This is a genomic window from Brevibacterium ihuae, from assembly GCF_900184225.1.
In the GTDB taxonomy this organism is placed as follows: domain Bacteria; phylum Actinomycetota; class Actinomycetes; order Actinomycetales; family Brevibacteriaceae; genus Brevibacterium; species Brevibacterium ihuae.
This window is the reverse complement of sequence record NZ_FXWZ01000003.1, coordinates 1,201,379-1,258,296: the sequence shown is the minus strand read 5'-3', so window position 1 is coordinate 1,258,296 and position 56,918 is coordinate 1,201,379. Positions and strand designations below refer to the sequence as shown.

Genomic DNA, 56,918 nt, shown 5'->3' with positions numbered 1-56,918 from the left:
GTGGTCGAATACGCCACGACCGAAAGGCCATACTGTGAAGATCTCTGCGAAGAGTCTTGTGCTTGCCCCCGCAGTAGCCGCCGCGGTTTCCGGTGTGATCACCGTTCCCGCTGTTGCGACCACCACTGCACCCCCGGCCCCTGCGCCGGCCGAATGCCTGCCCTCGGGGACCCCGGGAGGCGAAGCACCCGGAACCGAGTCCCCCGCCGCCGTCCCGGCCCTCACCGATGGCCCGGAGGCGACGGTCGATGCGGCGCAGGTGTCGCAGACGGACATCGCCGACCCCGACAAGGGCATCGGCTTCTCCGGCACCGGCTTCACTGCGGATTCCACCGCGACCGTCACCGTCACCGGGACCGACGGCACGGAGTACACCGCCCCCACCGAGCTCACCGTCTCGTCCGACGGCGAGGTCAAGGGCGTCTACTTCTTCACCGTCACCAATGACGGCAAGGTGCCGCTGGGCACCTACACGCTCCACCTCACCGACACCACGACGAAGAAGGACTCCTCGGAGGTGACCTTCGAGGTCGTCGAGAAGGTCGACGCCGCTCCGGTGCCCACTGCTCCGGCGCCCGCCCCGACCGAATGCGCGACCCCCACGGCGGAGGAGACCCCCTCCGCGGAGCCCACCGAGACCGGGACCCCGACTCCCTCGGACACTCCGAGCACGACGGCTCCGACCACGCCCGCACCGGAGGACACCGGCACCCCGACGCCGTCTCCGGAGACCACGGCTCCGACCACGCCGACGCCGGAGGGCACGGGCACACCGACGCCGTCTCCGAAGACCTCGGAACCGACCACTCCGACACCGGAGGATACCGGCACCCCGACCCCCGAGGGCAGCGCGACGCCCACCGAATCGGCGATCCCGGGAGACACCGATGAGCCGGCGGTCGCCGCCTTCGGCATCTCCATCGACCCGACCGAGATCTCCTCGGCGGACTTCGCCGACGAGGACAAGGGCGTGACGATCACCGTCACCGGCGCGCAGCCGGGCGAGCAGATCACCGTCCAGGTCGAACACGCGCAGGGCCAGGTCGAGCGCTTCCAGATCGACAAGATCGCCGACGAGAACGGCAACGCCGTCGTCGGCGTCCACGCCGAGGGCGATCCGGTGCTCGGCGAGTACCGGGTCTCCGCCTTCGGTCCCGAGTCCGAGCCGATGGCCGGTGCGTTCACCGTGGTGACGAACAGCTCCTCGGTGGGCGACGAGGCCGGCAATCAGGCCGGCGGCTCCGGCAGCGGCCAGGGCTCCGACGATGGCAGCTCGCTGCCGCGCACCGGCTCCGAGATGACCGGACTCGCGCTCGGCGCCGGTCTGCTCGTCGTCGGTGCCGCCGCGGTCGTCGTCACCCGTCGCCGCACCCGCTCGACCGATCCCGCGGACATCTGAGCCGCGACGCACCGAGCACCGTCACCGACCGACCTCATCCCCGCCCATGACCCGGAACCCGCAGCCGACCGAGGACCCCGTCCTCGATCTGTCGGAGATCCGGGTCGCGGGTGAGGCGGTCGCCGATGCACCGCTCAACGCCCTCGATCGTCTGACCCTGGTGGGGCAGCCGGGCGACGTCGGGGGCGTTCTGCGTGCCATCGGACGGCTCCCGGGCACGGCCTTCGTCGAATGGCCCGCGGACCCCGGCCGGCTCACCGTCGACCGGCTTGCGGCATCCGCGGCGCGCACCCGGGTGCGCTCGGCGCAGGGCACCGGAGGAGGTGCGCCCGTCGATCTCGACCGGGCGTGCGCACACTTCGGCTTCGCTCTCGCACGCGAGCGCCGCACCCGCCTGCGCGACCTCGACCCCGAGGCCCGCGCGCGCCTGCGGTGCGCACTCACACTCGCCGCCCCCGGACAGTGGATGGTGCTCGAGGACCCGCTCGGCGGGATCGCGGAACAGGCCCGAGCAGGGATACGAGGAAGACTGCTCGACGCCTGCATCGCGTTCCGCCGCGGCCTCGTCGCCTCCGGCTCCTCGGTCATCGATGCCGCCGTGCTCGGCGAATCCGCGGTGACGATCGAGAAGGGGCGGATCGCCGACTCCGGCCCGCTCGAGGCGCAGCTCGCCGAGCCTCGCAGCTCCCTCGCCGCAGCGGCCACCGGCGTCACCGTGTTCTCGGGGCTGGCCCGCCGCGGCTGGCTGTCGATCGGGCACTCGCAGGTCCGGGCGCGCACCGATCTCGACGGCAAGGTCTACGTCACCATCCCGACCGCCGCCGCCCGGCTGTCCTTCGACGAGTTCGATCCCGGATTCACCTCGGACTCGGTGTTCGAGGCGATCGTCGTCGGCATCCGCGACTCCGGGCGGATCCTCCAGGTCGTCCTCTCCCCGGCCGACACGGAGGTCGGTCTCGCGCTCACCGCCGACCTCCTCGACTTCTCCCCCAGAGCAGGGCTCCCCGCACCGGCGGTCACGGACACTGCGGACCGGGAGGAGCCCCCGGCTCCGGGGACCGACGGCACGGACGCCGATCCCCCTCACCACCGCCCGTGGGGGGTGCTCCATCCCGGGCTCGGGACCTCGGTGGCCGCCACCGTCTCCCGGGTCAGGGTGGGGACGCGGCTCTTCGTCGACGTCGACACGAGCCGCATGCACGCCTATCCCGTCGACGCCCGGGCCGGGAGCGCGGACGACTAGACTGGAGCCCGGTTCGCACGGGCCCGTCCCGTAGGCGATCCGATCGACGCGCGCATCACAGGGGAGGGACGGCGATGGCCACAGCCGCACCCCGCCGCCCGGCGCTCCTCGTCGATCGAGCGGCGTTCCGGCTCCTCCTCGGCGCCCTCCTCGCCGTCGTCCTCACCGTCGCGACGGTCCCTGCGCTCAACCTCACGGCCTACTCCCCGCAGAGATCCGTCCTCAGCTATCTCGCCGCGCTCGAGGACGGCGACGCCTCCCGTGCGCTCGGCCTCCTCGCCGCCCCGCCCACCCGGAACACCGAGGCCCTCCACGACGAGGTGCTCGCAGGCGCCTGGTCGCTGCCGAGCAGGCCGGAGGTGATCGGCGCTGCGACCGACGGCGACCGGGCCGAGGTCGCGGTCCGCTTCGATCTCGGGGACACCTCGCACGAGCAGACGTACACGCTCGTCCGGGGCACGCCGCGCTGGGGCCTCTTCGACCGCTGGCTCCTCGAGGTGGAGAAGTGGCCCCGCCTCGGACTCGATGTGTCCGGGTCCTCGGTCGCCGAGGTCAACGGGGTGAGCGCACCCACCGACCGGGGCGGGATCCCCGTCCTGTTCCCAGTGGGCTACACCGTCGGCTTCGATGCGGAGTACCTCCGCGCGGATCCTGTGCTGGTCGACGTCATCGCCCCGGGTCAGATCGCGACGGCCGCCCTCGATCCGCAGCCCACCGCGGCCCTCCTCTCCGAGGTCGAGGACCGGGTCGCGGCGCAGATCGACGCGTGCGCGGAGCAGAGGACCCTCCTGCCCGCCGGGTGCCCGTTCGGCTTCGAGACCGACCACGAGATCCTCGGGGACGTCACCTGGAGGATCGTCGAGCAGCCGCCGGTGACGCTCACGAGCTCCGGGACGCATCTGACGATCGCCCCGGGCGAGGCGGTCGTCGAGGTCTCGGGCCGCTCCCGCGACATCGTCACCGCGTTCGAATCCGACTTCACCGAGCGGATCATCGTGCAGGTCGTCGGGACCGTGACGGTCGACGGCGGCGAGATCGAGGTCGACCTCGCGAACGAGGGTCAGTCCCTCGGCGAGTCGGCGGAATGAGCCGCGCGCGACGAGGGCGGCCGGATCGCCCCCCGCTCCGGGAGCTGAGCTCCGCCTGACAGACCAGCTCAGGTGCCGCGCAGATCGAGGCGGAGCGCGTCGTCACCGCCCTCGACGATCGTCACCGGGATCCCCCAGTCCTGCTGATAGAGGTGGCAGGCGGCATGGAGGGGGATCTCCCCGCCGGGCTCGCCGTCGCACGCTGCGGCCCGCACGGTGACGTGGAGGACGCCGGAGTCGATCGCGGGGTCGAGGGTGATCGTCCGCTCGAGCCCCTCCGCGCCGCCGGCCCCTGCCGTGATGAGCTCCGGCGGGGTCGAGGAGACCTGGAGGTAGGTCGGGTCGCCGAACCGGTCGTCGAGCTTCTGCCCCTGGGGAACGGTGAATCCGACGGTGAGGTCGATGGGCCCGCGGCCGATCTCGGTCGCCGGCCGGGTGGTCGACTTCGCTCCCTCGTCGACCTGCTGAGCCTCGGCGGGGATGCTCACGCGGGTGAGCCGGTGCGCGGCCGATTCGGCGACGAGGAGTTCGGGTGCCGCGCCGTCCTCCCCGGGCAGGACGAGGATGTCGGAGGGTTCGGCGAGGCCGCGGGCGAGCGTGGACACCGAGTCCGTCGCCGGGTCGTAGCGGCGGATCGCGCCGTTGTACGTGTCGGCCACCGCGACGGAGCCGTCGGGCAGCTCGGCGACGCCGAGCGGGTGCTGGAAGCGCGCCTCGGCGGCCGGGCCGTCCCGGAACCCGAAGTCGAACAGGCCGGTCCCGACGAGCGATTCGACCGCGCCGGTGCCCGGATCGAGGCGACGGAGCGCGGAGGTCTCCGAATCCGCGACCCACAGACCGCCTGCGGACGCGGCGTCGAGACCGGAAGTCTGCGCGTACCACGCCTCCTCCGGCCCGCCGTCGAGCAGACCCTCGTTCATCGTTCCCGACAGCAGCCGGATCGTGCCGTCACCGGGGTCGAAGGACCAGATCGTGTGATTGCCGGCCATCGCGACGACGACCTCGCCGGTGGCCTCGGAGAACTCGACGTCCCACGGGCTCGAGAGCTTGATCGCGCGGGCCGGGCCGTCGTAGCGGCCGGTCTGCCGGTGCTCGCCGACGATGTTGTCGATCGCGCCGACCATCGCCTGTTCCCCGGTGCCGGCGAGCGTCGTCACGATGCCGGCGTCGAGGTCGATCCCGCGGAGGACGTGGTTGACGGTGTCGGCGACGACGACCTGGTAGCCGACCGCGGCCGCGAGCTCCTCCGGGAGCTCCGTCATGCCGCCGGGCTCGGAGAAGCGGGCCTCGGTCAGCGGGCCGTCGGCGAGGCCGCGCTCGCCGGTGCCGATGCGGCGGAGCAGGCGGTCGCCCGCGGGGTCGTACTCGACGAGCGAGTGGTGGCCGGAGTCCGCGACGAGGAGGTTCCCCGACCGCAGGCGTAGGAGCTTGCCGGGGTAGAAGAGCTCGGTCTCGACGGGTTCGGGCGGGACATAGGGCCCGGTGCCGCGGTGGAGGGTGCCCTTGGCGGAGTGCTCCGCGATGAGGTCCTCGATGAGGCCGGCGAGGCCGGCGGAGTGCCCCTCCCCTGACATCGAGGCGACGAGGTAGCCTTCGGGGTCGATGACCGCGAGGGTGGGCCACGCGCGTGCGGTGTAGGCCTGCCAAGTCACGAGGTCCGGGTCGTCGAGCACGATGTGCTCGACCTGATAGCGCTCGACCGCCTGGTCGACGGCCTCGACCGTGCGCTCGAACTCGAACTTGGGCGAGTGGACGCCGATGATGACGAGTTCGTCGGCGTACTTCTGCTCGATGGGGCGGAGCTCGTCGAGGACGTGGAGGCAGTTGATGCAGCAGAACGTCCAGAAGTCGAGGAGCACGACCTTGCCGCGGAGGTCCGCGAGGGAGAGGTCCGCGCCGCCGGTGTTGATCCACCGGCGCCCGGTGAGTTCCGGGGCGCGCAGCCGGACGGTGCGGGCGCCGCCCGCGGCGGCCGAGGAGGAGGAGTCCGAAGTCATGCCTCCATCATGGCACGCACCGCGGACAGGGGCCTCGGGCCCCGTCACCACCCGTCATCGACCGCACCGCGTGTCCGCGTACCGCACGACAGCCCGGCCGCACCGGTGGTCGTTCCACCGGAGGCACGAGTGCCCGACCGGTCGGCGTGCCCACCGCACGACGATCCGTTCGCCCGAACTGCGCGATCGTCCGACAGCACGACGGTCCGTCCGCACGATAGTCCTTCCGCCCCGTCTCGTGTCGAACGTACTGCGGGGTATCCGCCCACCTGCGCGTCATTGCGCGCAGATGGGCTGATACCCCGCAGTACGGCCGGGCTTCAGCGGAGGGAGTTCCCGGCCGCGGGTGGCTCGGGTCCGTGCACCAGCAGGTCAGGTCTCGGCTGCGAGGGGGTCAGATCTCCGGTGCGGCCGTGCCGCCGGGACCGCTGCGGAGCCTGCGCTCACGACCCCGGCGGAAGCGGCGTCGCAGGACGAAGAAGCCGATGACGAGCGCGATGACCGCGAGGACGACGAGGATCGGGATGAAGATCGCGAGGAGCGACAGACCGGCGGCCACGATGTCCTCGCCGGTCGACAGCACGGGGGCCGCGGTTCCGGCGGTCGCGGTGTTCGCCACCGGGCGGGTGAGCGACTTCGTCAGATGGACGACGAGTGCGACGACGATGCCGGTGATGACCGGCACCCATGTCTGCCAGCCCGCGACCGCCTCGGGGTCGGTGACGGTGAGGGTGCCCGCGCCCAGCCCGGCGATCTCGGACGTGGCGGCGGAGCCGAACACGATGCCGCCCGAGGTGGGCCGCACCACCGTCTGGATCGCGTCGTTGATCGAGTCGACGGCGGGGAACTTGTCGGCGAGCAGCTCGATGACGAGGAGCACCGCGAGGATGCCGAGGATCCAGCCGTTGGACAGCCAGTCGAACCCCGGGCCGAGGTCGACGACGGGGGTGAAGCGGTCGAGCAGCCCGAGCACGAGGAGCGGGATGTACGCATTGAGACCCGACGAGGTCGCGAGTCCCAGTCCCGAGAGCAGTTCCATGGACACAGCGTAGACCCGCTCGGCCGGGAGTTCCCCGAGAACAGGCCGGCCGCCGCTCCCGACCGCTCTGCCGCGGACCACCTCCAGGGTCCCGTCCGCTCCCGCGCCAGCGGGCTGTCACCCGGCCTCGCATCCGCGATGCAGTCCGCTCCCCGGCGCCTCCGTGGCCGGACCGGGCGGCAGGTGAGACCATGGGGGCATGTCCGATACCCACGATCCGTCCGTCGAACCCGTCGTCCCCGGCACCGGCACCGCACCGGCTCCGCCGGACGGCGGCGCCGCTCCGTCCGCTCTCGCCCCGGAGGAGGCCGCAGCGATCCAAGCCCGCCTCGACGAGGTCGCCGGCCGCGCCGCCGCTGCGGCCGAGCGCGCGGGACGACCGGCGGACAGCGTCCGCATCATGCTCGCGACGAAGACCCAGCCCGCGGAGCGGATCCGGGTCGCGCTCGAGCACGGCTTCACTCTCATCGGCGAGAACCGGGTGCAGGAGCTCACCGGCAAGGCCGAGGCGCTCGCCGACATCCCGCACGAGGCGCACCTCATCGGTCCGCTCCAGAAGAACAAGGTCAACCACGCGCTGCGGACGGCCGCCTGCATCCAGTCGATCGACTCACTCGCCCTCGCGGAGCGGATCCAGCGCCGGCTCGAGGCGGTCGACGGCCGGATCGAGTTCTTCGTCCAGGTCAACACGTCCCGGGAGGAATCGAAGTCCGGTGTCGCCCCGGAGGCCGCGGGCGAGCTCGTGGGCGCGCTCCAGGGACTCGACCGGATGCGGATGCGCGGACTCATGACGATCGGCCTGCCCGGCACCACCCCTGCGGAGATCCGACCGAGCTACCGCGCGCTCACCGACGTCCGCGCCTCCCTCCTCGACCAGGGCCTCATCGACGAGACGATGACGGAGCTCTCGATGGGGATGAGCGGAGATTTCGAGCTCGCGATCGAAGAGGGCGCGACGATGGTGCGGATCGGCTCGAGCGTGTTCGGCGCCCGACCGGCGCCGTGATCGCCCTGCCGACGCCGTGAGCACCCCACCCGGGGGCGTGAGGACTTCGCCGACGGAGTGAGCACGCCGACGGCGTCGTGGGCCACCCGCCAGGTCCGAGTCACCGGACCGGGCTGACGGGTGCCGCGTCGTCCGCCGGCACCCGCCGCCCTCCCCGGAGGGACCCGGCCGGTCTCAGTCCTGCGGGACGCCCGGCGCCTCGGGATCGATGTTGCGGATGATGAGCGAGCAGTCCTTGCCCGCGTAGCCCTCGTCCATGAGCTGCTGGAGGTTGTCGAACGCGACCTGCGCGGCCGGCAGCGTCACGCCGACCGACTCCGCTCCCGCCAGCGCGAGGCCGACGTCCTTGTGGGCGAGAGCCGTCGCGAAGGTCGCGTCGAAGCCCTGGTTCGACGCCGCGGACTCGACGATGCCGGGGACCGGGTACCACGTGCGCATCGCCCACGAGTCGCCGGACGAGACGTGCGCGATGTCCCAGAACGTCTGGGCATCGAGGCCGAGCTTGCGGGCGAGCACCGCACCTTCGGCGGCACCCTGCAGGCTGATCGCGAGCATCATGTTGTTGACGATCTTCGCCGCCTGGCCGGCACCGTTGCCGCCGGCGTGGAAGATGTTCCCCGCCATCGGCTCGACGTACCCCCGGGCGCGCTCCACGTCGGCGTCCGCGCCGCCGAGCATGAAGGTCAGCGTGCCCGCGGCGGCACCCGAGATGCCGCCCGACACGGGGGCGTCGACGAAGGCGAAGCCCGCCTTCTCCGCCGCGTCGTGGAGCGCGTTCGCGGAGTCGACGTCGATCGTCGAGGAGTCGACGAGGAGGGTCCCGGGTGCCGCGAACTCGAGCACTCCGCCCTCATCGAGGTAGACGCTGCGAGCGTGCTCGCCCTTGGGCAGCATGGTGAAGACGACCTCGGCGCCCTCGACGGCCTGGGCGATCGAGCCGACGGCCTCGACGCCGTTGTCCGCAGCGGCGGCGACAGCGCGCTCGTCGAGGTCGTAGCCGCGCACCGTGTGGCCGGCCGCGACGAGATTCTTCGTCATCGGCCTGCCCATGTTCCCCAAGCCGATCCATCCGATGGTTGCCATGATGCCTCCTCGCACACGGGTGCCGGCGCCCGGCGTCGTCGCCCGGCCGGCACGGTCTCCTGTTTCCCGTCCAGCCTACGACGCACCGCTCCGCGCGCACACGGGGCGAGCGGCGGGATCTGCGCAAAGACGCTGTGCACTCCTGCAGATACGATGGAGCGATGCCCAACTCGGACGCACACCCGACCGGCCTCGGCGCCCCGCCCGTCGCCCCGGACGATCTGCTCACCCTGCTCGCGGTCGCCCGGCTCGGCAAGTACACCGCGGCCGCCCACAGCCTCGGCATTAACCACACGACGGTCTCGCGCCGGATCGCCGCTCTCGAGCGCGCCGTCGGGGACCGGGTGCTCGTCAGCGCCCCGGAGGGCTGGGAGCTCACCTCCCGCGGACGGGAGCTGCTCGCGGTCGCCGAGGACATCGAGGCGGCGCTCGAGCGCGCCCGGCACACGGTGACCGGAGAGGCGCAGCTCACCGGGACGGTCCGGGTGGCCGCTCCCGAGGGGTTCAGCCTGACCTGGGCGACCCCGGCGCTCACCGAGCTCCAGGCCCGGCATCCGCGGCTCCAGGTCGAGCTCATCACCGCGACGCAGCGCGCCCGCCAGTACCGGTCCGGCGTCGACATCGAAATCGTCGTCGGGCGTCCGCAGGTGTCCCGGTCGCTGAGCTACCGGCTCAACACCTACAGCCTCGGTCTGTTCGCGACCCCGGGGTACCTCGCCGCGCACGGCACCCCGCAGACGCTCGCCGAGCTCAGCGACCACCGGATCGTCTACTACATCGAGCACACGCTCGGCGTCGACGTGCTCGACTCCGCCGGCGGCCGCCTGCCGGAGCCGGACGGATTCCTGCGGTCGAACTCGATGCTCGTCCACGTCCGCGCGGCCGAGCACGGGGCCGGCATCGGGCTGCTGCCGAGCTATCTGGGCCGGGCGAGTCCCGCGCTCATGCGCGTGGTCCCCGACTGCGATCTGCGGATCACCTACTGGGCGAGCGTGCGCCGCGAGGCGCTCCGCAACCGCGGGGTCGAGGCGGCCCTCGACATCATCCGCGAGTTCGCCGGGCGGCCGCCGGCGATGCCCGAGGTGCTCCCGGGCTCCGGATCCTGAGCCGGGGATCCGGCGGCACCGGGGGCACTGCCCCGTGCCGTCGGGTATCGGCCGGATCGCACCCGCGCGCTCTCCCCGACACGGTGTCGTTCAGGCCCTGACGGGATCCCGGGCGGGCCCGGACGGGTCGGCGTTCAGGCCGCCGACCAGCCGCCGTCGACGAGGTGCGCGGACCCGGTGATCACCGCGGCGGCGTCCGAGGCGAGGAACGCCGCGAGCTCGGCGATCTCCTCGGGCTCGGCGAGGCGGGGCACCGCCGAGTGGGCGAGGAACACGTCCTCCATGACCTGGTCCTCGCCGATCCCGCGGGTGCGGGCCTGATCGGCGACCTGCCGCTCGACGATCGGCGTCATGACGTACCCGGGGTTGATCGCGTTGCACGTCACGCCGTGGGGACCGCCCTCGAGCGCGGTGACCTTCGTCAGCCCCATGAGGCCGTGCTTCGCGGCGACATAGGCGCTCTTGAACGGCGAGGCCCGTACCCCGTGGACGGAGCTGACGTTGATGATCCGACCCCAGCCGCGCTCGTACATGCCCGGCAGCACCGCCTTGGTGAGGAGGAAGGGCGCCTCGAGCATGAGCCGGTTGATGAGCTGCCACTCGTCGAGCGGGAACTCCTCGATGGCGTGGATCCGCTGGATGCCGGCGTTGTTGACGAGGATGTCGGCGTCGAGTCGCATGTCGTCGAGCGCCGCGGTGTCGGAGAGGTCGACAACCCAGGCCTCGCCGCCGATCATCGTCGCGAGCTCGTGGGCGGCGTCCTCGTCGACGTCGGCGACGGTCACCCGCGCCCCGAGCTCGGCGAGCCGCGAGGCGATCGCGTTCCCGAGCCCGGAGGCGCCGCCGGTGACGAGGGCGCGCTTCCCGGCGATCCCTGCGGGCTCCGGGCGCGCGGTCATCCCGCGCTCCGGGCCGCGCGCTCGCCGGCGCGGCGCTCGTTGTCGAGGCGATCGATCTCGTTGAGATCGAGGCCGCGGGTCTCACGGGTGAACAGCAGCGCGATGAAGCTGATGAGCGCGGCGATCGCGAGGTAGATCGAGATCGGGATCGAGGACTCGAAGTTCCGTAGCAGCGTGGTCGCGATGATCGGCGCCATGGAGCCGGCGACGATCGCGGTCACCTGGTACCCGAGCGAGACGCCGGAGTACCGCATGCGGGTGGGGAACATCTCCGCCATGATCGCCGGCTGGCCGGCGTACATGAGCGCGTGGAACAGGAGACCGACGATCACCGCGGCGAGGATCATCATGTCCTCCCCGCTGTCGAACATCGGGTAGGCGAAGAAGCCCCAGGTGGCGGTCAGCGCGATGCCGATGCCGTAGGGGATCTTGCGTCCGACGATGTCGGCGATCTTGCCGACGAAGGGGATCGCGACGGCGTGCACGACGTGCGCGAGGAGCAGCAGGCCGAGGATGTGCGAGGTGTCGGTGCCGACCTGCACGGACAGGTAGGTGATGGTGAAGGTCACGACGAGGTAGTAGTGGACGTTCTCGACGAAGCGGAGGCCCATCGCGGTGAACACGCCGCGGGGGTAGCGCTTGAACACCTCGGCGACGCCGTAGCCGGCGTCCTCCTCGTGCACCTCGGCCTGCGCCTCCTCGAAGATCGGGGCGTCGGTGACCTTGGTGCGGATGTAGTAGCCGACGAACACGATGACGGCCGAGAGCCAGAAGGCGACGCGCCAGCCCCAGGACAGGAAGGCCTCGTCCGACAGCACCGCGACGAGTCCGAACAGCACACCGGTGGCGAGCAGGTTGCCCAGCGGCACCGCGGCCTGCGGCCACGAGGCCCAGAATCCGCGCGCGTCGCGCGGGGAGTGCTCGGCCACGAGGAGGACGGCGCCGCCCCACTCGCCGCCGACCGCGAAGCCCTGGACGAAGCGGAGCAGGACGAGCATGACCGGGGCGACGTAGCCGATCGCCTCGAAGGTCGGGATGCAGCCCATGAGGAAGGTCGAGGCGCCGACGAGGATGATCGAGAGCTGGAGGAGCTTCTTGCGCCCGTGCTTGTCACCGAAGTGCCCGAACACCACTCCGCCGAGCGGACGGGCGATGAAGCCGACCGCGTACGTCACGAAGGCCGCGATGATCGCGTCGAACGGGTTGTTCGACTCCGGGAAGAGGATCTTGTTGAAGACGAGGGTGGCCGCCGCCGCGTAGAGGAAGAACTCGTACCATTCGACGATGGTGCCGGCCATGGATGCCGCGACGACGCGCTGCAGCTGCGAGCGCTCCTCCGGCTTGAGCGCTTCGGATGTCTGGGTGCTCATGTTCGTGCTCCTCCGCCCGGCAGCTGACCGGGCACTCGGCCCGGACGTCCCGGGCGTGCGTTCCGCCGGACGAGGGGCCGCCGGCGGGTGCGGGAGCGGGTGCGAGCGGCGACTCCGATGTCGTGCGCTGCGGGCGACCCACTCCCTCGTGGTTCGATTCGATAGCCCATCCTGAACCTTCCCTGTGAATCGATCAAGCGCGACGGGGCTGTCGTGATGAATTCGTCGCCTGCAAATGCGCAGACGGTCTGTGCCTTCGCGTGCACAGGAGCACATTCAGGACCGGCCGGGGGTACTGCTCAGGAGACGGCGGGCGGTCCGGGAGCGCGGTGCTCCTCGGGACGCGGCGACGGACGGTCCGGGAGTGCGGGGCTGCCCGGGACGCGGCGGCGCAGGGCGGACGGCGCCGCTCAGGAGGAGGAGGCGGCGGGGGCGGACGGTGCCGCTCGGGAGGCCGCAGCGCAGGGCGGGCGGTCCGGGAGCGCGGATCGCGCAGCCGGCGGCGGACCCCGCGCGTTCCTCCGACACGGCTCAGCGGACCGCTGTCCCAGCCGCGGCTCAGTGCTTGTCGAGGCGCGCGAGCATGTCGTTGTAGGCCTTGAGCTCGGCGTCGCCGGTGCGGTCCTCGGAGCGGTCCCGGCGCCGGGCCTCGCGATCCGAGGAGCGGGACCATTGGACGGCCGCGATGATCGCGAGCGCGAGCGTCGGCAGCTCGCCGATCCCCCACGCGATCTCCCCGCCGCGCACCTGGTCGTCGAGCGCGGGGATCCAGCCGTGGCCCATGTTCCCGAACCAGTCGCCCTCGATGAGGGTCGTCGAGGACATGATCGAGATCCCGAAGAACGCGTGGAAGGCCATGGTGATGAGGAGCAGGAGGAGCCGCAGGGGATAGCGGAAGCGCTCGACGCCGGGATCGATGCCGATCATCGCCTGCGCGAACATGTACCCCGCCGCGACGAAGTGGAGGATCATGAGCTCGTGGCCGATGTGCGTATCGAGCGCCCACCACATGATGCCCGTGTGATAGAAGACGACGAGCGAGCCCGAGAAGTTCACCGCCGCCACCACCGGGTGCGCCCAGAACCGCAGGTACGGGTGGTGCACCGCCCCGAGGATCCAGTCGCGGGCACCGCGGGAGCCGTCGGTGCGCGCCGGGACCGCCCGCATGAGCAGGGTGATCGGAGCGCCGAGCACCATCGGCAGCGGCACGATCATGACGATGAGCATGTGCTGGATCATGTGGGCCGAGAACAGCACCTTGCCGTAGACCACCGGGCCGCCCGAGGTGACGTAGAACAGCAGGAGCATGCCGATCAGCCACATGACGAGGCGGACCACCGGCCAGGAATCACCGCGGCGGCGGAGGCGGACGAACCCGGCGATGTACGCCGCCGCGAGGCCGAGCGCGACGACCGTCCACAGCGGATCGACCTGCCACTCGGTGAAGAACCGGCCCCAGGTGGGCTCCGGCGGCAGCGGCTCATAGGTGAGCGCCTCGGCCGGGGTGGGACGGGAGGGCGGCTCGTCCGGGACCGGGGGCTGCGAGCGGGCGAGCACGGTGCCGAGCGCCATGACCGCTCCGAACAGCAGCGTCTCGACGGCGATGAGGCGCCAGAACTCGAGCCGGGCAAAGACCGCTCCCGCTGCCCGTTCGGCACCGTTCCCCTCGGCGGAGCTCGGGGTGAGCCGGTCGATGACGAAGCGCCGGTGCCAGTAGCCGATGAACCCGAGGACGACGGTGATGCCGAGCTTCGCGACGATGAGGAGGCCGTAGGGCGTCATCCAGTCGGCGAGGGAGTTCACCCGCAGGCTCGCGTTGAACAGGCCGGTGAAGACCATGAGCGCCCAGGCGAAGAGAGCGAGTCCGGAGAAGCGACCGACGAGCACCCCGAGGTCGGCCCGGGCGGTGAGCACCGGCGCGAGGAGCCCGAGCGCGACGAGCCCGCCGACCCAGACGACGACGGCGATGAGATGGAGACCGATGCTGTTGACCGCCGCGGTATGGCCGCTGGCACCGGCGGAGTGGCCCATGAGCGCCTGCGGGATGAGCGGGAGGAAGGAGAGCACCGTGACGAGGCCGATCCCGGTGAAGCTGCGGACCGCGAACACGCACGTCGACACGATCGCGGCGAGGACGACGATGAGGGTCCACAGCTGGCCATAGGGGACCTGGGTGACGTAGGCCCCGAGCTGGGCGGAGAAGTCGCCGGTGAGCGCCTGCGCTCCGGCGGTGTCGACGAACGCGAGGATGAGCACGGCGATCGCGCCCACCGTCCACACGACGGAGGCGACCTCGGCGACGCGCAGGCAGGCGGTCCATGCGGGGTCGAGGGTGCTCGGCCGGGCCGCCGCCTTCCCGCGGTCCCGGTGCCTGACCCGCACCGGAGCGCTGCGCGGGAGCACGACGGCGGCGAGCACGAGCGCCCCGATCGTCACCGCCATCGCGAGGTTGAAGACGAACTTGGCGATCGGCAGACCGTAGCGGCCCAGAGGACCCGCGTCGTTGAGCAGGGTGGGGGCGGCCGCGCCGGTGAAGTCGAGGGCGAGGAGGCCCACGATCGTGCCGACGACGAGGAGACCCGGGATCGCGGCGAGGCGCAGACGGCGCGCGGTGCGCCGGTCCGCGGTGCCCGCCTCGGGTCGGGCGTGCGGGGAGCGGGTGGGTGCGACGGCCACCGGCGTCAGCGGAGCCTGCGGTCGGCGAGGGCGGGGAAGCTCTCGCGACGCGCGTGGATCGCGTCGATGTCGATGTCGGCGACGATGACGGTCTCGTCCGCGCCGGCCTCGGCGAGGACGTTGCCGGAGGCGTCGACGATCACCGAGTGCCCGCCCATCTCGGTGCGGGAGTGGAACCCGGCGGTGTTGCACGCGATGACCGCGAGGAAGTCCTCGGCCGCTCGGGCGCGCGCGAACAGACTCCAGTGATCGACGCGCGGGGCCGGCCACGCGGCGGGCACTGCGACGACCTCGGCGCCGGCGTCGAGGAGCGCGCGGAACATCTCGGGGAAGCGCAGGTCGTAGCACGTCGCCAGGCCGAGCGACACGGTGCGGCCGTCGACCTCGATCGGCACGGTGACGATGTCCTCCCCGGCCTCGAGGAGCTTGGGCTCGCCGGATCCGAAACCGAACCGGTGGATCTTGCGGTAGGTCGCGATGACCTCGCCGGCCGGCGACACGAGGACGGAGGTGTTCCACAGATGGCGCTCGCCGTCGGGCAGCTCCGGCAGTGCGGTGACGTCGTGGTCGTACTCGGCCAGGCGGGTGAGCGCGGTCTCGCTGCCCTCGATGATCGAACCGATGTGGACGTAGGCGCCGATTTCGCGCGCGACGGCGGCCAGCGCGGTGACGGTGCGCCCGTCGACGGGCGATTCCGCGCGCTCGCCCCAGTCGCGGTAGGAGAACCCGCCGGGCGACCACAGCTCGGGCAGGACGACGAGATCGGAGCCGTGCTGAGCCCGGACGAGCTGGACGGCCCGGTCGATCCGGGTCTGCTGGGAGTCCTCATCGGCATAGGCGAGCTGGATCGCTGAAACACGCATGCATCCAGGGTAGTCCCCGGCTCAGCACCGGGCCAACGCGCCCCGCAGGAGTGCAATTTCCGAAGGTTTCTGAGAGCGGATCAGCACTTTCTCGCAATCTCGGCGGGAGCCCCGTGCCCCGGGAGGCGCCCTGCGCACCCGGAATACGACCGCAGGCCCGGACCCCTCAGCGGGGTCCGGGCCTGCGAGGCGATCCGAAGGATTACTTCTTCGGGGAACCGGCTGCAGCCTTGAGCTTCGAGCCGGCGGACAGCTTGACCGAGTAGCCGGCAGCGATCTGGATCTCCTCACCGGTCTGCGGGTTGCGTCCCTTGCGAGCGGCACGCTCGGTGCGCTCGACGGACAGCCAGCCCGGGATGGTGAGCTTGTCGCCCTTGGCGACGGCGTTCGAGAACGACTCGAAGACGCCGTCGAGAACATCGGAGACCTGCTTCTGGGTCAGGCCGGTGCTCTCTGCGACCTCGGAGACGAGTTCACTGCGGTTCTTAGCCATAGTTGTGCCCTCCTTCAGGACATCGGATCTGTTGACCGGGTACGAACTTACCAGAGATTACCAGCTGGACTTGGTGATCCCCGGAAGCTCGCCGTTGTGCGCCATCTCGCGGAAGCGGACGCGCGACAGACCGAACTTGCGGAGGTAGCCGCGGGGGCGGCCGTCGACCTGGTCGCGGTTGCGCAGGCGGACCGGCGAGGCGTCGCGGGGCAGCTTCTGCAGAGCGAGGCGTGCCTCCTCGCGCTGGTCGTCGGTGCTCTCCGGGTGGGTGAGCTGGCGCTTGAGGGTGGCGCGGCGCTCGGCGTAGCGCGCCACGATCTCGCGGCGCTGCTCGTCACGGGCGATCTTCGACTTCTTGGCCATGTGCGCTCAGCGCTCCTCTCGGAATTCGACGTGCTTGCGGATCGTGGGGTCGTACTTCTTGAGCACGATGCGATCCGGGTTGTTGCGGCGGTTCTTGCGGGTCACGTAGGTGTACCCGGTGCCGGCCGTCGACTTGAGCTTGATGATCGGGCGGATGTCCTGTGCTTTGGCCATCAGAGCTTCACTCCCTTGGCGATGAGTTCATTCACCACGGAGTCGATTCCCCGGGCATCGATGATCTTGATGCCCTTGGTGGACACCGTGAGGGTCACCGAACGGCGCAGCGAAGGCACGAAGTAGCGCTTCTTCTGAATATTCGGGTCGAACCGGCGCTTGGTGCGGCGGTTCGAGTGGGACACATTGTGTCCGAAACCGGGAACGGCTCCGGTCACCTGGCAGGTTGCTGCCATTTCTCTCCTCCAGTTTCACTAATGCCGACGGTCCGCCGAACGGGCCGGCGTCCCGCAGGTCCGGGTACGGACCGACGGGTGGACTCGTCGAAGACATCACACATGGTTCGACACCGCTCGGGGCGCGGGTCCGGGTGCGGACCACCCCGTTCGCGGCGGTATCTCCGTGCCCCTTGACGGGGCCTGTGTCCGTCACTGCGGCCCGCGATCCCCTGGTGGGGCGCGTGCCGGCGACGAGATGTCTCATCAGCGCTGAGCTGAAGCCTGTGAGAGGGGGCCGAAGCTATGGTGCAGCGCTCAATGAGCACTGTGCCGATGTCCGGTGATCGGATCCTCGACGCCGGGCGCCCGGTACGGGACCCTGCGCGGGGAAGCAGATCGGTCATCGATCGACACAACAGAAGACCATCCTAGGGGAGCCGCCCACAGCCGGGCAAATTCAGTTGATCGACGGGTTCGGACGTGCCTACAGTGGTCTCCATGGACTGCCAGTTGGCTGCCCACGGAGCGGGGACATCGACCCGATGACACCTCCGACTCCCGACGGCACGATGCCCGGTCACGATCCGCGCAGACCCCGGATCCGGCCGGCACAGAGCGAGAACTGGGATTCCGCACCGCCGACCCGCGGCCACGCGCCCGGGGGCGGCACGGAACCCGGCGCGCTCCCTCCTTCCCCGCATCCCGCCGCCGCTCCCACGGGGTACTTCACCGGCCCCGACGGACTCCAGTGCTTCCGCTCCCCCGACGGCGCGGTGTTCTACCAGGCCTCCGACGGCCGGTTCTATCCGATCAGCGCGCTCGACCACGCGTACAGCGGAGCATCCGCCGGTGCGGCGGAGCCCGGGTCGCGGACGGGGAGCCCCGTCGACGGGCCCACCTACTACGAGTACATCGCCGCGCACACCGGCGAGCAGCCGGCACAGCCGAGCACCGGGCCGATCACCGGCGGCCAGGGCACCTCCGGAGCGGCCGGGATCGCTGGGGATCCTCCGTCAGACCGGAAGAGCCCGCGCATGCTCATCGCCACCCTGGCCGGGGTCACGGTCGTCGCACTCGGCCTCCTGCTCGGCGGGAACTTCCTCGGCCCCGACGACGGGATCCGATCGACCCAGCTCCCGAGCGACGGCTCGCAGTCGGGTCCTGCGGACGCCTCGGCGGCGGCCGGCGGGACCGAGGGGTCGGCCGCACCCACCGTCTCCGCCGGTGAGGATCTCGCCGCGATCTCCGAGTCCGACACCGCCGAGGCGCTCGAGCGGCTCGACGGCCGCTGGGTGGTGCAGCTGAGCGCCAAGCAGGACGGGCTGCGGACCGAGGGCCGGACATGGTCGGAGGAGGACATCCTCGCGGAGTTCGAGCAGAACCGCGAGGCCCACCCGGACGCGATGCTCCTGTGGAGCGGAGACTGGTCGACCTTCCGATTCAACGACTACTGGATCACGATCCTCGGCGATGCGTACGACGACCCGGACGAGGCTCTCGCGCAGTGCCGCGCGCTCGAGATCGACCGCGACCACTGCTTCGCGAAGAAGCTCTCGACGACCGAGGGTCCTGACGAGTCGACGAAGCTCAATCCCTGAGCCCGGAATCGCCGGATCGCGCCGCCGCGCGGGCGGTGGACCGCACTCACCCGCAGGGATGCCCCCTGGTCGCGTCCGCGCCGCGGAAGTCGAATCCTCGGACCGCACGAGCGGGCAGGCCCGACCTGAGAGATGCCGGACCTCCGCTGCGCACGGTCGTGGGCCTCGGGATGGATCGTCACCGCGCCCGGGTCCGGACAGCGTCCCTGCGCGCCACCGCGAGCCGCAGCCGCGGCTCGCGGTCGTCGGGCGTCCCGACGTCAGGTGTCAGGTGTCAGGCGAGCATGACGGCCGGCTCCTCGAGCGCACGACCGACGTCGGCGAGGAACCGGGAGATGATCTCGCCGTCGACCACCCGGTGATCGGCGGAGATGCCGAGCGTGGTGATCTCCCGGACGACGATCTCGTCGTCGACCACCCACGGCCGCTTGCGGACCTGCCCGAAGGCGATGATGGCGGACTCGCCGGGGTTGATGATCGGGGTGCCCGCGTCGACGCCGAACACGCCGACGTTGGTGATGGTGATCGTGCCGCCCGCCTGCGCCGCGAGCGAGGTGCGCCCGGCGCGCGCGGTCTCGGCGAGCTCACGGATGGCCCCGGCGAGCTCGGCGAGCCCGAGCATGTGGGCGTCCTTGATGTTCGGCACGATGAGGCCCCGCGGCGTCGCGGCGGCGATGCCGAGGTTGACGTAGCGGCGCTGCACGATCTCGTCGCCGTCGAGCACCGCGTTGATCATCGGATAGCGCATGGCCGCCCATGCGACCGCCTTCGCGACGATCGCGAGCGGGGACACCTTGACGTCCTCACCGAGCAGTTTCTCCGCCTTGATCCGGCGCACGAGGTCCATCGTGCGGGTGACGTCGACATCGAGGAACTCGGTGACGTGGGGTGCGGTGAAGGCGGATTCGACCATCGCCTTCGCCATCATCCGGTGCACACCCTTGAGCGGGATCCGCTCCTCCCGCTGCCCGCCGGAGCCGCCGTCACCGGGGACCGCACCTGCGTGAGCGTCGGAGTCGTCCGCGCTGCCGGCTCCCTGCTCGAGGTGGGCGAGCAGATCGGCCCGCGTGACCTCGCCGCGGGAGCCGGTGGCCGGCACCTGTGCGAGATCGACTCCGCGGTCCTTGGCGAGCTTGCGCACGGGCGGCTTCGCGAGGACGCGGCCGGAGCGCTCCGCACTGCCGGGATCGCTCTGCTCCGCCGCCGGCGTCGGGTCCGATCCTGCCGGGGAGCCGGACGCCGCGGACGACGCGGCGATCTCCGCCGGCCGCTCGGCCGACGGGGCCGCCGCGGGGGCGTCCTCGGGACGGCGGCGCGGGCGGCGCTTCGCCGACGAGGTCTTGACCCCGTAGCCGACGAGGTTGGGCCCGGCCGCGCCGTCGCCGGTCTCCGCGGGGGCGGGAACGGCCGCGGTCTGATCCGGTGCGGAGCCGTCGGCGGAATCGTCACCGGCGGAGTGATCGCCGGCCGGTCCGGCGTCCGCGTCGCCGAAGCGGACGATCGGGGTGCCGACCTCGACGGTCTCGCCCTCGCTCACGAGGAGCGCGGCGATGGTGCCGGCCTCGGGGCTCGGCAGCTCGACGAGTGATTTCGCGGTCTCGATCTCGACGAGGATCTGGTTGACGGTCACGGTGTCGCCTTCGGCGACCTTCCACGACACGATGTCGGCTTCGGTGAGGCCCTCGCCGACGTCGGGGAGGGGGAAAACACTGGACATGGATACCCTTGCTGGTCGGTCGACGGGTGGTCGGGCGCCGCCGGTCGCGGCACCGGTGTGCTCGGGAGCCCGGGGCTCAGTATCCGAGCACGCGATCCACGCCGTCGAGGATGCGGTCGAGATCGGGCAGGTAGTGGTGTTCGAGCTTGGAGCCGGGGTACGGGGTGTGGAACCCGCCCACCCGGAGCACCGGGGCCTCGAGGTGGAAGAAGGCGCGCTCGGTGATGCGGGCGGCGATCTCGGCTCCGAGGCCGAGGAAAACCGGCGCCTCGTGCGCGACGACCATCCGCCCGGTGCGGCGGACGGAGGCCTCGAGCGTGTCGAAGTCGATCGGCGACAGCGAGCGCAGATCGATGAGCTCGATGCTCGTCCCCTCCTCGGCCGCTGCGGCGACGACGTCGCGGGCCGTGGGCATGAGCGGTCCGTAGGCGACGAGCGTGAGATCGGTGCCTTCGGTGACCACCTGCGCGCGGTCGTGCGGCAGGCCGCGCTCGGCGGTGTCGACCTCCCCGCGCTGCCAGTAGCGGCGCTTCGGCTCGAAGAACATCACCGGGTCGGGACTCTGCACGGCCTCCTGGATCATCCAGTAGGCGTCGTGGGAGGTCGACGGCGAGATGATGCGGAGACCGGCATGGTGGGCGAAGACCGTCTCCGGGCTCTCGGAGTGGTGCTCGGGGGATCCGATGCCGCCCCCGTAGGGCACGCGGATGACGAGCGGCATCCGCTCGTGGCCCTGGGTGCGGTTGTGGAGCTTGGCGAGCTGCGTGACGATCTGGTCGTAGGCTGGGTAGATGAAAGCGTCGAACTGGATCTCGATGATCGGCTTGTAGCCGCGGATCGCCATCCCGATCGACGTGCCGACGATCCCGGATTCGGCGAGCGGGGCGTCGATGACGCGGTTCTCCCCGAAGTCCTTCTGGAGGCCCTCGGTCACCCGGAACACGCCGCCGAGCTTGCCGATGTCCTCGCCGATGAGGATGACCTTGTCGTCGTCTTCCATCACCCTGCGCAGGCCGGCGGTGATCGCCTTGGAGAGCGGGAGGGTGGTCGTCGTGCTCGCGGCCGGGTCGGCCGTCGCGGTGTCCGCAGCCATCTCAGCGCCCCCCGTCGGTCGTGTCGGCGAAGGAGTCGAGGTAGGCGAGATAGGCGGCCTTCTCCTCCTCGACGAGCGCGTGCGGCTCGGCATAGGCGAAGTCGAAGATCTCGCTCGGGTCGGGTTCGGGCATCTCCATGCAGGCCTTGCGGATCCGCGCGGCGAGCGCATCGGCCTCGGCGTCGACCGAGGCGAAGAAGTCGTCGTCGGCGATGCCGGTCTTCTCGAGGTGGGTCCGCAGCCGGCTGATCGGATCCTTGGCCCGCCACTCCTCCGTCATCGCGGAGTCCCGGTACTTGCTCGGGTCGTCGGCGGTGGTGTGGGCCCCCATCCGGTAGGTGAAGGCCTCGATGAGCATGGGGCCGTGACCGGCGCGCACGCTGTCGAGCGAGGCCCGGGCGACGGCGTACATCGCGATGATGTCGTTGCCGTCGACGCGGATCCCGGGCACGCCGAAGCCCTCGCCGCGCTTGAACAGCGGCACGCGGGTCTGCACGGAGGTCGGCTCGGAGATCGCCCACTGGTTGTTCTGGCAGAAGAAGAGGACCGGGGCGTTGAAGGCGCCGGCGAAGGTCAGCGCCTCGGACACGTCGCCCTGCGAGCTCGCTCCGTCGCCGAAGCACGCGATCGCGGCGCTGTCGCGCTCGAGGTCGCCGGTGCCGACGTCGCCGTCGAGACCGATGCCCATCGCATAGCCGGTCGCATGGAGCACCTGGGAGCCGATGACGATGGTGTAGGTGTGGAAGCGGTTCTCCTGGGGGTCCCAGCCGCCGTGGTTCTGCCCCCGGAACATGCCGAGCAGCGTCTCGGGCTCGACTCCGCGGCACCAGGCGAGTCCGTGCTCGCGGTAGGTCGGGAAGACGAAGTCCTGCGGCCGGGAAGCCCGTCCCATGCCGATCTGGGCGGCCTCCTGGCCGAGCAGCGGAGCCCACAGGCCCAGCTGACCCTGGCGCTGCAGGGCGTTGCCCTCCGCATCGACGCGGCGCACGAGCACCATGTCCGTATAGAAGGCCCGCAGATCCTCGTCGGTGAGCTCTGCGGCGAAGGCGTCGTACTCCCCCGAGCTCACGCGCTCGCCTTCGGGGGTCAGCATCTGAATCATTCTCGGCTCCGAATTCGTCCTCGAGTCCGGCGCCTGCGCAATGTTCGATGTCATGCCAGTCTCCTCATGTCGTGGCGGTCGGTCGAGGGTGTCGTCCGGTCGCCAGCGGCGGTGGAGCGCGGTGCGGGTGTGCTCCGCTCTCCGTGTGGTGATGCATTTCACATAGTGGATACACGCTAACGGATTCCCCGCGGCGTGCCAAACTACGCGTCCCGCGCGGAACACCTCGGCGTCCGGGACGCCGAGCCGGTGCTCTCGCCCCGCCCGAGCGGCCGAGGTCTGCTCCCACGCTACGAACGGCCGGAGGGCAGTTGTACCGGACCGTAGGTCGGCCCCGGCGAATTGTCATCCGCGCCACAATTGCTCGGACGTCGAACCATCTGCCCACGTCAGGGGTGTGCCGCGGTCGCAGAGCCGACCCGGTGCCAGCCGATGACGACTCCGTGGAGGACCCTGGAGGGCGCACTCCGGGCGTCCCCGGCGGTGCCGACCGGACCGCGCACCTGGGCAGGCGACTCTCATCGTGCACACCAGCGAGCGGCTCCGATCCTGCGCCCGAGGAGGCGGCTCTGACCTCGCACACTGGCAGGTGCCCTTGCCCGTACTCGGGCAGGTTCCTTCGCCGGGACCCAGCCCACACCCGCGCACCCACGCGCTCGCTCGGATCCTCTCATCTGCGCACCCCCACCGAGTCCTGCACGCTCTCGACCTCACCGTCGAAGAACCCGGCGACGGAATCCGTCCAGCGCACCACGGCAGGGTGTCCGGCGCGGCGGAGCCGTTCGATCGTCGAGGCGTAGACGTCTCCCCCGTGCGCGAAGCCGGGATTCGCGAGAGCCTGCTCGACCTCCTCGGGGGACCGGTCGGCGGACATCGGGTCCGCGCGCAGCTCCGAGTCGTCGAGGTCGACGGTGATCGTCGTCCAGTGCGGGAGGTCGGGGTTCCGATTCCCGTCGAGGTCGGGGACGACATCCTGCTCGTGCTCGATCGACAGTGTGGACACCTGGGAGGGGACGGCGAAGTCGGAGACGGGGCTCGCGACGGTGAGCAGACCGGTGACCCGGACGGCGGCGAGGAACTCGGGGTCGGCGGCGAGCGATGCGGCAGTGATCCCGCCCTGCGAGTAGCCGATGAGCAGGGTCTCCTCGCCCGGCGGGATGCCCGCCTGCTCGACGGCGCGGCGCACGGTTTCGCGCATGACGGTGTCGTGCCCGGCCGCACCCTCGACGTTCGTGGTGAGATCCGTCCCGTTCCCGCCGGTCCGGGCGGACCAGTCGGTGGTCGCCGGCACGTGGACGATCCAGCGGACCGTCCCGTCCGAGCCGCGGATCCGCTCGATCTGCACCCGGCCGTTCTCCCTCCCGCGGTGGCCCGCCAGGGTCCTCGCGAAGAGCTCGGACACATGGGCCGGGGCGGCGGCAGGACGACGGTCCGGAGCGCGCACGGAGTGCTCCACCTCGACCCGCGTGCGGCCGAACCATCCGCCTGCTCGTCCGGCGGCGAGCACCCAGGCGGTCACCGATTGGGAATCGTGCGGCCACGGTCCGCGGTCGCCGAACCGGGCCTGGATGCCGGGCGGGATCCCGACGACCCCGGCGACGAATCCGGGCAGCACGTGCTCGACCACGACCTCGACGCCGGTCGAGTCCTCGACGATCTCACTGCCGAGCCGCTGCAGCCCCGCCGCAGTGATCTCCGGCAGCTCGACACCGAGCGCGGACTCGAGGGCCTCATCGATCCCGAGCCGGTCCGCGACGACGAGGACGAGAGCGGTCGGGACCGCCGCGCGCAGGAGCATCGGCGCGAGGATCGGCAAGGAGGTGCGGACGAGGACGCCGAGCGCGGCGCCCGCCCCGGTGAGCACCCGGTCGAACACCCGGGCGGCGAACTCCTCGGCCGAGCGGTAGCCGAGGACGGCGGCCCCGAGCGAGGTCCCGGTGACCGCGAGGCGACCGGCGACCCCGACCGACCCGCGGACGAACTCCGCCGCCGCGAGCCCGACCTCGACCGCGGTCACGGGCGCGAGGACGGTCGACGCCTCGAGCACGGGATCGTGCTCGCCGCCGCCGATCCGCACGAGGATGCCGGCGACCTCGCGCGAGATCTCCTGCAGCTCCCCGGCGAACGCCTCGAGGTCCTCCGTGCGCGCTCGGGAGCCTCCGGAGCCCCCGTGCACGGTGATGTCATGCGCCATCGGCACCCCTCCTGCCCGATGCGGTACCGGCGGCCGGACCCACCTCGCCCGCGGCTCGGAGCACTGCGCCGGCGAGCGCGGACCGGACCCGCGCCGCTGTCCGATCCCGCAGCGCTCCCAGTCCCGCACCCACCCCGCCGTCCCCGAGCCACCAGGGGTCGGGGGCATCGCCGCGGTGCCCGAGGACTCCGAGGACGGCGCGGGGCGGCTGGGCTCCGACGAGTCCGGCGACGAGCTCCGGGAGACGCGGCGCCCGATCGATGCGACCGAACAGGATGCCATCGCTGGGATGCTCCTCCCCACCTCCGGACGGGACCCAGCGCCAGACCACGCAGCACGCACGTCCCCGCACGCCCGCGCTCGCGATGATCCGCAGCCCCGGCGCGAGGAGGTGGAACTCCCCGACGACCGGAGCACCACCGAGGATCCCCGCCGCGCGCGCCACCCACAGGGCGGAGAGATCGGGACGAGGGGAACCCGCCCGCACCGCACGGGCGAGCTCGAGTGCCCGTGTGCGCGGGCCGGCATCCACCGCGCAGCTCACCGAATGCGGTGTCATCGACTCCGGCCAGCCGGCCTGCAGGTCCGGCGGCAGGTCGAGGACCCGGTCGGCGGTGAACGGGATCCAGGTGGTGGCCCCCGGCCCGTCCGGCTGCGTGGAAGGAGATCCGGGCACAGCGGTCCCGCCCCGCTGCACCGCGGGACGCCGACTCCCCATCGCCTGCCCATCGCTCACAGCAGGAGGGCACCGGAGGGGATCTCGGCCTCGTGGACAGCAGGGACGTGCCGGGCGTAGGCGTCGACCACCTCGAGTGCGAGTTCGTGCAGCCGGGCGAGTTCGGCAGCGCGGTCGGCGAGCTCCTCCCGGAACCGATCCGCCGCCACCGACACCCACTCCGCCGAACCCCCGCGCCGGCACCGGTCCGCGAGCTCCGCGAGGGAGTCCGCGGCCTCCTGCCACATCCGCTGGTTCGTCTCGAGTTCGTCGATGAGCATGCCTCCACGGTGCTCCCTGCGACGGTCCCACCGACAGTCGCCGGATCGCCCTGTGGAAGACGGCGCACGCATCCACACCGGGCGACCGCAGCCGTGCACCGGTCGTCCCCGAGCCGGCGCAGCCATGCACCGGTCATCTCCGGGCCGGCATACCCGATACGCAGCGGTCCCTCCCCGGTCATCGGCGCACGATCCTCCGCCCCCGGGAACGCGGGGCGACCGCCGTCCGGACGCCCCGCCCGTCCGCGGAGAGTGCGTGCGAAGATGGGCACATGACTCGCGTGACTCTCGCCCAGCTCGATCCCGCCATCGCCCTCGGACCGCTCGACGGCCGCTACCGGGCCGATGCCGCCCCGCTCGTCGACTTCCTCTCCGAGGCCGCCCTCAACCGCGACCGGATCCATGTCGAGGTCGAATGGTTCATCCACCTCGCGGAGAATTCCGTCGTCCCCGGCACCCGCGCGCTCCTCGACGATGAGACGGAGCAGCTCCGCTCGCTCGTCACCGGCTTCGACCACGAGACGATCTCCCAGCTCGCGACCTTCGAGGCCGTCACGGTCCACGACGTCAAGGCCGTCGAGTACACGATCAAGGAGGCGCTGAGCCAGATCGGCGCCGACGACCTCGCCGAGCTCGTCCACTTCTGCTGCACCTCCGAGGACATCAACAACCTGTCCTACGCGGTGGGGATCAAGGGCGCGATCGAGACCGTGTGGCTGCCCCGCGCCGCTGCGCTCATCGACGCCCTCGCCGCGATGGCCGCCGACCTCGCCGACGTCCCCATGCTCTCCCACACCCACGGACAGCCGGCGACCCCGACGACGATGGGCAAGGAGCTCGCCGTCGTCGTCCACCGCCTCCACCGGCAGTACGACCGGATCGCAGCGACGGAGTACCTCGGCAAGATCAACGGCGCGACCGGCACCTACGCCGCCCACACGGTCACCGTCCCCGGCGCCGACTGGCCCGCCCTCGCCCGCGCGTTCGTCGAGAAGCTCGGCCTGACCTTCAACCCGCTCACCACTCAGATCGAGTCCCACGACTGGCAGGCGGAGCTCTACGCCGACGTCGCGCGGTTCAACCGGATCGCCCACAACCTCGCGACCGACATGTGGACCTACATCTCGATGAACTACTTCACCCAGATCCCGGTCGAGGGTGCCACCGGTTCGTCGACGATGCCGCACAAGGTCAACCCGATCCGGTTCGAGAACGCCGAGGCGAATCTCGAGCTCTCGTGCGCCCTCCTCGACTCGCTCGCCTCGACCCTGGTGACGAGCCGGATGCAGCGCGACCTCACCGACTCGACGTCCCAGCGCAACATCGGCGTGGCTCTCGGGCACTCGGTGCTCGCGCTCAACAACCTCGTCAAGGGCCTCGACAAGCTCGCGATCAGCACCACCGCCCTCGATGCGGACCTCGACGCGAACTGGGAGGTGCTCGCGGAGGCGATCCAATCGGTCATGCGCGCCGCGTACCTCCAGGGCGTGCCCGGGATGGAGAACCCCTACGAGAAGCTCAAGGAGCTCACCCGCGGCCACCGAGTGGGGCGTACGGAGCTCGAGGAGTTCGTGCGCTCGCTCGGTCTGCCGGAGGCGGAGACCGAGCGGCTCGCCGCGCTCAGCCCGGCGACATACACCGGCCTGGCCGCGGATCTCGCCCGCGCCGAGGCCGCCGCCTGGCAGAACCGCCCGACCGACCGCACGCAGGCCTGACCCCCGGCCGACCGCGCACAGGGCTGGTCCCCGGCCGCTCCGTCCGAGTAGCCCCTGGCGGTCCGGTCGCACGGTGCGGCCCCGGGCCGGTCAGCACTCCGCTGCATGCGCCGGTCCGATCGGTCGCGCGCCGCAGCGGCAACGGGAACTGCACCGGTCAACAGAAGCTGCAGTGGACGACTGAACTCGCGCACCGAACCGACAACGAAAACTGCGATGACTGGCGGAAACTGCGAAGTTTCCGTCGGCCATCGCAGTTTCTGTCGTCATCTGCCGGATCAGCCGCTTACGCAACCCCGGGCCAACCCCTCAGGCCAGCCCGGATCGACCCCCGCCTGGAGCGAACCCTCGCGCGACCGGGCCGATCCTTCACTTCATCCGGAGGGCGCGCAGGACGTCGAGGGCGCCGGTCATGACCTGCTGGAATCGCTCCGGGGTGAGTGATCCGCTCGGCGCGAGCGGGAGCAGCGCCTGGTGGGCGATCGTGCGGGTGCGGGTGAACTGGAGCAGCCCCTCCGGCCCGTGGCGGTGCCCCAGCCCGGAGGCCTTGACGCCGCCGGAGGGCGCATCGATCGAGCCCCACGCCGCGGCGAAGGCCTCGCCGACGTTGACCATCCCGGCATCGAGCCGCCGGGCCACGGCCGTTCCGCGGCGCTTCGAACCGGCGAACACGCTCGCGTTGAGACCGTACGGGGTGTCGTTCGCGGCGCGGACCGCCGCGTCCTCGTCGGCGAAGGGATGGACCGCGACGACGGGGCCGAAGGTCTCCTCGCGGGAGAGTGCCGCGGACTCCGGGACGTCGACGAGCACGGTCGGCTCGAAGAAGTACGGGCCGAGTTCCGGGCGGGCCCGGCCGCCGGCGAGGACCCGCGCGCCCCGGGCGGTCGCATCGTCGACGTGGTCCCGAACCCGGTCGAGCTGCCCGGCCGAGGTCAGGGTCCCGATCTCGCACGAGTAGTCGAACGCGGCCCCCATCGACAGGGCACGGGCCGCCTCCGCGAACCGCGTGCAGAACTCCTCGAACACCGGGCGGGCGACGTAGATCCGCTCGATCGAGAGGCACAGCTGGCCGCTCGAGCTGAACGCGCCGCGCACCGCACCGGCGACAGCGGCGTCGAGGTCCGCATCCGCGCACACGATCATCGGGTTCTTGCCCCCGAGCTCGAGGGCGGTGGGCAGCAGCCGCGATGCCGCCTCGGCGGCCACCGCGCGGCCGGCCCGGGTGGAGCCGGTGAAGGACAGCCCGTCGACCCCGTCGAGGAGCGGTGCGCTCACCGCCTCGACCTCGCCGGGAACGAGCTGCCACACGTCAGCGGGCAGTCCCGCGCTCACGGCGAGGCGGCGGACGAGAACGGCCGAGAGCGGGGTCCGCGAATCGGGCTTGTGGACGACCGCATTGCCCGCCGCGAGCGCCGCGAGCAGATCCGTCCCGCCGAGGGAGAGCGGATAGTTCCACGGACTGATGAACCCGACGACGCCGAGCGGGGAGTGGTCGACGCGCGTCGTGGTGAGGCCGGGGACCGCGCCCCGCCGCGGCTGCGGACGGAGCACCCGCGGCGCCGTCACCCCGTAGTAGCGGCACACGTTGTAGGCGTCGAGCACCTCGTCGTAGGCGTGCTGTCGGGACTTCCCGTTCTCCGCCTGGATGACGTCGAGGAGCAGCTCCTCGTGGGAGCGGATGAGGGTATGGAGCCGGAGCAGCACCGCGGCCCGCTCCCGCACGGGCCGGTTCGCCCAGGCGCGGGCGGCGATCGCGGCCGTGCGCACCTTGCGCTCGACGTCCGCGGCGGTGTTCGCGGCGAAGGATGCGAGGCGCTCCCCGGTGAAGGGGGCGTCGACCTCGATGGCGGGACCGGAACCCGCGGCATCGGCGAGCGGATCGGCGGCGAGGAACTCGCGGAGCCTCTCCGGCAGCGCGAGCAGCGCCCGGCTGGAGGCGTCGGAGCGCTCGGGACTATCGGCGGTGCGGAGGGCGGAGGATGCGGCAGTCATCCCGCGATTGTGTCAGATCACTCTGCTCGAGCCGGGTCGCCCGGGGCCTCCCTGCTCTAGACTTCCCCCATGGCCTACTCGTCAGTAATGAGAGCGATCGCCGGGGTGGACGGCCCCCTCGGGGTCATCGACCTCGCCGCCCTCGACCGCAACATCGCCGCTCTGCGCCGGCGCGCGGGCGGACTGCCGATCCGCGTCGCGAAGAAATCCGTGCGGGTCCCCGCCGTCCTCGACCGGGTCCTCGCCGCCGACGGCTGCCGCGGCCTCCTCGCCTTCTCCCTCCCGAAGGCGCTCGATCTCCACCGGCGCGGATTCCGCGACATCCTCGTCGCCTATCCGACGGTCCACCGCGGCGCCCTCCGCGCTCTCGCCACCGACGCCGACGCACTGTCCCACATCACCCTCGTCGTCGACTCGACCACCGGGGTCGACCTGGTCCTCGCCGCGCTCCGCGATCATGCTCCCGGCTCCCGCCCGCCCGTGCGCCTGTGCATCGAGGTCGATGCGTCCTTCCGCCCGGCCTCGCGCCTCACCCGCGGTCGCGTGCACTTGGGAGCGCGCCGCAGCCCGGTCCGGGGATCCGCCGAGGCGCTCGCCCTCGTCGAGCAGATCGCGTCCCGCCCGGGCTGCCGGCTCGTCGGCGTCCTGTCCTACGAGGGCCAGATCGCCGGGCTCGGCGACGCCGGTGCCGATCCCCGCGCCCTCGTCGTGCGGTCCGTGCGCCGCCTGTCCATCGCGGAGCTGGCCGAGCGCCGGACCCGCGTCATCGCCGATATCCGCGCCGCCGCCGACCTCGAGTTCGTCAACGGCGGCGGCACCGGCTCGCTCGAATCGAGCGTCGCCGAGGGCACCCTCACCGAGGTCGCCGCCGGCTCCGGGCTGCTCTCCCCCCACCTGTTCGACGGGTATCGGGGCTTCCGCCACGAGCCCGCGGCCTTCTTCGCCACCCCGGTGGTCCGCGTGCCCGCCCCCGGCTGGGTCACCGTGTACGGCGGCGGCTGGGTCGCCTCGGGCCCGCCCGGGACCGACCGGCTGCCGGTTCCCGTGTGGCCGCCCGGACTCCGGTACGCCCCGACGGAGGGCCCGGGCGAGGTGCAGACGCCGCTCCACGGGCCGGGGACCGCGGAGCTGGCGATCGGCGATCACGTGCTGTTCCGCCACGCGAAGGCGGGCGAGCTCGCCGAGCACCTCACGGAATACCATGTGGTGGACGACGGCACCGTCGTCGCGACGTGGCCGACGTATCGCGGATCGGGGTGGACGCACTGAAGCGCAGGGATCGGGGCCCGCAGGCCCGAGACGGACGAGGATCCGACGCGCGACGCCGAGGCCCGGGCCGGGCGTCCGGCCCGGGAGCCCGACGGCGGGTGAGCACGTGGTCGGGCACCGCGCACGCCCACCCGGTCGACCTCCTCACCCCCGCCGACGAGGCGGAGCTCGCGACCGGCATCGCCGCCTCCGTCGAGCAGGGGCGCCGCATCCGCGTCATCGGGGCCGGGCACTCGTTCTCCCCCGTGGCGCTCGGATCCGGAACGATGGTCTCGCTCGATGCGCTCTCCGGCGTCATCGCCGTCGATGCCGCACGGAAGCGGGTCCGGCTGCGCGCCGGCACCCGGCTGCGCGACGTTCCCGGCCTCCTCGCCCCCTACGGTCTCGCGCTCGCCAATCAGGGCGACGTCGACCCGCAGTCGCTCGCCGGGGCGATCTCGACCGGCACCCACGGCACCGGCCTCGGCCACACCGGGTTCGCCGGGATGGTCACCGGCCTCACCCTCCTCACCGCCGACGGGACCCAGCACGAGCTGTCCTCCGAGTCCGCGCCGGAGGTGTTCGATCTCGCTCGGCTCAGCGTCGGCGTACTCGGCGTCATCACCGAGGTCGAGCTCGCCTGCGTGCCGGCGTTCGACCTCGTCGCCCACGAGCGCTCCGAGTCCCTCGACGCACTCCTCGAGACCTTCGTCGACCGCTCCCGCACGGCCGACCACCTCGAGTTCTACGGGTTCCCCCACACCGATCGCGCGCTCGTCAAGACGAACGTCCGGGTCGCACCCGGGGCGGCGGCACCGGCCGGGATGCCCGCGGCTGGTCCCCGCGGTCGCCTCGCACGGCTCGTCAGCGAGGAGATCCTCGACAACGGGGGCCTGCGGGCGATCAGCGAGCTCGGCCACCGCATCCCGTCCCTCGTCCCGGCGCTCAACCGGCTCGCCGCCGCGGCGACCTCGAACCGCCTCTACCGGGCGCCCGCCCACGAGGTCTTCGTCTCACCGCGCCGCGTCCGCTTCACCGAGATGGAGTACGCGGTGCCGCTTGTCGCCGGACCCGAGGCGCTCGCCCGGATCCGCGCCCTCATCGAGCGCCGGCGGTGGCGGATCTCGTTCCCGATCGAGGTCCGCACGGCCGCCGCCGACGACGTCCCGCTGTCGACCGCGTACGGCCGGGAGTCGATGTACATCGCCTGCCACCGCTTCCACCGCGACCCGTTCGAGGACTGCTTCCGGCGCATCGAGGAGATCCTCCTCGAGCTCGGCGGGCGGCCGCACTGGGGCAAGCTCCGTACGCTCGAGGCCGCCGGGCTCTCTGAGCGGTACCCGCGGTTCGAGGACTTCCGGGAGCTGCGGGCCCGGCTCGATCCTGCGGCGGTCTTCGGCAGCGCCTACACCGACGCGCTCTTCGCCCCCGGACGCTGAAGCCCCCCCGACCCGGGAGGCACCTGCGCGGGAGGCGCTCGCATCCGCATGGGAGCACGCGCACCGGGAGTCAGGCGCCCGCACCGTGAGCGCGGCACTCGCGCCATCAACCAGGTGCTCGCACCGGGAGGCGCCCGTGCCAGGGCCGCGGCACGCGGGCCGGGAACGCCGCACGCGGGCCGGAAGCCCGGCTGGCAGTCGTCCCCGTCGCCCCCGATCAGTCGAGGAGTCGGTACTCGAGCACCGGTCGGCCGGCAGACCCGTAGCGCGGGCGCCGGTCGAGGCCGCCGGCATCGGTGAGCGCCTCGAGATAGCGCCGGGCGGTGACGCGGGAAACCCCGATCCGCTCGCCCACCTCGGCGGCCGACAGCGCGGAGCCGTCGGACAGCACCGCGGTGATCTGCTCCTGCACGGCCTCCGGGACGCCCTTCGGCGCGGCCACCGCCGGGGCGGCGCCGATCGCGGCGAGTGCGGCGTCGACCTCGTGCTGCGTCATCTCCGCGCCCGAGTCCTCGGCGACCAGCGTCGCCCGGTAGGCGAGATAGGCCTCGAGCTTGCTCTTGAAGACCGGGAAGGTGAAGGGCTTGATGATGTACTGGACGACGCCGAGCGAGAGCGCCTCCTGCACGACCTGGAGGTCGCGGGCGGCGGTGACCGCGACGACGTCGACGGGGATGTGCTTGCCGCGGATGGCGCGGAGCAGCTGCAGACCGTGGCCGTCGGGGAGGTTCATGTCGAGGAGCACGAGCGCGATCCGGGAGGGATCCATCCCGTAGATCTGGCCGCTGAGAGCGGCGAGCGCCTGCGTGGCGTTCCGGGCGATCCCGGCGACGTGGAAGCCGTCGAGCCGGGACACGTACTGGGCATGCGCCTTCGCCGCGACGCTCTCGTCCTCGACGACGAGCACCCCGACTCCATCGTCCTCGGTCCGGCCGTGCTGTGATCCCATGACGGCCCCAGTCTAGTCCGTGCCCGGCTTCCCGCCGGATCCGCGCGCCCACGCCGGCCGCGCAGCGGGATCCGGCCGCTCAGGCCCGGGGCTCAGCCGGCGCATCCGGCCCGGCGCCTCCCACAGTCGACCCAGCGCCTCCCGCATCCGGACCAGCGTCCCCCGCATCCGACCCGACGCCTTCCGCATCCGACCCGACGTCTCCCGCGGCCGGCCCGACGTCTCCCGCGGCCGGCCCGGCGGCGCGCTCGGCCGCGCCGGGCAGCCACACGTCGAAGGCGGCGCCCAGTGGATCGCCCTCGCAGTCCGGTCCGCCGCGCACGTCGATCGCTCCGCCCAGGCGCCGCACCGCCTGCACGACGAGGGACAGCCCGACGCCGCGCGAACCGCTCTCGGTGCGACCCGGACCGCTGTCGGATCCCACACCGTCGTGCTTGGTGGAGAACCCGCGCTCGAACACCTGGTCGACGGACTCCTCGGGGATGCCCGGGCCGTCGTCGGCGACCTCGATGGTGTATCCGCGCTCCTCGGTGCCGGCGATCCGCAGGTGGACGCGCCGCCGGTCCGCGGGCACGCTCGGCAGGGAGACGGCGTCGAAGGCGTTGTCGAGGAGGTTGCCGACCACGGTGACGAGATCCCGGTCGTCGGCGCTGAGCGCGCCGGCGAGGTCCGCGGTGTCGACGACGAGCTCGATCCCGTCCTCCTTCGCCTGGGCGAACTTGGTGAGCAGGAGGGCCGACAGCACCGGATGGTCGAACCCGCCGAGCAGGTTGTCCGCCGGGCGGTCCATCTGGTCGATCTCGCGGGTGGCGAACTCGAGCGCCTGATCGCTGTGCCCGATCTCGATGAGCGACACCATGGTGTGGAGCCGGTTGGCGTACTCGTGGGTCTGGGAGCGCAGGGACTCCGAGAAGGAGCGCACCGATACGAGCTCGCCGGCGAGCTCCTGGAGCTCGGTGTGATCGCGCATCGTCGTGACCCAGGTATCGGCGGACTGGGCGGTCGGCTGCTGGTTGACGACGAGCACGTGGTCGTCGGTGTAATGGATCTCGTCGCGCGCCCAGCGGCCCTCGGCGAGCAGCTCGCGCAGCGATCCTGGCAGGTCGAGGTCGGCGATCCGCACCGGCTCCCCCGCGGTGTCCGCGGGAAGCCCGAGGAGCTCGGCGGCCTCGGCGTTGTGGACGACGATGCCGTGGTTGCGGTCGATGAGGAGCAGCCCCTCGCTCACCGATTGGAGGACCGAGGCGTAGAAGTCGAGCATCTCGCCGAGCTCCTGGGTGCCGTAGTCGCCGGTCACCCGCTTGAGCCCGCGCGAGGCGAGCCACACGGCGACGGTGCCCATGAGGACGGTGAGCGCCCCCATGCCGATGATCCACCGGCCCTGGGGCCCGAAATCGCTCCGGATGGTGTCCGCGCGCAGGCCGGTCGCGACGACGGCGGCAACCTCGGCGTCCTCCGACCGCTCCGGGCCCGGGGGCTCGGAGCGGATCGGCGCGACCGCGTAGAGCGTTCCGCCCTCGTCGTCGTCGACGAACTGGACGACGGTGCGCCCGGCGAGCACCGCGTTCCCGTCGACGAGCGCGAGGACCTCGCCCACCGCGGGGTCGTCGGCGGCGGTCCCGGCGACCTCGCGCGGACCGGGCCCCGCGGTCGAGCCCGGGGCGTCGGCACGGATGGTCTCCCCCGCCTCGGTCCCGGTGGTGCCGATCTCGGCCCCGCGCAGCGCATCGGCGGAGAACACGGCGAGGCTGTCGAGTCCGTAGTCCGCCTGGACACCGGTGAGGAAGTCGGTGAGGTCCTCACGGCCGCGGGTGCCCTCGACCCAGCCCGGACCGGGACCGGGGGCCGCCTCCCCGTCCTCGACGACGAACGCCGAGCCGGCGAACAGCGCGTCGTGGATCGCCGGGGAGTCCGCGACGGATTCCGCCGAGGCCACGAGGAGATCCTGGAAGTGCTCGTTGTTCGACTGCGACAGCTGGATGTAGAGGATCGTCGTGGTGAGGAGGACGATGCCGAGGAACATCACGGTGATCGCGCGGAGGATCTGGCCGGCGACTCCGATCCGGAACCACGACAGCGGTCCCCTCCGACGCGCGCCGCGCCGATCCGGACGGCGCCGGTACAGGGGCAGCCGCTGCCGTGCGGAGGCATCGGACTGCTGCGGGGCGGCTTCGCCCGCGGGGGCGCTCCCGGGCGCCTCGCCGGAGCCGGACGCCGCGGCGTCCACGGTGGCCGCAGAGGCGTCGGGCGCCGAGGTGTCCGCAGGGCCGTCCGGACGCTCCGCTCCGACCCGCCCGTGCTCCTCGGCGGTGCCGCGTCATGGGGCCATTGTGCCGCAGGCGGGCGTCCCGCGGATGCGGGACGGTGCTCCCGAACCCGTTGATAGATACCCCTTAGGGGTATATAATACGGCCATGGACACGACACCGCCCGCGCCTCCCACCGATACCGGCGCCCCCGCACCCCCGCACGGGTACACCTCCGACAAGAAGGCCTACCTCGCGCGAATGAAGCGCATCGAGGGACAGGTGCGCGGCATCGGCCGGATGATCGAGGAGGACCAGTACTGCATCGACATCCTCACCCAGGTGTCCGCCGCCACCGCCGCCCTCCACGCGGTGTCGATCCGCCTGCTCGAGGAGCACATGCAGCACTGCGTGGTCACCGCCGCGCAGGAGTCCCCCGAGGCCGCCGAGCAGAAGATCGCCGAGGCCGCGGCCGCGATCGCCCGACTCATCAAGAGCTGACCCGGCCGCACCCGCGGCCCCGCGCGGTGCCGCCGAGCGCGGCACCGCACACCATCGAAGGAGCACAGGATGACCACCACGACATCGATCACCGTCACCGGGATGACCTGCGGGCACTGCGTCGCCGCCGTCAAGGAGGAGCTCGGAGCGCTCCCCGGCGTCACCGCCGTCGACGTCGACCTCGAGGCCGGCGGGAGCTCGCCGGTGACGATCACCTCCGAGCAGCCGCTCGATGCCGCCGCCGTGCACGCCGCAGTCGACGAGGCCGGCTACGAGGTCGAGTGACATGACCGCGTCCCGCTCCCCCCAGCCGCCCGCCCCGTCGGGCGCTCCGGGCGGCGACACCGCCGTCCGCGAGCTCGACCTCGACATCACCGGCATGACCTGCGCGTCGTGCTCGGCCCGGATCGAGAAGAAGCTCAACAGGCTCGACGGGGTGAGCGCGAGCGTCAACCTCCCGCTCAACTCGGCCCACGTCGAGGTCACCGGAGCGGCGAGCGACGAGCAGATCACCGATACGGTCTCGCGCGCCGGCTACTCCGCGACCGTCCGGGAGCCCTTCACCGGCACCGGGCCGGAGGTCGTCGACTACGGCACCGGCCGGCTCCGCCCCCGCCTCATCGGCTCCGCGATCCTCGGGATCCCCGTCGTCGCGATCTCCATGGTGATGAGCTGGCACTTCCCCGGCTGGCACTGGGTTGTCACGGCCCTGAGCCTGCCGGTCGTCACGTGGGGCGCCTGGCCGTTCCACCGCGCAGCCTTCAAGGCCGCGCGCGGCGGCTCGACGACGATGGACACCCTGGTGAGCATCGGCATCACCGTCGCGACCCTGTACTCGCTCGTCACCCTCGGGATCGCAGTGTCCCAGGGCCACATCCTCCACCTCCCGCACGACTTCCACATCTGGTTCGAGGCGGCGGTCGCGATCACCGTGTTCCTGCTCCTCGGCAGGCTCACCGAGGAGCGGGCCAAGGGGTCTGCGACCCGCGCCCTCCGTGAGCTGCTCAGCCTCGGTGCGCGCTCGGCCACCGTGCTGCGCGGCACCGGTGCGGACCGCACCGAGGTCGAGGTCCCCGTCGAGGAGCTCGCGATCGGCGATGTGTTCCGGGTCCGCCCGGGCGAGAAGATCGCCACCGACGGGGTCGTCGTCGCCGGCCACACGGCTGTCGACGAATCGATGCTCAGCGGCGAGAGCGTGCCGGTCGAGGTCGCCGAGGGCGATCCGGTCACCGGCGCCACCGTCAACACCTCGGGCTCGATCGAGGTGCGCGCCACCCGGGTGGGCGCGGAGACGACGCTCGCCGCGATGGCCGACCTCGTCACCCGCGCGCAGACCGGCAAGCCGCCGGTGCAGCGCCTCGCCGACCGAGTGTCGGCCGTCTTCGTCCCCACGGTCATCGCCATCGCGGTGCTCACCCTGCTCGTCTGGGGTCTGCTCGTCGGCACCTGGACCGGGGGTCTCCACGCCGCGCTCACCGTCCTCATCATCGCGTGCCCGTGCGCCCTCGGCCTCGCCACGCCCACCGCCCTCGCGGTGTCCTCCGGACGCGGCTCGCAGCTCGGCATCCTCGTCTCCGGACCCGAGGTCATGGAGAGCACGCGGACCGTCGACACCATCGTGCTCGACAAGACCGGCACCGTGACCGAGGGCCGGATGGAGGTCGTCGGCCACGACCTCTCCGCGGAGCACCTCGCACTCGTCGGCGCCGCGGAGTCGCGCAGCGAGCACCCGATCGCCCAGGCGATCGCGCGCTCCGCGAGCGCTGCGGGCACCGCGCGCTCCGGTCTCGAGGTCCGCGACTTCGAGAACATCCCCGGCGGCGGCATCCGCGCCGTCGTCAACGGGCACGCTCTCCTCGTCGGTCGGCCCGGACTGCTCCGCGAGGCCGGGGTGCCCGGCGTCGCCGAGGAGTCGGACGGCGCCGCGGCCACGCTCGTCGCAGCCGCCGTCGCCGGCACCTACGTCGGCCGGGTCGAGGTCGCCGACACCGTCAAGACCTCGGCGCGCGACGCGATCGCCGAGCTCCGCGAGCTCGGCCTCGAACCGGTGCTCCTCACCGGCGACCATGCCGGAGCGGCGGAGGCGGTCGCCGCAGAGGTCGGCATCGAGCGCGTCCACGCCGACGTCCGCCCGGCCGACAAGGTCGCGGTCATCGAGGAGCTCCAGAGCGCGGGCCGCTCGGTGGCGATGGTCGGCGACGGCGTCAACGACGCCGCGGCGCTCGCCCGCGCCGACCTCGGGCTCGCGATGGGCAGCGGCACCGACGCAGCGATCGCCGCCTCGGACATCACGCTCGTATCGAGCGACCCGCAGCAGATCCCGCAGGCGGTCCGGCTCTCCCGCCGCACCCTCGCGATCATCAAGGGCAACCTGTTCTGGGCCTTCGCCTACAACACCGCGGCGATCCCGATCGCGGCGCTCGGTCTGCTGGATCCGATGATCGCCGGCGCGGCGATGGCGTTCAGCTCGGTGTTCGTCGTCCTCAACAGCCTGCGACTGCTCCGGTTCCGCTGATCCGCCCCGAAACAGCAATTTCGGAAGGTTCCTGGGAGCGGAACCTTCCGAAATCGCAATCTCACGTGCTGTCTCACGACTGATGAGAGCGCTGCGGTCCACAGCCGGACGAGCGGCCGCGGGTCACTTGAGGACGGGGAACTCCGTGCTCTCGTGCTGGGTGTCGTTGCGCCCGATCCAGTTGAGGAGGGCGGCGACCGCGGACACGACGACGAAGGTGACAGCGGCGTAGAGAACGGACAGGCCGAGAGCGGTGAGCGACTTCCACGCCTGGGTGAAGATCAGCGTCGACAGGAACACCACCATCGAGGCGATGAATCCGAAGATCAGCGCATGCTGGTAGGTCACGTCCTTCGTCGGCTCCTCCGCGGGAGGGCCGGAGTGCTGGGAAGCCTTCATCATGCCGCCCAGTCTACGCCTCGCGGCTGACCGAGCACTCAGGGTCGCGCGCCTCCGCGCCACCACCCACGCCCCACCCGCCGGGCTCCTTGAGTGCGCACGTTCCGCGGGGCACACTGTGATGGTGACGACGACGCCCGGTTTCCCGCGCCGCGCCCGGCGAGGCCGCGCGCACCGCGCGCTCGCCGTGCCCGCCCTCGTCGTCACCGGTGCGATCGCGCTCGCCGGATGCGGCCCGGACCCGGGTCTGCGGATCGAGAATCCGCAGGGCGTCCCCTCCTCCACCGCGCGCCCGCCCGCACCGGCCGGACCGGCGGACGAGCCGTTCTCCGCGGACGAGATCCGCGAGGCGCTCATCGCCGACGACACCGTGACGAACATGCCCGACGTCGAGCAGGTCGACGAGGTCCTCCTCGTGTGCACCGAGTGCATCGAGCTCGCCGCACCGGTCGTCGCCGACGGCCGGAAGTTCCAGGTCGCGATGGTGTCCACTCCCAGCGACGACCGGACGTTCGCAGGGGTCGTGGTGTCGCAGTTCGAGGGCCGTCCGCGCATCAACCTGATAGTTTCGGGCCATGATCTGACGCTCACCCCCGGGCGCGGAGGCACCCTGGTCGCCCAGGAGTCGATGTACCGCGAGGGAGATCAGGAGTGCTGCCCATCCGGCTGGTCGGTCCGGGTCTTCCGCTACCAGGACGGATCCTTCGAAGCCGGGCAGCGGATCACGCAGAACGACGGTGCATGAGGAACGAGGAGAAGAATGCATATCGTGCTGGTCGAGGATGACGAGGTCATCCGCGAGACCACCCAGATCTCCCTCGAGCGGTTCGGCTACACCGTCTCGGCGTTCGAGGACGGCCGCGACGGCTATGAGTTCGTCGCCGACCACGGCGCCGACGTCGTGCTCCTCGACCTCATGCTCCCGACGATGAACGGCGCGTCGATCTGCCGCGCGATCCGCGAGCGCTCGACGACGCCGATCATCATCATCTCCGCCCGCTCCGAGCCGATCGACATCGTCCAGGCCCTCGAGGCCGGGGCCGACGACTACCTGACGAAGCCCTTCGACATGCAGGTGCTCAACGCCCGCATCCGGGCCGTCGTGCGCCGCTTCATCACCGCCGGGACCGGACGCATGGGGTTCTCCCCCGACGAGGTCGACGCCGGCGCCGCGGAGCCGACCCTCGGGGCCTCCGGCATGATCGACACCGACGGGATCCCCGAGGTGCTCGGCCCCTCCCCCGGACTCGCCCCGCCGCGCGCCTCGGGAGCGCCCGCATCACCTCAGGCGGGCACCCCGGCCGGCTACCCCGCGCGGCCCGCGCAGCGTCCGAGCGCCGGCGCCCCCGCGCCCGGCGCGGCACCGGATCGGGCCGGATCGCCCGCCCGCGAGGAGCTCGGGCCGTACCGCACCCAGCTCGGTTCCCTCGTGCTCGACACCGGCCGCCTCACCGTGATGGTCGACGGCGCCGAGGTCCACCTCACCCCGACCGAGCTGCGAGTCCTGCTCCTCCTCACCGAGGAGCCCGGCCACGTGTACTCCCGCGAGAAGATCGCCTACACGGTCTGGGGGTACGAATGGGCCGGCGACTCCCGCGTCGTCGACGTCCACATCCAGCGCCTCCGGAAGAAGATCGGCGCCCGCATGATCGAGACCGTGCGCGGCTTCGGCTACCGGTTCGCCGGCTGACGGGGACCTGCCGTGTCACTCCGGTGGAAGATCGTCATCCTCATCGTCTCCTCGGTGATCATCGCGGTCCTCTCGTGCGGCGTCGTCGTGCGCCAGAGCGCGGCCGCCGCGGAGGACGACCGGATGCGGCAGAACATCAGCGCCCAGCTCTCCGACGCGATCTCGATCTACGCCGACACCGGGGTCCTCACCCTCAACACGAGCGTCGACGACCCCGACCTGCCCGCCGAGGCGCGCGAGGCCGCGCTCGCCGGACGGAGCGTGACGATCCGCGGGGTCGCCGACGGGGCCGAGGTGATCTGGGCCGCCGCACCGATCGAGGTCGGCTCGCACACCGCCGTGATCGCGGTGCGCACCACCACCGCGGAGTCCCAGCAGCTCCTCAATGCGATCGACCGGGCGATCCTGTTCGGCATGCTCGGCTCGGCGATCGTCATCGGCGGCATCGGCTCGCTCGTCGCCGGCCAGATCTCGCGCCGACTCACCCTGGGCGCCCAGGCCGCGCGGAAGATCGCCGCCGGTGACACGCAGATTCGGATCTCCGACGTCATCGACACCGGCGACGACGAGGTGGCGGCCTTCGCCGCTGCGGCCGACTCCGCCGTCCAGCGGCTCGCGGAGAAGCTCGACTCCGAGCAGCGCTTCACCTCCGACCTCGCCCACGAGATGCGCACCCCGCTCACCGGGCTCGTCAACGCCGCGAACCTCCTCGAGGAGCAGTCACGGCCGGCCGAGCTCGTGCGCGACCGGGTGGCCCGCCTCCAGGTGCTCGTCGAGGACCTCCTCGAGGTGTCCCGGCTCGACGCGGGACGCGCCACCCCGGACTTCACGACGATGTCGCTCGACTCCTCGATCCGCTCCCTCATCACGACGCTCGGCGCCTCCGGGGTCACCACCGGCCACGAGATCGAGGTCAACTACGCCTCCGAGGGGCGCACGGTGATCACCGATCAGCGCCGGTTCGAGCGCATCGTGTCCAACCTCATCGTCAACGCCACGAAGCACGGCGCGGACCCGATCATCGTCACGACGACGCCGCACGCCGTCATCGTCGAGGACCACGGACCCGGCTATCCAGCGGACATCATCGCCACCGGACCCACGCGCTTCGTGTCCGCCGGCGGCGGCGGGATGGGCCTCGGCCTCGTCATCGCCCAGGGGCAGGCGCGGCTGCTGGGGATGCGGATCGCGTTCAGCAACGGGCCGGCCGGCGGCGCACGGACCGAGGTCTTCCTGCCCGAGCACGACCCCCGGCCCGAGTCCCCGGCCGCACAGGCCTGAGTGCCGGCTGAGCCCGCGTGCTCCCAGCCGTACGCCGCGGTATCCCGTGATCTGCGCGCAATAACGCGTGGATGGGCAGATACCGCGCAGTACGGTGAGGCGGACCGCAGCCCCGGCGCTCCCGAGGTGCGGTGGTGCCCCGGCACTCGAGGTGGTCGAGGTGCGGAGGGCGGTGCCCCGGCGCCCGAGGTGGTCGAGGAGCAGCGGGGCGCGGTCTCAGTCCGCGGTTCTCGTGGCGCCCGAGGAAACTGACGTGCTCGAGGCGCCCGAGGTGTCCGCGGACCCCGCGGACCCTGCGGCACCCGTGTCGTCCGGATCCTCCGAGCCGTCGGTGTGGCCGCTCGCGGGGTCCGGCACGCCGGCGAGGTCGTCGAGCATCCGCGCGACCCGGATATAGCCGAGGTGCGAGTACGCCTGCGGGTGGTTCCCGAGGTGCGTCTCCGAGGCGGGATCGTACTCCTCGGGGAACAGCCCGGTGGGCCCCATGAGGTCGTCGAGGCGCCGGAACAGGTCGCGCGCGTCGTCGAGACGCCCGACGAGGATGAACGCCTCGATGAGCCAGGTCGTGCAGATGTGGAAGCCGCCCTCGAGCCCGGGCAGGCCGTCGTCGTAGTGGTAGCGGAACACCGTGGGGCCGACCCGCAGGTCCCGCTCGATCGCGTCGACGGTCGCGGCGAAGCGCGGATCGTCCGGGGCGAGCAGGCCGGACAGGCCGACGAACAGGCAGGCCGCGTCGAGGTCGTCCTCGCCGTAGGCCACGGTGTAGGCGCCGACCTCGGCGTTCCAGCCGCGGGTGATGACGTCGTCGGCGATGGTCTCGCGGAGCTGGCGCCAGGCCCCGGGCATGGTCCGCCCGAAGTGCTCGGCGATCTCGATCGCCCGGTCGACGGTCACCCAGCACATGACCTTGGTGTAGACGTTGTGCTTGGGCTCGCGGCGGGCCTCCCAGATGCCGTGGTCGGCCTCATGCCAGCGGCGCTCGACCGCGGTGACCATCTCGCAGGTGAGCCGCCAGTTCTCGTCCGACAGGTCCTCGAGGGTGAAGGCGAGATCGCGCAGGAGCTCGGTGACGGGTCCGAACACGTCGAGCTGGACCTGGTGCTCGGCGGCGTTGCCCACGCGCACCGGCCGCGAGCCGGCGTACCCGGGCAGGTGCTCGAGCACGGCCTCGGTGGTGAGCGCGGAGCCGTCGACCGCGTAGAGCGGGTGGAGCTGCTCGGGACCGGCGGCGTCGGCGAGGATGCCCGCGAGCCACGCGAGGAAGCCCTCCGCCTCGGCGGTCGAGCCGAGGTCGATGAGGGTGCGCACGGTCATCGACCCATCGCGCAGCCAGCAGTAGCGGTAGTCCCAGTTGCGGATGCCGCCGATCCCCTCGGGCAGCGACGAGGTGGCCGCGGCGAGGACGCCTCCGGTGGGCTCGTGGCACATCGCGCGGAGGGTGATCGCCGAGCGCGACACCTCCTCGCGCTTGAGCGCCGGGAGGTCGAGGCTGTTCACCCAGTTGCGCCAGTATCCCGTGGCCCGGCGCCGGATGAGCTCCTCCCCGCCGTCGAGGAGGTAGTCGGTGTCCTCGAAGTAGCCGCCGCACACGAGGGCGAGCACGACCTTCTCCTTGGGCCGGTCGCTCGGGCGCACCCGGGCCACCGCAGTGTCCGAGCCGTTCTCGGACACGATCTCGAACTCGACCCCGCGGGCGTGGAGCATGATCGGCTCGGAGGTGCCGAGCACCCGCACGCCGTCGCCCACGCGCTCGAGGCGGGTGGGGTAGGCGCCGAAGTCCGGGCGCGGGGCGAACCGGATCTCCGCCTCGGCGTCCCCGGTGAGGACGCGGACGAGCACGGTGTCCTGGCTGTCCTCGGGCACCGGGGCGAGGTAGTCGCGCGCGGTGAGTCCGGCCCACCGCGTCTCGACGAGCGTCGTGTGGTCCTGGTAGCGCTGGGTCAGCGGCTTGGCGCCGGTCGCGACGCCCACGGAGAAGTACCCCGCGGCGTCGGAACCGAGGATCTCGGAGAACATCGAGGCGGAGTGCGGCAACGGGTGCGGCATCCAGCAGATCCGGCCGGTCGGGTCGACGAGCGCGGTCGACTGCCCGTTGGCGAGCATCGTGTGACGCTCGATCGGCACCGCGTCCTTGCCGAACAGCCACGCGCGGCGGAGCTCGAAGATGCTCGTGAGGATGAGCGCGACGGTCTCCGGATCCGGCACCGCGAACCGCGCCGCGGTCTCGAGCGGCGCGAGGTCGGCGGCGGGCCCGCCGCCGGCGGGTGCGGCCGCGGCGACCTTGATCCCGAGGTCGCCCGAGCCGAGGGTGGCGAGCGCGAACTCGTCGGAGATGTCGTCGCCGATGTAGAGCACCGCCCCGGAATCGAGGCGCGCGCGGAGTTCGCGAAGGGCGTCCCCCTTCGAGGTGGTGACGACGCTGAGGTCGGCGACCTCCTTGCCCCGGACGAGGGTGATCTCCGGGTCGCGGGCGATCCGGCCGACCGCCGCCTCGGCCACGGCTCGCGCGTCGACGGGGAGGCCGCGCAGGTGGATCGCCGAACCGGTGGGCTTGGTCTCGACCTCGAGCTCCGGGAGCTCCGCGGACAGCTCGGCGACGGAACGCCGGAGGCGGCGGAGGGCGTCCCGTTCGGCGGCGGACAGCGCGTCGACGGCGTCGATGTCGGTCTCGGAACCGTGCGAGCCGACGAGGGTGACCTCACGGGGCAGGCGCGACATCGCCGCGAGGTCGCGCAGCGAGCGCCCGGAGATCACGGCGACGTCGGTCTCCGGAAGTGCGGCGAGCGCCCGCATGCTCACGAGCGAGATCGGCAGCGGGAAGGCGTGCGTGGGGCGATCGACGATCGGCGCGATCGTGCCGTCGTAGTCGGTGGCGACGAGGAGCCTCGGGGTGCGGGCGATGAGGCCGATCGCGGTGAAGAGGTCGGCGTCGAGGGTGCGCATCGCCTCGGCGAGGTCGCCGAGCGGTCCCGCGGTCGGTGCGGCGGGGTCCCAGGTGTCGAGTCCTGAGGTGATGACGGTCATGGGGCTCTTCTCACGTCGTGGATGGCAGGGCGCTGGGGTTCGGCGCCCGGTTCCGGGCGCGATGGGGAGGAAGTGGGGGGGCGGTCGCGGCGCGTCAGGCGCGGGCGCGGGATCTCCGGGAGTGTCCGCCCACCATATAGAGTACCGAGGCGATGACGACCGCGGCTCCGGTGAAGCCGAAGATCGTCAGGGCGCCCATGTCGTCGCCGAACGCGAGGATCACGCCGAGGAGCAGGTGGCAGGCTGCCGCGATGAGATGGTCGGAGGCCATCGGGGCGGAGCGCATGGTCCGGAAGATCCACAGCTCGAGCGCGCCGTGGAGCAGCGCCCAGATGCACACCGCGGCGCGGAGCTGGGGCGGGGTGTCGGCGATGAGGAGGAACACGAGGGCCGGGACGACGACCACCGCCTGGCCGAGCAGCGCGGTGCGCACCGGCTGCGGAGCGGAACGTGCCGCCGGGACGAGCAGGCAGGCGGAGAGCACGAGATAGCCCATCATCACCCAGTCGACGGTCTGCACGCCGAGCGTGAGCTGCCTGGCGTCGGTGATGACGTCGCGCGGCCAGAACACCGTCGCCATCCCGAAGGCGAAGCCGAGCAGTCCGCGGGCGAACATCCAGGTGCCGGAGGCGCGGAGCTCCTCGCGGGTGAGAACGGGGTCGACGGGATCCGCCCCGGACTCCGCACCGACCGGCGCGGGGTCGCGGTCAGCGGGATCGGTCGGGAGTTCGGGATCGCTGCTGCCTGACATCACCGATCCAGTGTAGAGGACCTCCCGCGCCGCTCCGCGCGTGCGGCGTTCATGCTCCGGACGCCGCGCGTTCTCCTGCTCCACCGGGAGCGTTCGCCCTGGCCGCCTAGCGTGTCCGCCGTGCCCGCAGTCCTCCATCGCAGCACCGGGTCACCGGCTTCCCGTCGTCGCGAAGCGCCTCTGGGCCGCGCGGCGCTGTGGTTCTGCGTCGGCCTGGGCTCCGGCATCCTCCTCACCGCGGCCGCGGCCCTCGCCGCCACCGGGTCCGTGCGCGCTCTCGTCGGGGCCTCGACCGGGATCCGCGTGCTCGCCCTCGCCTGGCCCGCGGTCCTCGTCGCCGCCGCCTCCGCCCTCCTCGTCGCCGGCACCCTCGCCGGACGGACCATCACGGTGCCGCGGGCCCGGGCCGAGGCTCTCCTGCGGGCGGGCGAGTCAGCGCTCGCGCGGGTCCGGCGGGTGCGGGTCGAGCCGCACGGATCGCGCAGCCTCGTCCACGTCGCACTCGACGCGCGCCGGCGCCACGGTGCGCGGCTGGGCAGCCGGGTGAGCTGGCTGCTCGATCCCCTCGACGCGCGGATGCTCGCCCGCGGAGCGGTGATCCCGGTGCGCCTCGACGCGGATGCGCCCCGTCACATGGTCCTCGACGTGCGAGCGGATTCGCGCGCCTCGGTCGCCGGGGTCGACATCGACGAGGAGTTCGCGCTCCGCGGCATCATCCGCGCGCGCCTCCGCTCGCTGCGGTGGAGCTCGCTCGTCGCGGTGGGGCTCGGCCTCCTCGCCGGCACGCTCACCGTGATCCTCGGGTGAGTGCGCTCCGGAACGGCGGGGACGGGCATCGGGGACGGACGGCACACCGCGTGCGGCCTAGGTCTCCGCGAGCGACCGGCTCCGGGCGACTGGCCCCGGGTGCCCGGCCCCATCCGCTCCGGCTCGGCCGGCTGGCTGGACGCTCAGTCCGCCCGACGCTCAGTCCGCCCGGTGGCGCAGCTCGGCAGGGAAGCGATCCCGCTCGAAGGTGATGTCGGTGTAGCCGTGCTCGACCGGCGCGCCGTTCCCATCGAGGCCGACGAACACGATCTTCTCGATCGAGAGGATGAGCTCCTGGGTAATGATGTTGCGGACCTCGCAGCGCATGGTGAGCGAGGTGCGGCCGAAGCTCGTCGCCTGGAGGCCGATCTCGATGATGTCGCCCTGCACCGCCGAGGCGCGGAAGTTGATCTCGGACAGGTACTTCGTGACGATCCGCTGATTCCCCAGCTGGATCATCGCGTAGACGACCGCCTCGTCGTCGATCCACCGCAGCAGACTGCCGCCGAACAGCGTGCCGTTGGCGTTGAGGTCCTCCGGTCGCACCCACTTGCGAGTGTGGAAGTTCATCTGCGCGAACCGCGCGCGCTCGCGCTCTGCGGCCGGGGAGTCGTCGAACGTGCCGGCGGGTCGGGGCTCGGGATTGTCGTTCATGGCCATCATCGTACGGGGCGCCCTGCGGGCGGCCGACCCCGAGGGAGGCGCCGAGGCCGCCCGGGCCGCCCATCCGTCTGCACCACCCCGGGAGTGCGGAGGAGCACGAGCGCCGCGGCGATCCCTATTCCCCTGTTTACGTAATTCCGTAATTTACGTACTATGGAGACATGAACGATCCAGAGACCCCCGGTTCCGTCGCACCGGGCCAGCCCGCCGAGGCCGAACTCGCCGACCGCCTCAGCGCTCTCGAGGCGCAGGTCGCCTCGCTCGTCGAGGCGCTGTCGGCCGGAGAGCTCCCCGCGAGCGCCGAACGGCCCGCGGACGGCGGGGCAGCCGGCCCCCTCGCCCCGCACCGCCTTCCGGTGCCCGGTGGGACGGCGGAATCCTCCCCGGACGACGCCGCTCCCCGGCCCCGCACCGGAGGCGGGGTCGATCCGTTCTTCGCCCTCAACGGGCTCAAGGAATCCCTCGGGGACCTCGGCGGAGTCGTGTTCGCGGGGTATCTGCGCCGCGCGGACGGCGGACGCGTCGACTGGCAGTACGGCCGGCCCGCCGATCACATCGAGGCGGCCGACTTCGCCGATTCCGCCGCTGCGCTCGCCGCGCTCGCGAGCCCGGTCCGGCTCGCGCTGCTCCAGGCCGTGTACCACGGAGCGAGCTCGGTCGCCGACCTCGTCGACTCCGGCGACTTCGGCACCACCGGACAGATCTACCACCACGTCAATCAGCTGGCGGCGGCCGGCTGGCTCGAATCCCCGCGGCGCGGCCGCTGGATCGTGCCCGTCGAGCGCATGATCCCCCTGCTCACCATCATCGTCGCCACCCAGGGTTAGGAGTTCCATGTCCCCCCGCATCCTCATCCCCGCCGTCGCCGCGATCGCGGTCGTCGGCCTCGTGCTCGCGCTCATCACGCCGTTCCCCCGCTCGCTGCCCGCCGGAACCGGCGACGCCGCGCTCGTCGAGGACGTCCGCACCGCCCTCGACGGCGGCCCCGGGCACCATGCGCTCGCCGTCGTCCGGATCGACGCCGAGGGCACCCGCGGGTTCGCGGGCTTCGGCGCCGACGAGCACACCGAGTTCGAGATCGGATCGGTGTCGAAGACCTTCACCGCGATGCTCTTCGCCGATGCGGTGGAGCGCGGCGAGGTCACCCCGGAGACCACCCTCGGGGAGGTGTTCGGCGAGCGCGTCGGCAACGCCCGGGACGTCACCCTCGATGCGCTCGCCTCCCACCGCTCGGGCCTGCCGCGGCTCGCCCCGGCCGGGGGCACGGAGTTCGCCCGGACGTTCGCACTCACCTTCCTCCGCCTCGACCCCTACGTCGAGACCCGCGACGACCTCCTCGACGGCCTCACCGACCTCGAGATCCCCGCCGACCCGGAGCCCCTCTACTCGAACTACGGGACGGCACTCCTCGGGATGGCGCTCGAGGAGTCGACCGGCACCGGGTACGCGGATCTGCTGTCCGAGCGAATCATCGAGCCGCTCGGCATGACCGACACCTACGCTCCGATCACCCCCGAGGGGCTCCGTCCGGATGCGCCCCGCGGGCATACGGCCTCGGGCCTGCCTGCCGGCGCCTGGACGCTGGGACCGCAGGCCCCGGCCGGCGGGATCCGCTCAACCCCGCACGACATGGCGATCTGGCTCGCCGCGGTGGAGGACGGAACCGCCCCCGGCGCGGCGGCCGCCGAGCCCCGTCACCCGTTCGAGGAGCCCGAGGAGGAGATCGGCTGGGCCTGGATCACCGCTCCGCTCGATTCCGGCGAGGGAGAACTCACGGCCCACAGCGGCATGACCGGCGGGTACGCCTCGTTCGTGGGCTTCACCGATTCCGGTGACGCCGTCGTGGCGCTGGCGAACACCGCTGCCGATGTCGGCGGAACGGCCGCCCTGCTGGGCGGCACCGCAGTCCAGGGCGGCACCGCCGCCGACCCCGTGACCGATGACTCCGCAGACGAAGGGGCCGAACGATGACCGCTCTCCTCACCGGAATCCTCCTCGCAGGCCTCGCGATCCTCCTCTGGCTGTCCACCTCCCGTCTCCTCTCGATGCGCCGGCTCGCCGCCGCTGTCCCGGCCGCACCCGCCGGGCACGCGGGACCGCCACCCGGTTCCGCCCCGGACGAGCACGAGGAGGCGACGTCCGATCCGGCAGCCGGCACGGGGACGGCGACCGGCTCGTCGACCTCGACGCACCGCGCGGGACTGTCGGCGGGGACCGCGAAGCTGCTCGCCGGCGCCTCCCGCACCGGGATCATCACCGGCTACATCTCCGTCCTCGCGACCTTCGCCGTCGTGCGGATGGTGCTCGACTTCCCGCTCTGGGCATTCCTCGTGTGGACGCTCGCCGGACTCGTCCTCCTCGCCTCGGTGTGGTTCGCCGCCCGGGCCTTCCCCGCCCTCCCCTGGCTCCCGCACACCGGCCGGCGCGCCCAGATCTCCTCGACCGTCGTCGAGGGCGTCGTCGCCGTGCTGATCTTCGCCGCACTCTTCGCCCCACTCCTGCTCACCTGAGAGCGGGGGCGGGCAGGACCGGCGTAGACTCCGGGTGATCCCCCGGCCCCGGGGAGTCACCCGCCCGCTCGCCTCCCGGAGGACCATGACGCGCCCCGGAATCCGGACCCTCGCGGCCGTCCTCGGCGTCCTCGCACTCATCGCGGCTGTCGTGCTCCTCGTGCCTGCGGCGGAATCCCGCCGGGACGCGACCCTCGGCATCGCACGCCTCGTTCTCAACCCCGCGACGGCCCCGGAATCCTCCGCAGCGGTGAACTTCACCGCTCCGCCCACCGCGCGCTACTCGCTCGAGATCCGGGGTCCCGGCGGCCATGCCGCCGCGATCGACGCGCGTGCTGATGCGCTGTCGGTCACCGGGCGGCGATGGAGCGCGACGTTCGAGGACCTCGACCCCGGGACCGAGTACCGCTACCGGATCCGGTCGCACGAGGAGACCACGGCCTACGAACCGACCGGCACGGGCGACTGGCACCGCTTCACCACTGCGGATCCGGGGTCAACCGACCTCGACTTCCTGTGGTTCGCCGACGTGCAGAAGGGACTCGACCGCAGCTGGCCCGCACTCGTGAGCGCCGCCGTCGATGCGTCCCCGGACGCCCGACTGTCCATCCACTCCGGCGACCTCGTCGAGCTGCCCGCGGAGGATTCCCAGTGGGACGCGTGGTTCTCCGGGCTCGGCGCGGCCGCATCCGGCAGGATCGTCGCGCCGGTGCCCGGCAACCATGAGGGCCACGGGGATCCGAACTTCACCGCCTTCCGCTCGAACTTCTCCCTGCCGGACAACGGGGCCACCGACGAGACCTCGTACGCCTTCGACTAGCAGGGCGTCCGGTTCGTCGGCCTCGACGGCAACCGCGCGCTCGAGGAGCAGGCGGCTTGGCTCGACGGGGTGCTCGCCGAAGACCCGCAGCCATGGACCGTCGTGACGATCCATCAGCCGGTCTATTCCACCGCGATGAACCGGAGCGAGCCCCTCGTCCGCGGGATCATCGGTCCGGTGCTCCAGGAGCACGACGTCGACCTCGTCCTCCACGGACACGATCACGGCTACGCCCGCGGGTACGACGACGATGACCGCACGGACACCCCGGGCGTGACGAGCGGACCGGTCTACGTCGTGGCGAACTCGGGGCCGAAGCACTACGCGCAGCAGCCCGACGGCGCCAACACGTGGACCCGGCGCGGCGGCACCCCGGTGGCCCGGTACGCTGAGGTGACGACGTACCACACGATCTCCGTGCGCGGCTGCCGCCTCGAGTTCGCTGCGGTGATCGGGGCGAAGGGGCCCGAGGCCACGACGGACCTCCCCGTCGGAGCCGTGCTCGACCGGTTCTTCATCGACCGGTGCGGCGCGGAGAAGGCCGTGACGAACGGCCCGGTGGGCGACGACGCGTAACGGGATCGTCGTCGACCCCCACCCCGGTCATCCAGATGTCGGCGACCGTTCCGGCCGCGACCTCGAGCTCGATGTCGGAGACCGCGCTCGGGACCGGCATGAAGCGCTGGAACGCGTAGAACTCGGTCATCGATCCGAGCATCTCCGCCGCGGTGCGCAGGTCGACGTCGCTGCGGACGACGCCGGCCGCGGCGCCGCGCTCGAGGGATGCGGTGATGCGTGCGTAGAACCGCTCGCGGGCGCTCGCCCCGATCGCCGCGACCTCGGGATCGGTGGGGCTGAGCTCCATGACGAGGCCGAAGAAGGCGTGGTGGGTCCGGTAGTACTCGAAGTACCGCAGCGTCGTCGCCCGCACCGAGGACGCGGGGTCCTGCTCGTCCCAGGGTGCGCGGACGTAGCCGTAGACCTCGCCCGCCATGGTCTCGAGCAGCTCGAGCATGAGCCGGCGGCGATCGGGGAAATAGCGGTAGAACGCCCCGTGCGAGATCCCGGCGGCGGCGGAGATGTCCGAGATGCGCACATTCGCGTAGCCGCGGGCCCCGAACTCCTCCCGCGCGGCGCGGAGGATCCGCTCCCGCGTGCGGCGGCCCTTGGCCGTGAGGGGTTCGGACGCGGGCGCCGGATCTGCCGCAGGGGCGGGTTCGGCCGACGCGGGAACGGACGGTGCCGCAGGGCGGTCCTCGCCCCGCGGCATCGGGGCCGCAGCTGATCTCATCATCCTTCGATCATCCGCTCCCCCCGCGTTCCGTCAAGCACGCCCCGCCGGGGATCGCGCTCATTCCGGCCGGTGCGCGGCGGCCGCCTCCTCGAACAGGCGTTCGGCGAGCGGCCGGAAGTCGACGCTGCCGGGCTCGTACCACTCGTCGAGGTCGGCGAGGTCGCCGCCGTCCTCGTAGCCGAGCTCGTCGACGATGCCGGTCCACTTCTCCGCGGACGTCTCGAGCTGATCGCGGATGTCCTCCGGGAGCAGTCCGTCCTCGATCACCGCATCGACGTTCTCCTCCTGGGTCCGCGAGATCGTCTCCTCGACCTCGGGGTCGATGTCGGTGAGACCGCCTCCGGCCTCCTTGGCGTCGGCCACGGCGGCGGCGCTGCCCTCGACGACGTTGAGGATCTGCCCGTGGAAGTAGTCGATCGCGACGGCGTCGAAGATGATCTGCTGGTAGGCGACCGGGAGCTGCTCGAAGCCCGAACCGGCGACCTGCCCGGCGGTGACGCCGCCGGTGATCCGCGAATCGGCGAAGGTCGAGCCGTGGGGCGCGGCCTCCATGAGACCGGTCGATCCGGCGACCTGGCCCTGGACGAAGGTGCAGTCGACCGTTCCGCGCTGCAGCGCCTCGAACGCCTCGCCGTACTCCATCGACACCGGGGAGGCGCCGATCGCCTCCGACACCGGGGTCTGGGCGGAGCCGCCGATCCGGATCTGCCGGCCCTGCCAGTCCTCGGGCGCGGTGCCCTCGGAGTTGCAGGCGAGCCAGTAGTTGCCCGAGGACACGAGCGGATTGAGCGGCACGAGCCCCTTGTCGGTGTACTGCTCGATGACCGCGGGATCGTTCCACCCCGCTTCGGTCATCATCGCGTGGGAGATCGCCTCGCCGATCATCGGCGAGGCCATCGAGTAGTGGCTGACCTTGTTGTAGGCGTCGGTCATCGGGTACTCGGCCGGGAAGTAGATCGGCACGCTGTAGGCGATGTCGAGGCGGCCGTCGGCGAGCGCGTCGTCGACCTCGGGGTACGAGGCGATCGACTGGCCCCAGGCGACGTCGAACTCGATCTTCCCGCCCGAACGGGTCTCCACGGCCTCCATGAAGGCGTGGGCCCCGGCGGCCGCGGGCGATTCCGGTGACGCCGCATAGGGCTGGAAGGTCAGGGTGACGGGTTCGAGATCGGCGATCGCGGCGTCGACCTCGTCCTGTGCCGCGCCGAATGCGAAACCGGATCCGGCATCCGCGCCGCCGCCCGAACCGACGGAGCCGCCGCAGCCGGCGAGGACAGCCGCGGCCGCCGGGATCGCGAGGATGCTGAGGGGGAATCGTGACTTCCTGAGGTCCATGTTTCTCCTTCGAAACTCGTCGCTGCGGACTGGGAGTCCGGGATGGGCGCCTCGATCCGCGCCGGGCTCCTCGCCGCACAGTCCGATGATCCGACCGCGGTCCTCCTCACCCTCGTCGACCTCGTCGACGTGCCGACCGCGGCCCATGCCCGACTCCTCGCCCGGGCACATGAATCCGCGCTCGGCCGGGTGTTCTGGGGCGGGCGGCCCGGCCATCCGGTGCTGCTCGGCAACGCCCATGTCCCTGCTGCCCTCGACCTGTCCCACGGGGGCTCCGGGCCGCGCGCGCTGTTCACCCGCGCGGCCACCCGCGGCGACCTCATCCGGGTCGACTGCGGGCCCTCGGTGCGCGGCATCGACATCGACACCCCGGAGGATCTGGCCCGGCGCGGACTCACGCTCGCGCCGTGCGCAGAGGCCCACCGCGTGGCCCGGCACAGGACACCGCTCACTGCGGTGTCGTCGCCCGCCGGAGGACCGCACCGCGAGTGAGGTCGGCGACCTCCTCGCACGGCATCGCAGGGCGGCCGCGCGGCTCCGGGACCTCTCGCTGCGCCGAGGTGAGCAACGGCCAGGCGGGCGAGCGCCCCCGCGTCAGGCGGGGCCGATGGTGAGCTGGCCGTCGGCCTCGGTGACCTGCGCCGGGGCGAGCGGTGCGTCGGCGGGCCCGGACATCGCGGTGCCGTCGGTGGTGGAGAACCGCGAGGAGTGGCACGGGCAGATGATCTCGGTCTCGGTGATCTCGCGCACCGCGCACCCCTGGTGCGGGCAGATCGCGGTGAAGGCGCGGAACTCCCCCTCGGTCGGCTGCACGACGGCGTAGGTGTTGTCGAGCACGAGGCCGGAGCCCACGGGGACCTCGGACGCGGCGACGGTGAGCGTCGGTCCCGACGCGCCGCCCTCGTCCTCGCTCGCGCAGGCGCTCGTGAGTCCGACTCCGGCGAGACCGCCGGTGACGGCGGCCGCCTGGATGACGCGACGACGGGTGGGGCGCTGGATCATGGTTCCTCCTGATCGATGGCGGGTCGGGTGTCAGCGGCCGAGCAGCTCGCGGAGCACCGGCCAGGTGCTCGCCATCCGCTCCCGGCCGGTCGCCTGGTTCGGATGGTCGGGCGGGGCGGTGATGGCGCGGGCGGTCCACGTGCAGGCGACGAGCGCGAGCCGGGTGATCGCGGCGTGCTCGAGGAGCGCGGACTCGGCCGCGGTGAGCGACGCCGAGGTGCCGGCGGCCTCCTCCTCGTACGCCGCGTGCGCGGACCACAGGGCCGCGGTGGGCTCATCGCGGCCGATCATGCACGCGGCGGCGGCGATCGCGAGCTCGGCGATCCGCGGGGCGGTGGCCGCGTCGTTGAAGTCGATGACGCCGGAGATCCGACCGGCGTCGAACAGGATGTTGTGATCGTTGAGGTCCTGGTGGACGACCTGGTGCGGGAGCTCGGCGAAGCGGGGTCGCACCGCGCGCTCGAACTCCTGTGCGTGGGCGCGGACGAGCGCGAGGTCGGCGGACAGCTGCGTGCCGAACTCCTCGGGCACCCGGCCGGCGGCCTCGAGCGCGTTGATGCGGTCGACGGCGAACACGACGTTGGCCCCGCTCGCGGTGAATGACCAGGGGTGGAGCACCGGCGCGGGCTCGGCGGGGGCATCGGCGAGCGCGGTCACCATGCGGGCGGCGACCGCACCGGCCCGGGCGGGATAGCCGGCGCCCGGTTCCGCGGCCGCGGCGTCGCGTCCGGAGAGGAAGGCGTGGAGCCGGACCATCACCGGTGAGCCGTCGATGTCGACGAGGGCGAGCGCTCCGGAGGACTCCCCGGTGGACGGGTCGGTGAACGGGGTGCGGGCCGGCACCTGCGCGGCGACGGGGAGACCCGCGGTGCGCGCCCGCTCCTGGGTGCGGCACACCCAGTCGAAGTGCTCGGGGGTCATCGTCGGCGACGGCCGCTCGGCCTTGAGGACGAACCGGCCGGTCTGCGTTCTCAGCAGGACGTTGATCGCGACGATGCCGGGGAGGAACTCCTCGAACTCGACGTCGACGCCGAAGTGCGCCGCGCACAGCCCGGTGATCTCCTCGGGCTCGAGCGAACTCAGCGGGCGCGTCATACCGCCCAGCCTACCGCCCGGATCCCCCGTCGGGCGGGTGGGAGCCGGGACCCTCCCCGCTCCTCGGCGCGTCTCCGGGCGTCTCCTCCGGCATCGTGCCGGGCTCGCCCTCCGACGCCGGCCACGCGCCGCTCGCCGACGCCGGATCCGACTCCGCCGCACCCTCGTCCGGCGCGCGCGTGCCCGCCGCATGGCTGCCCGAGACCCGCGCCGGTCCGCGGCGCACCCAGAGCGGGCGGAACGCTGAACCGCGCTTCCGGGCCTGCGCGTGGATGGCGCGGAAGGACCAGCCGCGCATGGGCGCCGGGACGCGCCACTGGAGCCGCCAGGCGACCATCCGGAAGACGAAGACGAGAACGACGATCGCGGTTCCCGTCCACACGTTCCACAGCTCGTTGAAGCGGACGAGCGCCGCGGTGAGCGCTCCGAAGAATGCGGGGATGACGTAGATGTCGGAGCCGCTGAAGATCGCGGGGACCTCGTTGGCGACGACGTCGCGGAGCAGCCCGCCGCCGGTGGCGGTGACGACGCCGAGGATGACCGCGGTCGGCAGATTCATCCCGGCGGCGACCGCGATGATCGATCCGGTGACGGAGAACAGCGCCAGGCCGATCGCGTCGAACACGACGATCGGCACCCGGGCCCGCTCGGCGCGGTGGCCGAGCAGATAGACCATGACCGCGGCGAGCACCGGGGGCACGAGGTAGATCGGCTCCCGCAGGGACGTCGGGACGGCGACGAGGATGACGTCGCGGATGATCCCGCCGCCCAGGCCGGCGAGGACGCCGAGGATGAGCCCGCCGGTGATGTCGAAGTTCCGCCGGGCGGCGAGCAGATTGCCCGACACCGCGAAGGCGAAGACGCCGAGCAGGTCGAAGACGAGGAGGAGAACGGAGGGCGAGTTCACGCCTCCCAGAGTAGTCCGGCACAGGAGGCGCCGCGGGCCGACGCCCGGGTCGCGGACAGGGGGCACTCACCGAAAGGCTGACAGGTGGAACCTTCTGACGCCCGGTGTTCCCGGGGGCACAGGCGTATCGTGGACCTCAAGCACCCACCCCGGCACCTGGACCGCGCCGCTGCCCGCACACGGGAGCGCGCACCGCGGTCGGGTTCCGCACGCACCTTGACGAAAGGGCTCCATGTTCACGCAGTCGGCCAAGCTGTCCAACGTCCTCTACGACATCCGGGGACCGGTGCTCGAGGAGGCTGACCGGATGGAGGCCGAGGGGCATCGGATCCTCAAGCTCAACATCGGCAACCCCGCTCCCTTCGGCTTCGAGGCGCCCGACGCGATCCTCGTCGACATGATGAAGCACCTGCCCGAGGCTCAGGGCTACAGCGACTCCCGCGGCATCCCCTCGGCCCGCCGCGCAGTCGTCCAGTACTACGAGACCAAGGGCATCTTCAATCTCGGCGCCGACGACGTCTACCTCGGCAACGGGGTGAGCGAGCTCATCACGCTCTCGCTCCAGGCGCTGTGCGACCCCGGCGACGAGATCCTCGTGCCGACACCGGACTACCCGCTGTGGACCGCATCGGTCGCACTGTCCGGCGGCACCCCGGTGCACTACGAGTGCGACGAGCACGACGCCTGGAACCCCGACCTCGACGACATCCGATCGAAGATCACCCCGCAGACCCGCGGCATCGTCGTCATCAACCCCAACAATCCGACCGGGGCGGTGTACTCCCGCGAGCTGCTCACCGGGATCGTCGACATCGCCCGCGAGCACGATCTCATCGTGTTCGCCGACGAGATCTACGAGAAGATCACGTACGACGGCGCGGAGATGGTCAACATGGCCACCCTGACCGGGGAGGACGTGCTGTGCCTGACGTTCTCCGGGCTGTCGAAGGCGTACCGGATCGCCGGCTACCGCTCCGGCTGGCTCGCGATCACCGGCCCGAACTGGAAGGCCGAGAGC

The 56,918-nt window shown here is 72.0% G+C and carries 50 protein-coding genes and 2 pseudogenes (1 of these 52 cut by a window edge); 23 read left to right on the top strand and 29 right to left on the bottom strand.

The window, feature by feature from the left end; translation table 11 throughout:
• The first annotated feature begins 94 nt into the window (after positions 1-94).
• The 3 genes from C1A17_RS10945 (at position 95) to C1A17_RS10935 (ending at position 3,730) form a co-directional block, all read left to right on the top strand.
• Positions 95-1,399, top strand: a complete 1,305-nt coding sequence (locus C1A17_RS10945; protein WP_101653000.1) for an LPXTG cell wall anchor domain-containing protein — start codon at positions 95-97, stop codon at positions 1,397-1,399.
• Positions 1,400-1,445: 46 nt separating this feature from the next.
• Positions 1,446-2,642 carry an ABC transporter gene (locus C1A17_RS10940; protein WP_101652999.1) on the top strand — a complete coding sequence of 399 codons (1,197 nt, stop codon included), beginning with the start codon at positions 1,446-1,448 and terminating at the stop codon, positions 2,640-2,642.
• A 74-nt stretch (positions 2,643-2,716) separates the two neighbouring features.
• A complete protein-coding gene (locus tag C1A17_RS10935) occupies positions 2,717-3,730 on the top strand; it encodes a hypothetical protein (protein ID WP_101652998.1) in 1,014 nt (337 codons plus the stop codon).
• 68 nt (positions 3,731-3,798) lie between these two features.
• Here C1A17_RS10935 and C1A17_RS10930 read toward each other — a convergent pair whose 3' ends face one another.
• Complete coding sequence (locus C1A17_RS10930) at positions 3,799-5,727, bottom strand: NHL domain-containing thioredoxin family protein (protein ID WP_101652997.1); 1,929 nt, start codon at positions 5,725-5,727, stop codon at positions 3,799-3,801.
• A 394-nt stretch (positions 5,728-6,121) separates the two neighbouring features.
• Complete coding sequence (locus C1A17_RS10925; RefSeq protein ID WP_101652996.1) at positions 6,122-6,766, bottom strand: DUF4126 domain-containing protein; 645 nt, start codon at positions 6,764-6,766, stop codon at positions 6,122-6,124.
• A gap of 199 nt (positions 6,767-6,965) precedes the next feature.
• Here C1A17_RS10925 and C1A17_RS10920 point away from each other — a divergent pair, with 199 nt between their 5' ends.
• A complete protein-coding gene (locus C1A17_RS10920) occupies positions 6,966-7,772 on the top strand; it encodes a YggS family pyridoxal phosphate-dependent enzyme (RefSeq protein WP_101652995.1) in 807 nt (268 codons plus the stop codon).
• A gap of 174 nt (positions 7,773-7,946) precedes the next feature.
• Here the strand turns inward: C1A17_RS10920 and mmsB are convergent, their stop codons facing one another.
• Entirely contained in the window at positions 7,947-8,855 is a 909-nt protein-coding gene (mmsB, locus tag C1A17_RS10915; protein ID WP_101652994.1) for a 3-hydroxyisobutyrate dehydrogenase, read from the bottom strand.
• Positions 8,856-9,016: 161 nt separating this feature from the next.
• Between mmsB and C1A17_RS10910 the strand changes: the two genes are divergently transcribed.
• Positions 9,017-9,961 (top strand): LysR family transcriptional regulator, encoded by a 945-nt coding sequence (locus C1A17_RS10910; protein ID WP_101652993.1) that lies wholly within the window; start codon positions 9,017-9,019, stop codon positions 9,959-9,961.
• Positions 9,962-10,095: 134 nt separating this feature from the next.
• Here C1A17_RS10910 and C1A17_RS10905 read toward each other — a convergent pair whose 3' ends face one another.
• From C1A17_RS10905 to rpmB, 8 genes are all read right to left on the bottom strand, one after another.
• Positions 10,096-10,860 carry a 3-hydroxybutyrate dehydrogenase gene (locus C1A17_RS10905; RefSeq protein WP_101652992.1) on the bottom strand — a complete coding sequence of 255 codons (765 nt, stop codon included), beginning with the start codon at positions 10,858-10,860 and terminating at the stop codon, positions 10,096-10,098.
• Positions 10,857-12,230 carry an MFS transporter gene (locus C1A17_RS10900; protein WP_101652991.1) on the bottom strand — a complete coding sequence of 458 codons (1,374 nt, stop codon included), beginning with the start codon at positions 12,228-12,230 and terminating at the stop codon, positions 10,857-10,859. The genes C1A17_RS10905 and C1A17_RS10900 overlap by 4 nt, the downstream gene beginning before the upstream one ends.
• A gap of 558 nt (positions 12,231-12,788) precedes the next feature.
• Positions 12,789-14,906 carry a bifunctional copper resistance protein CopD/cytochrome c oxidase assembly protein gene (locus C1A17_RS10895; RefSeq protein ID WP_245873704.1) on the bottom strand — a complete coding sequence of 706 codons (2,118 nt, stop codon included), beginning with the start codon at positions 14,904-14,906 and terminating at the stop codon, positions 12,789-12,791.
• Positions 14,907-14,911: 5 nt separating this feature from the next.
• Positions 14,912-15,769, bottom strand: coding sequence for a nitrilase-related carbon-nitrogen hydrolase (locus C1A17_RS10890; protein ID WP_101652990.1), 858 nt, complete (start codon positions 15,767-15,769; stop codon positions 14,912-14,914).
• Between the two features lie 202 nt (positions 15,770-15,971).
• Positions 15,972-16,262 carry an HU family DNA-binding protein gene (locus C1A17_RS10885; RefSeq protein ID WP_101652989.1) on the bottom strand — a complete coding sequence of 97 codons (291 nt, stop codon included), beginning with the start codon at positions 16,260-16,262 and terminating at the stop codon, positions 15,972-15,974.
• 57 nt (positions 16,263-16,319) lie between these two features.
• Positions 16,320-16,625: a 30S ribosomal protein S14 gene (gene rpsN / locus C1A17_RS10880; RefSeq protein ID WP_101652988.1), complete on the bottom strand. Its 306-nt coding sequence runs from the start codon at positions 16,623-16,625 to the stop codon at positions 16,320-16,322.
• Positions 16,626-16,631: 6 nt separating this feature from the next.
• The gene (gene rpmG / locus C1A17_RS10875; RefSeq protein ID WP_101652987.1) at positions 16,632-16,799 is read right to left on the bottom strand and encodes a 50S ribosomal protein L33; all 168 of its coding nucleotides are present in this window, start codon (positions 16,797-16,799) and stop codon (positions 16,632-16,634) included.
• On the bottom strand, positions 16,799-17,035 hold the full coding sequence (gene rpmB, locus C1A17_RS10870) for a 50S ribosomal protein L28 (protein ID WP_101652986.1): 237 nt from the start codon (positions 17,033-17,035) through the stop codon (positions 16,799-16,801). The genes rpmG and rpmB overlap by 1 nt, the downstream gene beginning before the upstream one ends.
• Positions 17,036-17,559: 524 nt before the next feature.
• Between rpmB and C1A17_RS10865 the strand changes: the two genes are divergently transcribed.
• Positions 17,560-18,615 (top strand): hypothetical protein, encoded by a 1,056-nt coding sequence (locus C1A17_RS10865; protein ID WP_101652985.1) that lies wholly within the window; start codon positions 17,560-17,562, stop codon positions 18,613-18,615.
• Positions 18,616-18,889: 274 nt separating this feature from the next.
• On the opposite strand, the gene C1A17_RS10860 is transcribed toward C1A17_RS10865, so the two are convergent.
• From C1A17_RS10860 to C1A17_RS10835, 6 genes are all read right to left on the bottom strand, one after another.
• Entirely contained in the window at positions 18,890-20,332 is a 1,443-nt protein-coding gene (locus C1A17_RS10860) for a dihydrolipoamide acetyltransferase family protein (RefSeq protein ID WP_101652984.1), read from the bottom strand.
• 76 nt (positions 20,333-20,408) lie between these two features.
• Complete coding sequence (locus C1A17_RS10855; protein WP_101652983.1) at positions 20,409-21,425, bottom strand: alpha-ketoacid dehydrogenase subunit beta; 1,017 nt, start codon at positions 21,423-21,425, stop codon at positions 20,409-20,411.
• Position 21,426: 1 nt separating this feature from the next.
• Positions 21,427-22,527: a pyruvate dehydrogenase (acetyl-transferring) E1 component subunit alpha gene (pdhA, locus tag C1A17_RS10850; protein ID WP_180953304.1), complete on the bottom strand. Its 1,101-nt coding sequence runs from the start codon at positions 22,525-22,527 to the stop codon at positions 21,427-21,429.
• A gap of 670 nt (positions 22,528-23,197) precedes the next feature.
• Positions 23,198-24,721: an alpha/beta hydrolase gene (locus C1A17_RS10845; RefSeq protein WP_101652981.1), complete on the bottom strand. Its 1,524-nt coding sequence runs from the start codon at positions 24,719-24,721 to the stop codon at positions 23,198-23,200.
• Positions 24,711-25,397, bottom strand: a complete 687-nt coding sequence (locus C1A17_RS10840) for a hypothetical protein (protein ID WP_101652980.1) — start codon at positions 25,395-25,397, stop codon at positions 24,711-24,713. Before C1A17_RS10840 ends, C1A17_RS10845 begins: the two co-directional genes overlap by 11 nt.
• A gap of 56 nt (positions 25,398-25,453) precedes the next feature.
• Complete coding sequence (locus tag C1A17_RS10835) at positions 25,454-25,717, bottom strand: hypothetical protein (RefSeq protein ID WP_101652979.1); 264 nt, start codon at positions 25,715-25,717, stop codon at positions 25,454-25,456.
• A 272-nt stretch (positions 25,718-25,989) separates the two neighbouring features.
• On the opposite strand from C1A17_RS10835, the gene purB reads away from it, so the two are divergent.
• Positions 25,990-27,432 (top strand): adenylosuccinate lyase, encoded by a 1,443-nt coding sequence (gene purB / locus C1A17_RS10830; protein ID WP_101652978.1) that lies wholly within the window; start codon positions 25,990-25,992, stop codon positions 27,430-27,432.
• 369 nt (positions 27,433-27,801) lie between these two features.
• Here purB and C1A17_RS10825 read toward each other — a convergent pair whose 3' ends face one another.
• Entirely contained in the window at positions 27,802-29,424 is a 1,623-nt protein-coding gene (locus C1A17_RS10825; RefSeq protein ID WP_101652977.1) for a succinic semialdehyde dehydrogenase, read from the bottom strand.
• Positions 29,425-29,493: 69 nt separating this feature from the next.
• Between C1A17_RS10825 and C1A17_RS10820 the strand changes: the two genes are divergently transcribed.
• Both C1A17_RS10820 and C1A17_RS10815 read left to right on the top strand, forming a co-directional pair.
• Complete coding sequence (locus tag C1A17_RS10820) at positions 29,494-30,693, top strand: alanine racemase (protein ID WP_101652976.1); 1,200 nt, start codon at positions 29,494-29,496, stop codon at positions 30,691-30,693.
• Between the two features lie 98 nt (positions 30,694-30,791).
• Positions 30,792-32,111: a D-arabinono-1,4-lactone oxidase gene (locus C1A17_RS10815; protein ID WP_101652975.1), complete on the top strand. Its 1,320-nt coding sequence runs from the start codon at positions 30,792-30,794 to the stop codon at positions 32,109-32,111.
• Between the two features lie 217 nt (positions 32,112-32,328).
• Here C1A17_RS10815 and C1A17_RS10810 read toward each other — a convergent pair whose 3' ends face one another.
• Together C1A17_RS10810 and C1A17_RS10805 are read right to left on the bottom strand one after the other, a co-directional pair.
• Positions 32,329-33,060 (bottom strand): response regulator, encoded by a 732-nt coding sequence (locus C1A17_RS10810; protein ID WP_101652974.1) that lies wholly within the window; start codon positions 33,058-33,060, stop codon positions 32,329-32,331.
• Positions 33,061-33,139: 79 nt separating this feature from the next.
• A complete protein-coding gene (locus C1A17_RS10805; RefSeq protein ID WP_101652973.1) occupies positions 33,140-35,287 on the bottom strand; it encodes a sensor histidine kinase in 2,148 nt (715 codons plus the stop codon).
• A gap of 187 nt (positions 35,288-35,474) precedes the next feature.
• Here C1A17_RS10805 and C1A17_RS10800 point away from each other — a divergent pair, with 187 nt between their 5' ends.
• The 3 genes from C1A17_RS10800 (at position 35,475) to C1A17_RS10790 (ending at position 38,322) form a co-directional block, all read left to right on the top strand.
• Positions 35,475-35,807, top strand: coding sequence for a metal-sensitive transcriptional regulator (locus C1A17_RS10800; protein WP_101652972.1), 333 nt, complete (start codon positions 35,475-35,477; stop codon positions 35,805-35,807).
• A 69-nt stretch (positions 35,808-35,876) separates the two neighbouring features.
• Positions 35,877-36,092 carry a heavy-metal-associated domain-containing protein gene (locus C1A17_RS10795; RefSeq protein WP_101652971.1) on the top strand — a complete coding sequence of 72 codons (216 nt, stop codon included), beginning with the start codon at positions 35,877-35,879 and terminating at the stop codon, positions 36,090-36,092.
• Position 36,093: 1 nt separating this feature from the next.
• Entirely contained in the window at positions 36,094-38,322 is a 2,229-nt protein-coding gene (locus C1A17_RS10790) for a heavy metal translocating P-type ATPase (RefSeq protein WP_101652970.1), read from the top strand.
• 123 nt (positions 38,323-38,445) lie between these two features.
• On the opposite strand, the gene C1A17_RS10785 is transcribed toward C1A17_RS10790, so the two are convergent.
• Positions 38,446-38,724, bottom strand: a complete 279-nt coding sequence (locus C1A17_RS10785) for a hypothetical protein (protein ID WP_101652969.1) — start codon at positions 38,722-38,724, stop codon at positions 38,446-38,448.
• A 121-nt stretch (positions 38,725-38,845) separates the two neighbouring features.
• On the opposite strand from C1A17_RS10785, the gene C1A17_RS10780 reads away from it, so the two are divergent.
• From C1A17_RS10780 to C1A17_RS10770, 3 genes are read left to right on the top strand one after another with little or no spacing between them, the layout of a single operon-like run.
• Entirely contained in the window at positions 38,846-39,466 is a 621-nt protein-coding gene (locus C1A17_RS10780; RefSeq protein ID WP_245873699.1) for a hypothetical protein, read from the top strand.
• A gap of 15 nt (positions 39,467-39,481) precedes the next feature.
• The gene (locus C1A17_RS10775) at positions 39,482-40,411 is read left to right on the top strand and encodes a response regulator transcription factor (RefSeq protein WP_101652968.1); all 930 of its coding nucleotides are present in this window, start codon (positions 39,482-39,484) and stop codon (positions 40,409-40,411) included.
• Positions 40,412-40,423: 12 nt separating this feature from the next.
• Positions 40,424-41,692: a sensor histidine kinase gene (locus C1A17_RS10770; RefSeq protein ID WP_101652967.1), complete on the top strand. Its 1,269-nt coding sequence runs from the start codon at positions 40,424-40,426 to the stop codon at positions 41,690-41,692.
• A 216-nt stretch (positions 41,693-41,908) separates the two neighbouring features.
• On the opposite strand, the gene otsB is transcribed toward C1A17_RS10770, so the two are convergent.
• Both otsB and C1A17_RS10760 read right to left on the bottom strand, forming a co-directional pair.
• Positions 41,909-44,716 carry a trehalose-phosphatase gene (gene otsB / locus C1A17_RS10765; RefSeq protein WP_101652966.1) on the bottom strand — a complete coding sequence of 936 codons (2,808 nt, stop codon included), beginning with the start codon at positions 44,714-44,716 and terminating at the stop codon, positions 41,909-41,911.
• A gap of 94 nt (positions 44,717-44,810) precedes the next feature.
• Positions 44,811-45,470 carry a hypothetical protein gene (locus C1A17_RS10760; RefSeq protein ID WP_180953303.1) on the bottom strand — a complete coding sequence of 220 codons (660 nt, stop codon included), beginning with the start codon at positions 45,468-45,470 and terminating at the stop codon, positions 44,811-44,813.
• Between the two features lie 117 nt (positions 45,471-45,587).
• Between C1A17_RS10760 and C1A17_RS10755 the strand changes: the two genes are divergently transcribed.
• Complete coding sequence (locus C1A17_RS10755) at positions 45,588-46,274, top strand: hypothetical protein (RefSeq protein ID WP_146000623.1); 687 nt, start codon at positions 45,588-45,590, stop codon at positions 46,272-46,274.
• Positions 46,275-46,433: 159 nt separating this feature from the next.
• Here the strand turns inward: C1A17_RS10755 and C1A17_RS10750 are convergent, their stop codons facing one another.
• On the bottom strand, positions 46,434-46,844 hold the full coding sequence (locus C1A17_RS10750) for an acyl-CoA thioesterase (protein WP_101653658.1): 411 nt from the start codon (positions 46,842-46,844) through the stop codon (positions 46,434-46,436).
• Between the two features lie 254 nt (positions 46,845-47,098).
• Here C1A17_RS10750 and C1A17_RS10745 point away from each other — a divergent pair, with 254 nt between their 5' ends.
• The 5 genes and pseudogenes from C1A17_RS10745 to C1A17_RS10725 all read left to right on the top strand — a co-directional run.
• Positions 47,099-47,764 (top strand): ArsR/SmtB family transcription factor, encoded by a 666-nt coding sequence (locus C1A17_RS10745; protein ID WP_101652963.1) that lies wholly within the window; start codon positions 47,099-47,101, stop codon positions 47,762-47,764.
• A 7-nt stretch (positions 47,765-47,771) separates the two neighbouring features.
• A complete protein-coding gene (locus C1A17_RS10740) occupies positions 47,772-48,908 on the top strand; it encodes a serine hydrolase domain-containing protein (protein ID WP_101652962.1) in 1,137 nt (378 codons plus the stop codon).
• Positions 48,905-49,447, top strand: a complete 543-nt coding sequence (locus C1A17_RS10735) for a hypothetical protein (protein ID WP_101652961.1) — start codon at positions 48,905-48,907, stop codon at positions 49,445-49,447. The genes C1A17_RS10740 and C1A17_RS10735 overlap by 4 nt, the downstream gene beginning before the upstream one ends.
• Before the next feature lie 85 nt (positions 49,448-49,532).
• Positions 49,533-50,267 carry a fibronectin type III domain-containing protein gene (locus tag C1A17_RS10730; protein ID WP_101652960.1) on the top strand — a complete coding sequence of 245 codons (735 nt, stop codon included), beginning with the start codon at positions 49,533-49,535 and terminating at the stop codon, positions 50,265-50,267.
• Between the two features lie 63 nt (positions 50,268-50,330).
• A pseudogene (locus C1A17_RS10725) lies at positions 50,331-50,843 on the top strand (metallophosphoesterase family protein); the annotation flags it as partial.
• Here C1A17_RS10725 and C1A17_RS10720 read toward each other — a convergent pair.
• The gene (locus C1A17_RS10720) at positions 50,782-51,561 is read right to left on the bottom strand and encodes a TetR/AcrR family transcriptional regulator (protein ID WP_219618278.1); all 780 of its coding nucleotides are present in this window, start codon (positions 51,559-51,561) and stop codon (positions 50,782-50,784) included. The pseudogene C1A17_RS10725 and the gene C1A17_RS10720 sit on opposite strands and share 62 nt — an antisense overlap.
• 57 nt (positions 51,562-51,618) lie before the next feature.
• On the bottom strand, positions 51,619-52,896 hold the full coding sequence (locus tag C1A17_RS10715) for a type 2 periplasmic-binding domain-containing protein (RefSeq protein WP_101652957.1): 1,278 nt from the start codon (positions 52,894-52,896) through the stop codon (positions 51,619-51,621).
• A gap of 36 nt (positions 52,897-52,932) precedes the next feature.
• Between C1A17_RS10715 and C1A17_RS10710 the strand changes: the two are divergent.
• Positions 52,933-53,388 (top strand): annotated as a pseudogene (locus tag C1A17_RS10710) (NTP transferase domain-containing protein); the annotation flags it as partial.
• Positions 53,389-53,490: 102 nt separating this feature from the next.
• Here C1A17_RS10710 and C1A17_RS10705 read toward each other — a convergent pair.
• The 3 genes from C1A17_RS10705 to C1A17_RS10695 are packed head-to-tail and all read right to left on the bottom strand — an operon-like array spanning position 53,491 to position 55,900.
• Positions 53,491-53,898, bottom strand: a complete 408-nt coding sequence (locus C1A17_RS10705) for a QcrA and Rieske domain-containing protein (RefSeq protein WP_101652955.1) — start codon at positions 53,896-53,898, stop codon at positions 53,491-53,493.
• Positions 53,899-53,928: 30 nt separating this feature from the next.
• The gene (locus C1A17_RS10700; protein WP_180953301.1) at positions 53,929-54,993 is read right to left on the bottom strand and encodes a phosphotransferase; all 1,065 of its coding nucleotides are present in this window, start codon (positions 54,991-54,993) and stop codon (positions 53,929-53,931) included.
• A gap of 10 nt (positions 54,994-55,003) precedes the next feature.
• Complete coding sequence (locus tag C1A17_RS10695) at positions 55,004-55,900, bottom strand: TRIC cation channel family protein (protein ID WP_101652953.1); 897 nt, start codon at positions 55,898-55,900, stop codon at positions 55,004-55,006.
• Between the two features lie 232 nt (positions 55,901-56,132).
• On the opposite strand from C1A17_RS10695, the gene C1A17_RS10690 reads away from it, so the two are divergent.
• Positions 56,133-56,918, top strand: the 5' portion of a protein-coding gene (locus C1A17_RS10690; RefSeq protein WP_101652952.1) for a pyridoxal phosphate-dependent aminotransferase. It continues 447 nt past the right edge of the window; the window shows 786 of its 1,233 coding nt (coding positions 1-786); the start codon lies at positions 56,133-56,135; its stop codon lies beyond the right edge, outside the window.

Coding starts and splice junctions, on each gene's coding strand:
- mmsB (WP_101652994.1), bottom strand. CDS start 8,855: ATGGCAACCATCGGATGGATCGGCTTGGGGAACATGGGCAGGCCGATG.
- otsB (WP_101652966.1), bottom strand. CDS start 44,716: ATGACCGTCATCACCTCAGGACTCGACACCTGGGACCCCGCCGCACCG.
- pdhA (WP_180953304.1), bottom strand. CDS start 22,527: ATGATTCAGATGCTGACCCCCGAAGGCGAGCGCGTGAGCTCGGGGGAG.
- C1A17_RS10885 (WP_101652989.1), bottom strand. CDS start 16,262: ATGGCTAAGAACCGCAGTGAACTCGTCTCCGAGGTCGCAGAGAGCACC.
- C1A17_RS10775 (WP_101652968.1), top strand. CDS start 39,482: ATGCATATCGTGCTGGTCGAGGATGACGAGGTCATCCGCGAGACCACC.
- C1A17_RS10800 (WP_101652972.1), top strand. CDS start 35,475: ATGGACACGACACCGCCCGCGCCTCCCACCGATACCGGCGCCCCCGCA.
- C1A17_RS10935 (WP_101652998.1), top strand. CDS start 2,717: ATGGCCACAGCCGCACCCCGCCGCCCGGCGCTCCTCGTCGATCGAGCG.
- C1A17_RS10865 (WP_101652985.1), top strand. CDS start 17,560: ATGACACCTCCGACTCCCGACGGCACGATGCCCGGTCACGATCCGCGC.
- C1A17_RS10720 (WP_219618278.1), bottom strand. CDS start 51,561: ATGATGAGATCAGCTGCGGCCCCGATGCCGCGGGGCGAGGACCGCCCT.
- C1A17_RS10795 (WP_101652971.1), top strand. CDS start 35,877: ATGACCACCACGACATCGATCACCGTCACCGGGATGACCTGCGGGCAC.
- C1A17_RS10705 (WP_101652955.1), bottom strand. CDS start 53,898: ATGATCCAGCGCCCCACCCGTCGTCGCGTCATCCAGGCGGCCGCCGTC.
- C1A17_RS10855 (WP_101652983.1), bottom strand. CDS start 21,425: ATGGCTGCGGACACCGCGACGGCCGACCCGGCCGCGAGCACGACGACC.
- C1A17_RS10860 (WP_101652984.1), bottom strand. CDS start 20,332: ATGTCCAGTGTTTTCCCCCTCCCCGACGTCGGCGAGGGCCTCACCGAA.
- C1A17_RS10940 (WP_101652999.1), top strand. CDS start 1,446: ATGACCCGGAACCCGCAGCCGACCGAGGACCCCGTCCTCGATCTGTCG.
- C1A17_RS10700 (WP_180953301.1), bottom strand. CDS start 54,993: ATGACGCGCCCGCTGAGTTCGCTCGAGCCCGAGGAGATCACCGGGCTG.
- C1A17_RS10910 (WP_101652993.1), top strand. CDS start 9,017: ATGCCCAACTCGGACGCACACCCGACCGGCCTCGGCGCCCCGCCCGTC.
- C1A17_RS10925 (WP_101652996.1), bottom strand. CDS start 6,766: ATGGAACTGCTCTCGGGACTGGGACTCGCGACCTCGTCGGGTCTCAAT.
- C1A17_RS10930 (WP_101652997.1), bottom strand. CDS start 5,727: ATGACTTCGGACTCCTCCTCCTCGGCCGCCGCGGGCGGCGCCCGCACC.
- C1A17_RS10835 (WP_101652979.1), bottom strand. CDS start 25,717: ATGCTCATCGACGAACTCGAGACGAACCAGCGGATGTGGCAGGAGGCC.
- C1A17_RS10845 (WP_101652981.1), bottom strand. CDS start 24,721: ATGGCGCATGACATCACCGTGCACGGGGGCTCCGGAGGCTCCCGAGCG.
- C1A17_RS10790 (WP_101652970.1), top strand. CDS start 36,094: ATGACCGCGTCCCGCTCCCCCCAGCCGCCCGCCCCGTCGGGCGCTCCG.
- C1A17_RS10900 (WP_101652991.1), bottom strand. CDS start 12,230: ATGAGCACCCAGACATCCGAAGCGCTCAAGCCGGAGGAGCGCTCGCAG.
- C1A17_RS10810 (WP_101652974.1), bottom strand. CDS start 33,060: ATGGGATCACAGCACGGCCGGACCGAGGACGATGGAGTCGGGGTGCTC.
- C1A17_RS10740 (WP_101652962.1), top strand. CDS start 47,772: ATGTCCCCCCGCATCCTCATCCCCGCCGTCGCCGCGATCGCGGTCGTC.
- rpmG (WP_101652987.1), bottom strand. CDS start 16,799: ATGGCCAAAGCACAGGACATCCGCCCGATCATCAAGCTCAAGTCGACG.
- C1A17_RS10890 (WP_101652990.1), bottom strand. CDS start 15,769: ATGCGTGTTTCAGCGATCCAGCTCGCCTATGCCGATGAGGACTCCCAG.
- C1A17_RS10745 (WP_101652963.1), top strand. CDS start 47,099: ATGAACGATCCAGAGACCCCCGGTTCCGTCGCACCGGGCCAGCCCGCC.
- C1A17_RS10825 (WP_101652977.1), bottom strand. CDS start 29,424: ATGACTGCCGCATCCTCCGCCCTCCGCACCGCCGATAGTCCCGAGCGC.
- C1A17_RS10920 (WP_101652995.1), top strand. CDS start 6,966: ATGTCCGATACCCACGATCCGTCCGTCGAACCCGTCGTCCCCGGCACC.
- C1A17_RS10750 (WP_101653658.1), bottom strand. CDS start 46,844: ATGAACTTCCACACTCGCAAGTGGGTGCGACCGGAGGACCTCAACGCC.
- C1A17_RS10785 (WP_101652969.1), bottom strand. CDS start 38,724: ATGATGAAGGCTTCCCAGCACTCCGGCCCTCCCGCGGAGGAGCCGACG.
- C1A17_RS10735 (WP_101652961.1), top strand. CDS start 48,905: ATGACCGCTCTCCTCACCGGAATCCTCCTCGCAGGCCTCGCGATCCTC.
- rpmB (WP_101652986.1), bottom strand. CDS start 17,035: ATGGCAGCAACCTGCCAGGTGACCGGAGCCGTTCCCGGTTTCGGACAC.
- C1A17_RS10715 (WP_101652957.1), bottom strand. CDS start 52,896: ATGGACCTCAGGAAGTCACGATTCCCCCTCAGCATCCTCGCGATCCCG.
- C1A17_RS10905 (WP_101652992.1), bottom strand. CDS start 10,860: ATGACCGCGCGCCCGGAGCCCGCAGGGATCGCCGGGAAGCGCGCCCTC.
- rpsN (WP_101652988.1), bottom strand. CDS start 16,625: ATGGCCAAGAAGTCGAAGATCGCCCGTGACGAGCAGCGCCGCGAGATC.
- purB (WP_101652978.1), top strand. CDS start 25,990: ATGACTCGCGTGACTCTCGCCCAGCTCGATCCCGCCATCGCCCTCGGA.
- C1A17_RS10730 (WP_101652960.1), top strand. CDS start 49,533: ATGACGCGCCCCGGAATCCGGACCCTCGCGGCCGTCCTCGGCGTCCTC.
- C1A17_RS10820 (WP_101652976.1), top strand. CDS start 29,494: ATGGCCTACTCGTCAGTAATGAGAGCGATCGCCGGGGTGGACGGCCCC.